This window comes from Mucilaginibacter antarcticus, from assembly GCF_042686155.1.
Taxonomy (GTDB): domain Bacteria; phylum Bacteroidota; class Bacteroidia; order Sphingobacteriales; family Sphingobacteriaceae; genus Mucilaginibacter; species Mucilaginibacter antarcticus.
The window spans coordinates 1-57671 of sequence record NZ_JBHUON010000002.1; the positions used below are offsets into that span (position 1 = coordinate 1).

Consider the following 57671-nt stretch of genomic DNA (forward strand, 5'->3'; position numbering starts at 1 on the left):
CCTGGTCGTTACAGACAAATTTGTTATTAGCGCCTCGGGAATGAAGCCTAAGAGCTGTTTTACATTGATGGTATGATCTTTAAATATGGCCATATCTTATTGATTATCAGACATTAAGATAAGAAATTGCGACGACAAATACAAGATAAATATTTGATATTCAGATATCTATATCAAATAAAACCAAATCCTTCAAAACAAAAAAGTCGGAAGATTAATCTTCCGACCATGACTGGCTTTGCGCCCGGCTTTATTATGCCGTAACAAAGCTGCAACACCGTAAATTTTTTTTTGAATATAACCTTTATCGCGGATCGAAAGAAGTTGCGGTAGTACAGCCATAGTACATTCACACGGCACGTAAGTTAACTATACTGACAAAATATCATTCACACCTGGTTTAGGGCTTATTATATAGCCCGAAACCATAGATTTAATTACAAATGTTACGAATAAATAAAAACTTAAAAATACACGATAACTCACAATTAGAAAGCTTCGTGAACCCATTTACAAACTTAGTCAATGACTATTGTAAACGTCCACATCGAAAATATGCTGAGTTGATAGAATCAACTTATTTAGGAATAGTTTTTTATAGTGTACCAGATTACGTCAATACCTTATTCAAGCACGAGAAGGAGCAGATGCAATTAATCCTTAATAAATTTCACGCTGAATTTAATAAGTTTGATGAAGTTAGAGTTAAACATTTAGCAAAATATAATAAGAGTATTGTCAAATAAATAGAAGCCGGGTTTGCGCCCGGCTTCTATTTTGCTAAAATGAAGACTGCATATCGAATAGAAATTCCATTTTATAACAATTATAGACCTTTAAGAAAAATACTATATATCATAAATAGTGTCGTTAAAGAGCAATTTGGCAGCTTATCGAAGCTGTATTTTATAACAAATGGAAATGTTATTACTAATTAATTTAAAAAGCTTAAATATTGATTTTTATTAACCCTTTTCTCCCCCACTGAACCTTTAACAACATAACTACTCAAAGTTATATCATCTATATAAATTGATCGTTGAGCAGACTGAATGATACATAATTCAGAAAGTTCCTTGAGATTTAATGAACATGAAATTTTATTTCCCGTTGTAAAAACTACAAACGTTTTTGACGGGTAGGTTTTTTCGATTGCAAGTAGGTTTTCTACCTCTTTATCGGTAAATTGAAAATAGGGTGTGGATTGATTAGAACAATATTTTATTAGAATGACATATTTGTCATTTACTTTAATAACATTCTTCTCAAACCCTTCGAGCCTGTCGACTTTATCTTTGCCAATTTTTTTCTCAATATCTGATAAAACTACTGCTTGATAAGCTGCATCACTCATTTGATATATACTTAGCTAAATAAGAAATAAATCTATTATTTGAATATTCAAAGCAGTAGCTAAAACACTTATTGTACTTAAGGTAGGATTTACTTCACCTCGTTCAATTCTACCAACTTGTGATAATGGTATTTCAGCCATATTAGCTAATTGCTCCTGTGATAAGCCATTAGAGATCCTTAAATCTCTTAGCCTTCTCCCGAAAGCCTTAATAACTTTGTCATTTTTGATGTTTATCACGACATCGAAAATGAGGCATATATGTGTTTTTTATTGACGCATATATGCGTTATTTCTTATCTTTCCATAAATCTTATTCAATGAAAAACTCACTTAAATTAATCATCCCGTTATTTTTATTTCTTTTTGGTAGTAAATGCTATTCACAAGCAATTTCCTTAGGGAGTGATGAGAATACAGTTTATAACACACTTTATGATCGAGTTAGAAGTTACAATAATTCACAGAACAGCAACGGTCTGCAGAAATTTAATGTAAAACATATTGATGGCGTAGTAAGTGAAATTATAATTTCAATAAAAGACGGTTATTTATATGATTTGGGGGTTAACTCAGATTTTAGCATTCATTACATTATGGAAGATGGATATCTTCACCACATTTCTACTCATTATGAAAATGTTTCGTTGATGCGATTAAAAAGCAGCTTTGAAAAACAGTACGGTGAAAAAAATATTAGCAACTATTACTTTTCCGATGATTACAAAAACTATAAAATAATAGTATTAGACAACAATGGTTTGGCCACTGTTGAAGAGCGAAAAACATTAACAGGAAACTTCCCACAAACAGTTAGATCATCGTTGGTCAAACTGGGTATCTTAGGTAATAATAACACAGCCAGCTTCAATAGTAATGCGTTAAACAATTCAGCAGAATCAAACTTTAACTCCAAAGCATTTACCTCATACTGTAACGAAGGTATTGTCTATGCCTTAAAAGTAACTGGTCGGAATGTAACTATTCACTGTACCGACTTAAATCATCTTGACCGAAGCTATACCGATAACGGATATATTGAAAAAGGTAAAATTTATATAAAAACATCACCTAAATCTGCGAAGTACGTTTGGGAATTTATTTTAAATGAAAAGCATCAATTATCAATGTTTGATAATAATAAAAAACAATGGGTAATCATTGAACCGTGTGAAACTCCGATAAATACAAGTGCTGTTTATAAATATCCAAATGCTAAGACAGGGGGCAATTCAGATGGAAACCAAGGCGAACCTGTTGGTAACGCTACAGAAGATAAAAATAACCAGGTTATTGGAAATCAAGGAGCATCCATTGTTAATACTACAGAAGACAAAAAAACACAAGTTATTGTTGGTCTACTTCAACGTAGTTTTGCAAATAGGCCTACAATCGGTAATGACGAACATGTAACAGGGCGTGTAGTTGTTAAATTAACTGTAAATAGAAATGGTGATATAATATTTGTACATGCGGGTGAGAAAGGTACTACAATAACAGATCCGATCATCTTGAAAAAATGTGAGGACGCAGTAAAACGATCAAAAATAAATTCATCCAACGAAGCCTCTGACCATCAAGATGGGTTAGTCCTTTTTATCTTCAAAACGATTTAAAAAAAGAAGAAAAAAGAAATTTTGTCTTCGGAAATCCCCTTTTTACGTTCGCAGGGGAGCGTCTTTTTTGACGAATTAATAAATGATACGAGCAGATTTTAGTAAATCTACAAACCTTTTTTTGGCTTATCCAAAAGGCTTTTCAAACGAATATGAAATATTAGTCGAATTTTATGATCGGCTAATAGAACTAATTCCGAGGGATATAAAATTATTTGTAATAACTAATACAAGGAAAACAGAGCGCGAATTAAAAGCCCGGTTTAAACATAAACCCAACGTTGACACCTTAGTTATCAACTACTTCGATGAAATATGGTTGAGAGATTGCATGGGTGTATTTGCAGGTGATAAAATCTACAAATTTAATTACTCTCCAAACTACTGCACGTTAAGTAAAGAAACCAACTACTACAGATACTTAAACAAACTTACCAAGCAGGCCTTAACAGAAGCCTTTACGTCCCAGATCATTGAAGTCCCATTAAATATTGATGGTGGAAATTTTGTTCATAACACTGAAATGGTTTTTATGACCGAAAAGGTGTATGAAGATAACCCCGGCAAAGACGTTGAAAGCATCATAAAGCAATATACTGGATTGGATGCAATAGTAGTTGGCAGAAACTATTATGATGTTATAGGGCATACTGATGGATATATGGCATTTAAAGATAAGGACACCGTATTTATTAGTGAATACCCCCAATTGTCCCATCTAAAAAGGGACGTAGATTACGTAAACATGCTCAAATCAGTAGCTGTAAATAATGGATTGAAAGTGCTGCCTATTTTTGACAACCCTGCCGATGAACCCATACAGTGTGCTTGTAAAAATAAAAAAACAAGAAGTTGCCTGTTTTCTGCACGTGGGGTTTACGTTAACTATATAAGATTTAATGAATGCATTATAATGCCTGAATACTCAGAGCCGAACAATAGCCCTACCGATTACAATTGGATGAATAAACAATGGCTGGAAAGCCAGGGCTTTGATGTACTAACCATTAATTGCGACGCGTTAGCAAAATTTGGTGGGTCGCTTCACTGTATTAGTTTTCAAGCTTAATATTTATGATAGCAATGGAGCAAATTATATTGGAAATCAGCTACAATAAACAAAAAGCAAAAATTGTACGGTTAGTAATCAACAATCGATCTTTTTATAGACTATACCACTATTCGCCAATAACCGACAATTCACAATCCCACCTTTTTATGGAAATTGAGGATGCTTGGAAGTACGTCAAATATAATTTACCCCAATGGCATAGATCACAACTGACTTTTTGCAGTGAACAAATAAGGCCGCTACTAAAAAATGATTTTTTTAAGGAACTTATAAAAGAAAAACCGGTTCACGAGAACTGGTTAGCTGTACTAATTGGTTATGGCATTCACTGGATATGATGATTGCTTGGGAAAAATTTTCAAATTTTCGGACTAAATCTCACTAAAAAATACAGGCCCCAAATTTTGTCCGATTAGACTGCATTTAGACATGTCGGAAGTATAACTCTTGCCAAATAATTTAAAATGACTATCTTTGTAACTAATTGAATACTAATATATTATATAATTAATTAATAAAATATAACTATTTAAAAAATGGCTAATACAACTCCAAAATTGGAAAAAAGAAAAGACAAAAATGGTGAATTGATCGTTCGAAATGCCCCTATATTAATTGATTTTACGTTTGATGGAAAACGTATGTGGTTATCTACAGGAGAACACTGCGACGCCAATAAATGGGATGAAAAAAATGATCGAGTAAAGGCGAGCGTAACTGGCAGCACTGAAATAAATGAAGTTATCAAAGCTAAATGTGAAGAAATAAATAAAATTTACAGAGAGGCTATTATAATGGGTAAGCAACCTACGCCGAGCTACATAAGAGGCGTTCTAAATGCAGATAAGAGTATAAATAAGAAATCATTATTTGCACTTTTCGATGAATATATTGAAGGTAGTAAACTAAGTTCAAGCAGCGCTACCGTTAAAAAGCTAAAAACGGGTAGGAGACACCTGCAGGAATTCATTCATAAATATCGTTTTAGTGTAGATTTTGACACGTTGGATATGCCGTTTTTCCATAAGTATGTAGAATATTTTCAAAGTCATCACAAGCATTTAAATGCAACGATTGCTAAAAATGTTAAATCACTTAAGACTTTTTTAAACTGGGCTACTAAGTTGGGGTATAATAAAAACTTAATGTATAAAAACTTCATCGTTAAAGACCGGGCACCAGAGATTATCACATTGACCGAAAGCGAGTTTTGGACCATTCAAGACTTGGACATAAAAAATGATTCTCTGAGGCAAGTAAGGGATGTCTTTTGTTTTTGTTGTCTCACTTCATTAAGATATTCAGATGTAAAGAATCTTAAGAAAAGTGATATAAATAATGATTTTATAAAGATAATATCTATCAAAACGCAAAGCCAGGTATCTATTCCATTAATACCTGAATCAAAGGCCATATTGGATAGATATTCGAATACAATATTCAATGCAGCATTGCCTGTACTAAGTAATCAAAAAATGAATGAGCATTTAAAAGAGATTGGTAAGCAAGCAGGTTTGACGCGCTTAATCACAAAGGTTAGGTTTAGTGGTAGTCGTCGAATTGAAAACGTATTTCCTTTACATGATTTGATTTCTACCCACATGGGCCGCAAAACATTTATAACGTTAATGTTTAGAAAAGGCGTTGAATCGGAATTAATAAGAGCAATCTCAAATCATAAGTCAATTGAATCATTTGCTCGATATAATAATATTAATGATGAACATAAAGCCAGTGCGATGACAGTAGCATTTAAAAAAGCTGTGTAGTTTTAAGATACACAAATGCTTTACTTTTTATATCTTGTTAAGTTATAACTGCCTTAACTACATGTATAAAGAAAAAGCAAAAAATATTGCCAGATATAAAAGTCTGTCGAAAGCCGTTTCATTACTTACTGAAAAACGTAATACTGCAACTTTAACGGATCGCGGTTATTTAAAACGTGTTTGGAATGAAATTGCCAAGAGTGAAAACTCATCGGATAGAAAACTAAACTCTTACTTAAGCAAAGATACCATCAAGCGATGGGAATTATTTTTTGACTCAATAGTTACGACACGCCAACCAAAACATCTTAAGGTTGCTTACCTATGTGGCCCCGATCCGTTAAACGATTTAAACGTCCTGACAGAATTAGGAGTACTTCAAGAAAATATATGGGCGATTGAGTCGGATAAGAAAATGTATGAAACAGCGGTTGATGTCCTATTAGCCGCTGATTTTCCGTTTTTGAAAATCATCAAATCCGATTTCAAATCTTTTATTGAATATACTCCTATCAAATTTGATATTATTTATCTCGATTTTTGTGATACCATTTACAGTAAACGCGACGGCCCTAAGAATCTTGAAGCCATAACAGCAATAGCAAAATTCCAGTCATTGGCTAGCCCTGGTATATTGATTACCAACTTTGCTCTAGTCTCAAAAGAGCAAGACGAAAAGGGATACAAACTGCTGTCAAAATTAACTGCTGGCTATCTTTACCCTAAATCTTTTTTAGAGTTTAAAGAGACTGGAAGATTCGGCGATGGTGTTGAAGCAGAAGGGATTTATGATGAGGATTTTTTTAATATAGTCGAAGGTGATCTGGCACCATATTATAGCCAATTTATAACTCGTGTCATAATGGATATATTCTGTTTAAATGTCCAAATAGATCGATTTATGAACCATTTAAAACAGCGAAACTTGTTTTTCGATAAATTACTTTACAAAAGTAAACCAAGATACCTTTTACGAAAAAAGATTGAATCACTATTTGCATTTCAACCAAATGGTGGTGGCGGCGATATATTTGTTGATCACGGTTCTTGGGCTTTACCGTGGTCTTTTGCTTATTATTTGGGGTTGATTTTAATAACCGAAGATGATGAAGAAATGGCCGAACACGGCCCTAAATTTGTTAATCAACTTATTTCATATAGTAAGAACGGTAAAGATTTTTTTGAAAAGATAGCCGCCTTTTATTATCTTAAAGATGAAGACTCTCATTTAGAAATCTTTTATTCTGATTCGTTAAAAAAAATCGCAAAAGATTGGCGGGCTTTTGAAAAACATATTTTTTGCGATGTATTCTTATTTCATCAACTTAAAGATTTGTTAATAAGACAAGTCTCTGTACCTTATCACATCAATATCGGAAAAAGCAAACGTTGGCGATATAAAGCAAAAGAAACAGAAATGTATATGGATATGCTTGTATTTGATGAATGCAGATACTTATACGACTGGATGCCAACTATAGATATGTTAAAGAGCAACTTAGCTAATATAGAAAACGAATTGTCATTCCGATATATTTTAGATGCTATTGGTAAACATAAACGATGGTATTTTGATGAGTTTTTTTCTGGTACTGTCGTTATTGATCAGCATACTAAGGGCTTTAAAGTTAAAGCATTACGTAAAAGGAGAGAGATAAAGTCGTGATAGGTCCTTCCAATCGCACCCACGATCAAATTTGTATGGGATCTTGTATGTGAAAACAAAAAATCCGCGAACTTTCGGTGAAGTTTCGCGGATTTCGCAGTTTTAATGTAGCCCGTAGGGGAATCGAACCCCTGTTTGAAGAATGAAAATCTCCTGTCCTAACCCCTAGACGAACGGGCCATTTTTTAATGGGTTTCCCTTATTTTGGGATTGCAAAGATATGCGTTTAAAAACAAAATCAAAAAAACTTTTCAAAAAAACTTTTCATGGTATAAAAACCAGCGGTAAAACAGCGGTAACATACCACTAAAGTAGTGCGCCACAAGGGTAAATAGCAAACAAAAGGTAAGGTTTTCACATTGTTAGGGTAGTAAAATACAAGTAACATTATTAGCCCCATCCAACCCCATGAAACCTAAACAGTATGATGTCATCGTTATCGGTGCCGGACAGGCGGGTTTGCCGCTCGCAAAAAAAATGGCGAAGGCCGGCAAAAAGGTTGCCCTGATTGAACAGCGCTGGATAGGCGGCACCTGCGTTAATGACGGCTGCACACCAACCAAGGTTTGGGTGGCATCGGCCAAGGCGGCGTACACTGCCGCTAACAGCGCGCATGTGGGCATTAGGGTAAAGAGTTACAAGGTAGATATGGCGCTGATTAAAAAGCGCAAAGACGACATTGTGATCAACGCGCGCCAGGGCGGCACCAAAAATGCGCAGGACACGCCCAACCTTGACTTGATATTTGGTCATGCGGCCTTTACCGATGTAAAGACGGTGGCGGTAATGTTGAACGATAGCGGCAGCAAACTTCTAACAGCCGACCTGATTTTCATTAACGTTGGCAATAAAACCGTCATCCCTGACATTGAGGGTTTGAACGATGTGGATTATCTCACCTCGACCACAATACTTGACCTGGACAAGGTGCCGGGTAACCTGCTCGTTATAGGCGGCAATTATATAGGGCTGGAGTTTGGGCAGATGTTTCGCAGGTTTGGCAGCAAGGTTACTATTATAGAGAAAAGCGGACGACTGTTATCGCGCGAGGACGAGGATATATCTACCGAGGTGCGTAAGATCCTGGAGCTGGAAGATATCGATATACAAACCGGGTCAGAGGTGATCAAACTTAAACGCAGCAAAAAAGGAAAGGTCATTGCCACCATAAAAAACGCGGGGAATGAAAAGAAGGCCCGCTTTAGCCACGTACTGGTTGCCGTAGGCCGCGCGCCAAACACGGCTGCATTAGGGTTAGACAAAACCGGCGTTAAGCTGGACAACAAGGGCTTTGTTAAAGTAAATACAAAACTCGAGACCAATGTCAAGGGCATTTACGCTTTGGGCGATGTTAAAGGCGGGCCGGCATTTACCCATATTGCCTACAACGACTACACTATTGTTTACCGAAACCTTATTGAAAAAACCAAGTATACTACCAACGACCGACCCATACCCTATTGCATGTATACCGACCCCCAACTAGGCCGTGTAGGTATCAGTGAAGATGACGCTAAAGCGCAAAAATTGGATTATCTTGTGGCACATTTACCTATGGCCAGGGTGGCGCGCGCGGTAGAGGTAGGCGACAAGCGGGGTTTTATGAAAGCTATTATAGACCGTAAAACCCGCAAGATTTTAGGCGCTGCCATATTAGGCGAGGAAGGTGGCGAGATTATGTCGGTGCTGCAAATGGCCATGGAGGGCGGTATAACCGCCGACAGGATGCGTTATTGCGTATTCGCGCATCCATCATATTCAGAATCGCTAAACAATTTGTTTATGCAAATTGAAGATCAATAAAGAATGATAAGGGTTGAGCATTTAAGTAAATCGTTTGGCAATACAAAGGCGGTAGATAATATATCTTTCGAGGTTGCCGAAGGTGAGAATTTGATCTTACTGGGTACCAGCGGTTGCGGTAAAACCACCACGCTTAAAATGATCAACCGGCTTATTGAACCAAGCAAGGGTAAGATCTTTGTGAATGGCGAAAACGTGCTGGATAAATCGCCCGAAGAACTGCGCCGTGGCATAGGCTATGTTTTGCAAAATAATGGACTGTTTCCGCATTATACCGTCGCTGAAAATATCGGTATCGTTCCGCAGTTACTTAATTGGGACAAGAAGCAAACCCGGCATCGCGTTAGCGAATTACTGGAGAAGCTGCACCTCGACGAAAAACACCTTAATGTTTATCCTCACGAATTAAGCGGTGGCCAACAACAACGCGTAGGCCTGGCAAGGGCCTTGGTTGCTGACCCACCGGTACTGCTCATGGACGAACCTTTTGGCGCCCTGGATAACGTTACCCGGTCAAAAATACAGGCCGAATTTAAAGCTCTTGACGAGCTGAAGCGCAAAACCATCATTATGGTAACCCACGATGTGCAGGAAGCTTTTGAACTGGGCGATCGCATTTGCCTGATGGATAAAGGCAAGATCATTCAAAATGGCACACCAGCCGACTTGCTGTTTAACCCTACTGATGATTTTGTGAGTGATTTTTTGAAGGACCAACGGTTGCAGCTGGAGTTTAAGGCCATCCGCTTAAATGATATCTGGAAGTACCTGCCATCGCAGACGCCAAAACAAGGCTCGGTTGATCTGCCTGGCGATGTCAGCTTTTGGTCGGCTATTGAAAGCTTTAAGTTTGCACGTACTGAGAACCTGCATATCAAACATCATAAAAAAGACGAATACCGCTCGGCCGGATTTGAAGAACTAATGTCGGCGTTTAACAAATACAAACAAGCACACCGGACATGAACGAGCAGCAATTAAGCGTTTGGGAATTTATGGCCCAACAGAGCGATAAGCTGCTCACCCAAACCCTGCAGCATATAGGGCTTACCTTTATTTCTTTAATAATAGCCGTTGTTATTGGCCTGCCTTTGGGGATATTGATAGCAAGGCGTAAAAAGCTATCCCCCGCGGTTTTAGGGCTAGCCGGTATTTTGCAAACCATACCCAGCATTGCTTTGCTGGGTTTTATGATCCCCCTGTTGGGTATAGGCGCTAAACCCGCTATTGTGGCTTTATTGCTATATGCGCTATTGCCCATTATCCGCAATACTTTCACGGGCATTACCGGGGTCGACGCTTCCGTTAAAGAGGCTGCTGTTGCCATGGGGATGACGAGCCGGCAAGTGCTTTTTAAGGTAGAACTACCGCTTGCTATGCCGGTTATTTTGGCCGGTATCCGCACCGCTACCGTCATTAATGTTGGTGTGGCAACATTGGCATCATACATCGCAGCTGGTGGCTTAGGCGAGTTTATTTTTGGCGGCATATCGCTAAACAATACCAACATGATTTTGGCGGGTGCTATTCCGGCGGCCCTGCTCGCTATTTTGTTTGATTTTTCGCTGTCGCGATTACAGCACACCAACCTTAAGAAGCTTAAAACCGCTGCTGCAATACTGCCGTTGCTGGTAATCGCTTTTGCTGGCTTTTATTTTATCCCATCGGCCTACGGCGGCAAATTAACTGCCGGTTTTACGCCCGAGTTTATGGGTCGGCAAGACGGTAATTTGGGCCTGCAAAGTAAATACGGTTTAAAAATCCATACAATCGTTATCAGCGATGCCGTAATGTACAAAGCTGCTTTTGAAAGCGAGCTGGATGTCATCAGCGGCTACTCTACCGACGGGCGTTTAAAGGCTTATGATCTCGTTGTGTTGGATGATGATAAAAAGATCTTTCCCCCATATTATGCCGCACCTATTGTAAGGGATGACGCCTTGCGCCGGTTCCCCGAGCTTGAAAAGACGCTCAATCTACTGGCCGGCAAGATCAGCGACAGCGTGATGACTGATTTGAATTATCGCACCGACTACCTGCACCAAACCCCGGAGCGGGTAGCTAAAGATTTTTTAGTGGCGCATAACTTATATCAAGCTCCCCGGGGTAGTCAATCCGGCGTTGTCCGCATAGGCTCAAAAATATTTGGCGAGCAATACATCCTGGCGGAGATGTATGCCATGGTGATAAAAGGGTATACCGATTACGGCGTATCAACCAAAACCGGCTTAGGCGGTACCAAGATCTGCTTTGACGCGATGACCAACGATCAGATTGATCTTTACCCTGAATATACCGGCACCGGCCTGCTGGCAATTTTGCAGCCTGCCCAGAAAGATATTGACGCACTTGGCGGCGACAGGGATAAAACTTACAGGTATGTTAAGGCCGCCTTCGAAAAGCGTTACAAAATAAAATGGCTGGTACCCATTGGCTTTAATAACGCTTATGCTTTAATGATGCGCAAAAAACAAGCCGGGCAGTTAGCTGTTAAAACCATATCAGACCTCAAACAATATTTAGATCGTTAGCCATTTGATGGAACTACTTGACCGTTATTTTAAAGTCCGAAAACATACCGAAGCTATTTGCAGCCATCTGCAAACAGAAGACTATGTAGTGCAGCCTGTGGCAGATGTTAGCCCACCTAAATGGCATATTGGCCATACTACCTGGTTTTTTGAAACCTTTATTTTAAAGCCCTATTTTATGGGCTACCAGGAGTTTGATGCTAACTACAATTTTGTTTTTAATAGCTATTATGAAGCCGTAGGTAACCGCGTTATCCGTACCGACCGCGGTAACTTGAGCCGGCCCACAGTAATAGACATTTACCGCTACCGCGAATATGTGGATGATGCCATGACCAAATTTCTAGGCCATGCGCCATCTGCCGATGTTGCGGAGTTACTTGTACTTGGGCTTAACCACGAGGAGCAGCACCAGGAGTTATTGTTAACGGACATTAAATATATCCTTGGGCACAATCCGCTCTTCCCGGCGTATGACGCTAGTTATAAATCGCCGAAAGCAAACCATAGCGATGCCGGTTTTATCCGTGTGGATGAAGGGATTTATGAGATAGGTTTTAATGGCGATAGTTTTTGTTTTGATAATGAACTCAATCGGCATAAAGTATACCTTAACAGCTATGAAATAAGCGCCAACTTGGTGACCAATGCCGAGTACCTGGAGTTTATTAATGCCGACGGTTACCACGATTTTAGGCACTGGCACGCTGAAGGCTGGGACTGGGTGAAGAACAGCAAAGTGGAGTGCCCGCTTTACTGGCATTTAATAGATGGCGGGTGGTATGCCTATACTTTCCACGGCTTAGAGGCCTTGAAATTGAACGATCCCGTTTGCCATATCAGCTATTTTGAAGCCTACGCCTACGCCAACTGGAAAGGTATGCGCCTGCCTACAGAATTTGAGTGGGAAGCCGCATCATCTAAATTTGAATGGGGCAAGGCCTGGGAGTGGACAGAAAGCTCATATTTACCATACCCGGGTTTCGCTAAAGCGCTGGGAGCTATTGGCGAATACAATGGCAAGTTTATGGTTAACCAAAAAGTTTTAAGGGGGGCCTCAGAGGCCACGTCGCCGGGACACAGCCGCGCAACCTACCGTAACTTTTTTCAGACGCATTTGCGCTGGCAATTTACTGGCATCAGGCTTGCTAAGTAAAGCCTTTAAGATATAACTATGAACCAAACAGCTACACCTAACGAAATAATGGAAACATCGGCAAATAATGCTATCCAAACGTTTTATGAAGATGTTATTAAGGGCTTAACAACAACGCCAAAACGACTTAACTCGATGTATTTTTATGATGCCGTGGGCGATAAGATCTTCCAGGAGTTGATGGATTGTCCGGAGTATTATCCAACCAATTGCGAGCTTGAAATATTTAAAACCAAAACGGCGGAGCTTGCCCAAACCATTATGGGCAGCGGCGATGCCTTTGACCTGATAGAGCTTGGCGCGGGTGATGCGACTAAATCATCCTTTCTGTTAAAGCACCTGCAAAGTCAGCAAGTTAACTTTACTTATCTGCCCATTGATATATCCGCTAACGTTATCAATTACCTTACAGTCAAGCTACCATTGACTATTCCCGGGTTAAAAATAACCGGGTTAAATGGTCAATATTTTGATATGATGAAGCAGGCAGCGGCGTTGTCGAACCGCCGCAAGGTGGTGTTGTTTATGGGATCGAACATCGGCAATATGCCCGTGAACGAAGCGGTTGAATTTTGTAAAGTGCTACGCAATCACCTGGAACATGGCGACATGGCGGTGATCGGTTTTGATCTTAAAAAATCGCCTAAAACGATATTGGCGGCATATAATGATCAAGGCGGCATTACCAAACGATTTAACCTCAACCTGCTGCACCGTATAAACCGCGAGCTTGACGGCAACTTTGACGTAAGCCAATTTGACCATTACGCCACTTACGACCCAGAGACAGGCGCCTGCAAAAGCTACCTGATAAGCCAAAAAGAGCAAACAGTAACCATTGGTAACCAGACCATCTATTTTGCCAAAGACGAACACATTTACATGGAAATTTCGCAAAAATTTACCATCACACAAACCGACCAAATGGCCGCCAGCAGTGGCTTTAAACCGGTTGATCGTTTCTTTGATATTAAAAAATGGTTTGTGGATGCGATTTGGGTTGCGGAGTAATTGGGCTTGGCGTTCGCCATTCTATTAATCATTAGTAACAAGAATTTGGGTAGCCCCTCCGGGACAAAGATATTTAATAATTGTTTTTCTACAAAGGTTTTGACCCTTTGGGTCAATCGTTGGGTGGATATCAACGCGGCTAGCGCCTGTTAATCCTCTTTGTCAAAAGCCACAAAGTCAAACTTAAAGCTAATTACGCAATCTCAAGATTTCGTCCGCGTGCCCCGGAGGGGCATAACCTTTGTAGATTATTGTGGATAGTATAAAATTGACCCAGAGGGTTTACCCAACAAGGCATAAAGTCTGAATCATGAGGTAGACGCGGCCAGTCAAGAACCTTATCTACTATCTTTACTCCTGTTTGTAGGCTTATGTAAATTCACTGATTAACCATTGGACCCGGAGGTCAAAACCTTTGTAGAAAAACAATTACCAAATACCTTTGCCCCCGGAGGGGCTGCCCATAAACAGGTTACAATATCTTCATTAACTATTCGCTAGTTTCACTATTTTAGAGAACAATATTATGGCAGACACTTACACCCAATTATATATTCATTTTGTATTCGCCGTAAAATACCGTGAAGCTATAATAAGCGATGTATGGGAAGAGCGGCTTCAAAAGTACATCACCGGTATTGTACAAAACAACGGGCATAAATTGATCGCCATAAATAACATGCCCGATCATGTGCATTTGTTTGTCGGCTTGGATGCGAAACAATCAATTTCAGATCTGATGCGGCTTGTAAAGGGCGACAGTTCAGAATTTATTAATAAGGAAGGATTAACTAAACGCAAATTTCAGTGGCAGGATGGCTATGGGGCATTTAGCAACAGCCGGTCGCAAATTGATGGTGTGGTAAAATATATTCTGAACCAGAAAACGCATCACACCAAAAAAGCTTTCAGAGAAGAGTACCTGGAAATGTTGAATGATTACGCTGTCGATTACAACGAAAAGTACATTTTTCAGGATTTAATAGAATAGTACTATCGCGCAGCGTAAACAACCGGCTCCGCTTTAGGCTGTGCTTTTACCTTGCTAAACTTAGGGCAGCCGCAATCTTTCTTGAATATCCCGCATGAAGTTATAGCTAATATAACCATCGCCCCTAAAACAAATAAACTACGCTTTAACATTTTTTACTGCTGTTGTAATTACTAATATACAAAATGTGGCCATGCATGCACCTACGGTGTCGCAAAAAAGATCGGCCCACTCTGCGCCTCGCCAAGTGAAAACATATAATTGTAATAACTCAATCACCGCGCCGTAGACTACCACCACAACCGTAACTAAAAACGCTGTACCGGGTGTTAAAGTATCGCGTCGGGCGTTATGCAGATAGCCGTTGCAATAAAACACTACCAAAACAAAAAAGAGCCCGCAATGGGTAAGTTTATCAAACCCCTCAAAAAACAGGTGAGATTTGCCCACACCACCCAAATCAAGATTACAAATAATGAAAATAAATAAGGCCCACAAAATTGTGAGCCTATGATATTTTAGCTGTGCTTTCATTAAGCTTATGCGCCTACTAAAGCTTTATAATCGTCTGCTGATAACAAGCCTTCAACGTCTGCCGGGTTAGTAACGGTAATTTTAACCATCCAGCCCTGGCCGTAAGGATCGGTATTTACAGTTTCGGGCGCGCTGTCTAATGCCTTGTTAATTTCTGTAACAGTACCGGTTACCGGCATAAACAAATCAGATACAGTTTTTACCGCTTCAATGGTGCCAAACACCTCTTCTTTACTTACCTCTTTACCTACCGAATTAATATCTACATAAACAATGTCGCCTAATTCGCCCTGTGCAAATTCAGTTATACCAATGGTAGCTACGTTACCGTCTAATTTAACCCATTCATGGTCTTTGGTGTATTTAAGTTCAGCAGGAAAGTTCATTATTGTATGATTTTTGTTTAGTCAAAAATAAGAAAACTTTATACAACACACTAATTAACTTATTAAACCGTATATTTAGTAAAACCTAACCGCACAGCGGACCAGATTTTGATATAAACCAATAAACTCATAATGAAACTTACATCGCTAATATTATCCGCGTTATTTGCGGCCTGCCTGCTAACGGCATGCCGTGGCGATAGCAGCAGCATAATGGGCGATGATACAGTAGCCTTGCGAGACACCTCAAACGCCAACATCATTGTTGGCCAGGATGACGCAAAGTTTGTTAAACAAGTTGCAGCCGGCTGTTTGGCCGAGATTGAAATTGGCAACCTGGCCAAAAGACGGGGAAAGGACAAGCGCATTAAAAACCTTGGCGCCATGATGGTTAAAGATCTTACTAAGGGACACGGCAGGCTGGCGGCTTTGGCGCAATCAAAAAAGATTGTATTGGCTGATACCTTAGATACGATTGATCGACTGACTATTGATTCGTTATCTGCAAAATCCGGCAAGGCCTTTGACCAGGCTTACCTCAGCAAAATAAAAACCGACTATCAAAAAGCTCTTGCCCTTTTTCAGGCAACCTCAAAACGCGCTTTTGATCCGCACATCAAACAGTTTGCGGCTAAAAATATACTTACCATTCAAAGGCATCTCGATTTGATTGAAGCTATGAACGTTGCGGTGCGTTAAGGTTTATTTGCATAAGCTTTAATAAAACGATAATTTGGCGGTGTAATACAGCTATCTATTATGTCAGCACCTATTGTAACCGGTTTATTGGCTTACGGAATGTCCGGAAGGGTATTTCATGCGCCATTTTTAAGCACCAATCCGCAGTTTAAAATGAAAGCCGTGGTTGAGCGTAACCAAAAAAAAATGGTCGCTGACTACCCGGAAATTATCAGTTATAACACTGTTGAAGAAATTTTAGCCGATGATGAGATCGAACTGATCATTGTAAACACCCCTAACTTTACACATTTCGACTTTGCCACGCGGGCTTTACGTGCAGGCAAGCATGTGCTGATTGAAAAGCCGGCAGCCGGAAATGTTGCCGAGATTAAAGCGTTATTTGATATAGCGAGGGAGAACGGTAAGCAAGTTTTTTGTTATCAAAACCGTCGCTGGGATAGCGATTTTATGTCATTTAAAGAGATCGTAGAAAGTGGCCGTCTGGGTAAACTTACCGAGGTCACGCTGCGCTGGGACAGATATAAACCTCAGCTCAATATCAAGCCTTTTAAAGAAACCAAAGACACGCCAATAAATGGCATTGTATACGAGCTTGGCCCTCACCTAGTTGACCAGGCGATACACCTATTTGGTAAGCCTTTAAGTTTTGACAAACTGACCACCATACAGCGCGAATTATCCGAAGTGCCCGATTATGTAAATTTTAGACTGACATATCCTGCGGGGTTGGTGGTCCAAATAGTTTCAGGGTTGTTAACACCAGAACCGCTGCCTGCTTTTGTGGCGCATGGCTCATTGGGTAGTTATACTAAACAACGTAGCGATGTACAAGAAGCGCAGTTGATAGCCGGTATGTTACCAAACGACGATGCCTATGGCGTTGAGCCTGCCGGTATGGAAGGCAAATTGGTTACTATAGGTATAGATGGTGAGAAAAGCATTGAATTTGCACCATCGCTTAAAGGCGATTATGTAAATTTATTTTACGCGGTTTATCATGCTATCCGTGAAAATGCGTTATACCCTATAACTGAAGAACACATGGCCTGGCAGATGGAATTGCTGGAGGCTTAATTATGATTGATACTATGAAAAAACTGTTTATATTTTTTTGCCTGATCATTGCTGCGGGTTGCAGTTTCGCACAGGTGAACGACAAAGTCGGCGCAGCTATACCACAATATAGTGTGCTAAGTTCTGACAGTGTTTGGTTAACACCGGCGAATGTAAAAAACCATCGTACGCTGTTAATTTATTTCGGAACAGATTGCCCGCATTGCCAGCATTTGACCATGGAGCTGAAGCAGAAAATTAAACAGCTTGGTGATACCGAGGTTATGATGGTTACCTGGTCAAACAATCATGATATACGTGCTATTAAAAACTTTGTGCGCGATTTTGACCTGAAGAAATTCTCCAACATACACGTAGCTACCGAGGGGTATACCTATATGTTGCAAAAATTTTATAAGATTGAAACTACCCCTTACGTAGCGATATATAACAGCAACGGTAAACTAACTAAAGCTTTCCGAAAACAGCCGGAGACGGATGATGTTGTAGCCGCCGTTAAGGCCGCTGATCGCAAAAAGAAATAACCGGTCCAATCCGTCGTGGCACCCAAGTGAGTTATTGCTGCTGCTGCTGTTGTTGCTGTACCATTTCCATGTAACGCTGGTAGCTATTTTTAGCTGCGGGGTTAACGTTTGCGGCTGGTGCAGCAGTCGGCACATTTTCTAGAATTTCTTCATGGCTTAATGGCTCGTCATCATCAACGGTTACAGATACTTCCAGTTTGTGCCCGGATGACCCTTTATAGATCCCCTTAACGGGCGAGCAATCCATAAAATTTCTGCCCACCGCAAGGCGCACGTGGTTTTCGTTAGCTATTATGTTGTTTGTTGGGTCAAGGCCAAGCCAGCCATAATCGGGGATGTAGGCTTCTGCCCAGGCATGGGTTGCACCTTCGCCGCGCATGCCATTTTTGTCAGTACAAATGTAGCCGCTTACGTAACGGGCCGGTATCTGCATCATCCGTAGCATTTCGGTTAAAATATGTGCAAAATCCTGGCAAACGCCGGCTTTAAGTTTCCATATTTCGTCTAGCTTGGTTTCGTAAGTGGTTACCCCTTTTATGTAGGTAAAGTTTTTGTACACATACTCGCAAAACCTTCTGGCTATCTGGTAAGGCGTATCGTCAACCGTTCTGAGCTCTCTTACTAAAGCAAGTAACTCCTCATAGCCGTCGAAATTTTCGAGCCTTAAAAAATCAATGTAAGGCACCATGTAACGCAGGGGCTTTAAATCCTCCCACTGCTGTGCCGGAAAGATAGCATTAACCGGAAATGGCCTGTGTTTGGTGCTTACCAATATTTTTGAGCTGATAACCAAATTTGAGTGTGGTTGGCTATAAGTAAAGCTACCCACCTCATTACCATAATAGTCAATATACGTATCAACATTGGGGTGACCGGTTATCGTGATTTCTTGCGTCAAAACATCCTGGTACGTATCCTTTATCGGGAACAGGATGATCTGGTTAGCACTGTCGCGCGCTGGGCTGTCATAAATGTACCGGGTAATATGTTGTATTTCAAATTCGGGCATGGGATATTTTTTTTTGTCATTTTGAGAAACCCAGCATGACATTCTTGTACTGATTAATTAATCACTAAGTCAACAACCATTTAGCTATTAGCAAAATAATACGCGTTCAAAGCATCGGCTATACCATAAAGCTCGCCACGTATTTGGGTTAGGAAAGCGTGCAATCCTTCCTGTCGTATGGTTTTTACTGAGCTGTATTTAATACGACTTTGCAGGCGACCGATCTTAAAGGTCATATCTCTAAAGTTTTCTATATTACTGTCGTCTTTCAAACGCTCAAAATAGCGCTGAATGTTATTAACCGAGTAAATAACAGAACGCGGAAAGTCATTATTAAGCACCACCTGCTCCAACACATTTTCGGCCTCGAAACCCTCGCGGTAAGTTTTTAAATACAGCTCATAACCACCTAATGAAAGCAACAAATGTTTCCAATAAGTAGTATCGGTTAACAGATCAGGGTTATCACTTATCGACCCAAACTTGGTGTCCAATATATCTACCGATTGTATGGCTCGCTCCAGGTATTTGCCTATATTCATAAAGCTACGACCTTCGCCCCGCTCCATAGTAATCTCTACGGTACCATAGTACAGCATTACCTGCTTTATCAATACGTCAAGCACACTTATAGGGTCCTCGCGTTGCAAGGCGCGCTCCAGCTTGCTGTCCTTTACGGTGTGATAATATTCATTAAGGCACTGCCAAAGGTCTTTAGTTATGTGCTCTTGTACACTACGGGCATTCTCGCGGGCAAGGGTAATAATATTCAATACCGAGTTAGCGTTACTTTTACCCATCACCATATACTTTAATACCGCACGGCTGTCATTACCCAGGTTAGCGCCCTCGTCATCCTCCAGGCCTGCGAAAATACGTATAGCGGGCTCCCAGGTAAACTCCTGTATAGCATCCTGCGACGACGCGTAGTTGATCTTCAACATTCGCAACATACCGTCGCTACGCTCAATGTACCGGCTCTGCCAATATAAACTTGCTGCTACTCTACTTAACATTATATTTTCGTTTCGAATATCGGACCTTCGATCTCGGATTTATTGATCAATTATCTATCACTTGCACTTCTACTATGCCAGTACCCAGGTATCCTTACTGCCCCCACCTTGTGAGCTGTTTACTACAAGCGACCCTTCTTTTAAGGCCACACGGGTTAATCCGCCCGGTACAATTTCTATCCCGTCGGGCCCGCATAGCGCGTATGGTCTTAAATCTATGCGTCGCGGGGTTAATTGCCCCTGCATATAACATGGCGCTGCTGACAGGCTTATAGTTGGCTGGGCGATGAAGTTGCGCGGTTCTTTAATGATCTCTTTCTTGTAATCATCTATTTCTTCCTCAGTTGCGGCGTGGCCCATTAACATGCCGTAGCCCCCGCTACCATTGGTGCGTTTAACCACCATGTTATTCAGGTTTTTAAATACATGCTCGCGCTCGTCGTCGTTACCCAACTGGTAGGTAGGCACGTTCTTTAATATCGGCTCCTCGTTAAGGTAGTACCTAATCATGTCTGGCACGTAAGTATACACTGCTTTATCATCGGCTACACCATTGCCAATTGCATTTACTATGGCCACATTGCCTTTGCGGTAAGCGCCCATAATGCCCGCTACACCCAACATACTGCTTGGGTTAAATACTAAAGGATCAAGATACTCATCGTCCACCCGGCGATAGATCACATCCACCTGTTGCAGGCCAACAGTAGTTTTCATGTATACTTTTTGATCTTTTACCACTAAGTCGCGCCCTTCTACCAGCTCAACACCCATTAAGCGGGCCAGCGTGGTATGCTCAAAATAGGCCGAGTTATAAATACCCGGGCTAAGCAATACAATTGTTGGGTTAGCAATTTGCCTGGGCGATAAGGCCAGTAAGTTTTTATACAATAAAGCCGGGTACTCTGTAACGCTACGCACGCCGCATTGCGGCAACAAATCGGGGAATAAGCGCTTAGTTATCTCGCGGTTTTCAAGCATGTAACTTACACCGGATGGGGTACGCAGGTTATCCTCTAAAACATAAAAAGTTCCGTCGAAATCGCGAATGAGATCTATACCAGATATATGTACATAAATATCATACGGTACCTGCAGCTGGTGCATCTCGCGCAAAAAATGGGGGCACGAGTATATCACATCAATAGGCACCACCCCATCTTTTATAATAAACTGATTATGGTATATGTCTTTTAGAAATAGGTTAAGCGCGTTAAGCCGTTGCTTGATGCCCCGCTCTATAAAGGCCCATTCGGACGCGGTGATAATACGTGGGATTATATCAAAGGGAAATATCTTTTCAATGCCCTCGCCGCTGTTGTATACTGTAAAGGTGATACCCTGGCTCATAAAAAGCCTTTTGGCTAATTCTTCTTTACGATTCAAATCATCAGCCGACTCTTTAGCAATATATTCAATAACCTTACGATAGTGGTCGCGCACCTGGGCATCTGCGCCATACATCTCGTCCCAAACACCGCTAATGGGGCTATATTTATCAAAATAGGCCGGCTCTTGCATTAAATTATTAGGTTAAATTTTAAACTACCTGTCAATTGGGATTTATTGTGAAATATATGAAGTGTTTCTCAATAAACACGAAACTTTTTTAGAATAATTGCAATTATTTAATATTTATTTTACGAAACTCATTAGAAAATGATAAAGCGTCTTGCATTTTTGACTTTAAAATTAATCTCATCCAAAGATTAAGAGAAAGCTAATCTCGCTAAGATCAGAAAGAAAAGGCCCTTACTAGGCTAACAAAAAAAATAGCGATGGGTTTGAAACGCATCGCTATATAAATATGTAAATGAAATTTATTGAGCCCTGCTTGTCATAAAGCTCATCACCTCGCCTTCGGTGCCAACAAATGGCCCTGGCGACATGGTTTTTAAGCCGGCCATAGCGGCCGCAAATTTACCAGCCTGCTCAATACCGGCGCCTTTGGTTATGCGCTTGTATAAGTAACCGGCCATATAGGTGTCTCCACAACCGGTAGCATCAACCACCATTTCAGGATGATATGCCGGTATCTCGTTAAATGCACCGTCAGCATAAATAATTGATCCCTGGCTGCCGTTAGTAATTACTGCTTCTTTTACGCCTTGGTCGGCAAGATATTTCGCACCATCGGCCACAGTTTTTTGCCCCGACAGGGCGGCCAATTCGGCAACATCGGCTTTTAATATGTTTATGTATTGCAGGGCCTCGGTTTTTTCGGGCCAATCTGTCAAAAACACTTTTTGATCAACTACTTTGCGCAGGTAGCCTTGCACATCAAGCGCCAACAGACCTTTAGCCGATAATTGTTTTATAAAATCGGTGTTGAAATCGCCGGCCAGTAAAGGGCCCAGGTGAAACACCTTAGCTTCTACGTCTAGCAACTGCTCCATGGTAAAGGTGTCGGCTATCTGCAGCACATTTTGAGTGCGCTCGTCCTGATTTTCGGCGTAAATGTTTTCAAAGATTACGGTGTGCATACTGGGTTGCACACGTACTTCAATACCTTTACCGCGCAGGTATTTCACATATTCCATCTCAGTTTCGCCAAGGGCGGTAACTAATAAGTAGTTTACATCTAACTTATTAACCGCGCACGAAAAATACAGCGCCGTACCACCCGGCATATGCATTATATTACGGGTATTAACAATTTTGTCGGATGTGATGTGACCTACGCAACAGATATCGTACATAAGGGCCAAGATACTCAATTTAGGTATTGCGTAAAAACTAATTTAAGCTACACTGCATTACCGCTATTGCCAGTAATTACCTGACATGATAAGCATATTGAGCAGTTTTATAGTGTTGTCGTAATAATCATAATCTTGCAGTTTAAACGCCGTCAGATAATCCCAAATATGATTAAGCCAAACTTGATCCTTACCTTCGGCCATAGCCGACACACCAAATGGCCCTATAAAACTTAAGGCTTCAAAATAGCGCCCTTTCAAATCATTTCCCCCAAGCGAGTAACCGGCAGACAGGTTATAAGTATCATTATTTGTTGTTCGGCGAATCCAACTGTTTATCGGTGTAACAAATTTTTTAGCCCGGGCATCGCCATACATTAGGTAGTCCACAGCTATGCGCCAGGGCACCCGGCAGGCGTTGTAGTTATAATCGCCATCGTTTTTGCTTTCCAGAAAATCAGGGCCGGCGGGCTTGGGCTTATTGTTGATATTAATCATAAAATCTGGCACCAAACCCGCGTCGGGGCTGTGTTGATTTTGCAAAACTGCAAACAGTTTATATTGCGCGGCAATAACCTTTTGCCAGCGCACATCACCGGTAACTTGCTTAAAAGCTTTAAGGTGGGATGGCATAAAGTCGGATGATCGGGTAGCGTAGTAATACTTGCTGCCGGGTTCAATAGCATCGCTTATCCAAATGGTAAATGTTTTTAGGTTAACCTGGTGTTGCATAATGGCGTTTATTCGGGCCTTTGCCTCATGCAGATAATTTATGTCTCCAGCGTTTCCCCATTGTTTAGCGGCCAATAAAAGCGAAAACGCAATATCCACATCCCCGTCCGTAGCGGTGCTGCGGTCAAGGTCCTTGCCGTTGGTCTTTTGTGCCCATGCCATTAGGTATTTGGTTGAGGCGGCGGGATGTGCCCGGCAGTAGCGCAACAAGTTATCAAAGGTTTTTTGTGCCGATGGATCATGCCCGGCCATCAATGCCGTAATTACCATTCCATAGCCCTGGCCTTCGGATACGCACTGCTTACCACCTTTTCCTTCAAACCAAATATAGCTTTCGGCCTTGCCGGGGATCGTCTTGATATATCGCTTTTTCCACTGATTATAAAAAGCGCCAACAGCTTTATCTAAACCAGCTTGCGAAACATGATTAGGCTTTATACACCCCTTAAAATATCGAGTATGCTGCGGGAAGGGCTTAGAAAGGGACTGGCCCTTAGCAGTGGATAGCGCTCCTATTGCAATCAATAAAGTAATAAAAAGCCCCCTGCTCCGCATTTTTTAAAAGTACAAATTATAAAACTGTACCACCTCAAATCTATGTGGGGTATAAATTCCCATTTATAGCAGTTTAGTCAACACCATTAATCCCGTTTATTCAGACTGTTAGCCTAAAAGCTGTTTGGTTTTGTATTTGCAATACCATAGCAAATGAAGCTTATGAAAAGAAAAATATCTTTTGACCCTGCGTGGGTTATATTCTTTTTGGTTACAGCAACCCTGGTTATTTTAAATTTTATGGAAGACGAGCATTCTCGTAACCTGATAGCGGGTATAATATTGTGCGCTAACGTGATATTGTTTTTAGGATCTGTATTGTTACGCACCTTGACAGACCGCATTGGGTAGACCTTATTTTAGAAGGCGTTTCAATTGTGCCATAGTTTGGGAAACGCAATCCCCAACTAAATGCGCAGCCAACTGAAAATTACCTATAAAAGGCACTGGCGCACGGTTTGTAATAGTTTAAATGACGTTAATTGATACAGAGAGATGGAAAAAAAATATTCTTTACTAATCACAGTTATTACAGTATGTTTAATTGTGTTGACAGCCGCGGTTATTGGCACAATGGACACCAATGCTACCCGTAATATTTACGAAGGTTTGTTATTGTTAAGCTGTATTATATTATTCACCGGTTCGCTTATCGCCCGCGGATCATTTACAAAAGCATAGTTTAAGTTTTTTTTTCATAATTGGTTTAGTGTAATACCCCTGGTAAGCCCGAAGATGTAAATCCTCGGGCTTTTTTTGTTATCAGCAACCAAGTGGAACGTATGCACTACAGCACCTGGATCAACCCGCCTTGTGCCTAAAAGACATCGCTGTTACTTCGTAAATATTTGTTGATCGCTTCAGCAGTCTCGGTTTACAAATAGTGAAATAACAATTTGCTCCGTTTGGGGTTAACTGCTAATATGTATTTCGCAATTATAACTCCTATTCTAGCCTTATTGGCCTGGTTGATATTCCGCAAGCGGGATAGTGTAAAATTGTCTGACAGCCTGCTCAAGCTTGATAAGCCGCTGCGCTCATTGTTAGACAGCCGGGTTGATTACTATCATAAACTCAATAGAGCAGAAAAGAAGCGTTTTGAATCGCAGATAGCGGCATTCCTTGCCGGGGTAAATATCGAAGGGGTGGGTACTGACATTACGGATGTAGACCGGGTGCTGATCGCGTCAAGTGCAGTGATACCTGTATTTGGTTTAGGCGATTGGGAATACAGCAATCTTACCAATGTCATTCTGTATCCTGATACCTTTGATTACAATTATCAATTTGAGGGTAATGGCCGCACCGTTCAAGGCATGGTGGGTACCGGGTACATGAACGGGCAAATGATCCTGTCGCGTCCGTCATTGATCAAAGGATTTTCGCCGATGTCGGGCAAAGAAAACACGGCCATACATGAGTTTGTGCACCTGGTTGACAAATCTGACGGCGCCACAGACGGCGTGCCCGAGCACTTGATCCCACATGAATACGCCGCCCCGTGGTTGAACCTTATGCACAAAGAAATGCACCGCATCAACGCCGGACGATCTGACATTAACCCCTACGCCACTACTAACGAAGCTGAATTTCTGGCTGTCGCATCTGAATACTTTTTTGAGAAACCCGATCAGTTTAAAACCAAACATCCTGAGCTGTATGACCAGCTGAGCAGCATTTTCAGGCAAAATCCCGCAAAACAAGTGTAGCTCTCTGTAATATTTGTGCTTGCTATAATGGCAATGCCTTACAATTTGTACCTTGGTAATAGTAAACCATTCCCTGAGATGAAGAAAACCCTATTGCCTGTTTTATTTGTAGCTGCTATCGGCGCCATTTCCTTAGCTTATACCCAAAAGCAGGTCGCCACAAAGCCAAATGTTATCATTATTTATACGGACGATCAGGGTTACGCCGACATGAACATATACGGCTCAACCGATTTAGTTACATCTAACATGGACGGGTTGGCTAAAAGCGGCGTCAGGTTTACGCAGTTCTACTCTACCTCGCCAATCTGTTCACCGTCGCGTGCTGCGCTGTTGACAGGGCGCTATCCGCAGCGTGCGGGTTTGCCGCTGATGGGGCCATCAAAAGAAGGTATAGCAGGGATGGCGGGCGCGCAGTTTACCATGGGCGAGCTGTTTAAAGAAGCCGGTTACAAAACCGCGCACATTGGCAAATGGCATGTGGGCTACTCAAAAGACACTGAACCTAACGCCCAGGGCTTTGACTACTCGTACGGGTTTATGGGTGGTTGCGTTGACAATTACTCGCATTTCTTTTATTGGGAGGGTGCAAACCGCCACGATCTTTGGCGCAACGGCCAGGAGATTTATGAACCTGGCAAATTCTTCCCCGACCGTATGGTTGAAGAAGCCGGCAACTTCATGAATAATAATAAGGATAAACCTTTCTTTATGTACTGGGCCATTAACAACCCGCACTACCCGCTACAGGGCAGCAAAAAGTGGTTAGACTATTATAAAAACCTGCCATCGCCACGTAACCAGTACGCGGCTGCTATATCAACGATGGACGATAACATTGGAGGCTTGTTAAAGAAATTGGACGCGCTGGGGTTGCGCGAGAATACCATCATCGTGTTTCAGTCTGACCAGGGCTTTTCGCGCGAGGAGCGCACCTTTGGCGGCGGCGGCTCCGCGGGCGTTTATCGTGGGTCAAAGTTTAGTTTGTTTGAGGGCGGGGTGCGTGTGCCTGCCATCATCAGCTGGGCAAAGCATATCCCCGTTAACCAGGTTCGGAGCCAGGTTGGGGCTAATATTGATTGGCTGCCTACCCTTGCCGAATATTGTAATATCAAATTACCCAACCGTAAGTTTGACGGGCAAAGTTTAGTGCCTGTCATTAAATCGGGTGCGGCACCAACATCTCATCCTTTGCTTAACTGGCAAAGCGGCGGCGGTGCTAATAACCCGCAATGGTCTGTTTTAGATGGTGATTGGAAACTGCTGCATAGTCCGCTGGAAGGCAAAAAGGAGGAGCTTAATGCCCAAGGCTATTACCTGGTGAATCTTAAGAACGACCCGGGAGAACAACATAACCTCGCAGATGCTCATCCGGATATCGTAAAGCGTCTAGAGGGTGCGCATAAAACCTGGTTTGAAGAGGTGTTTAATCAATAACCGGTATGCGCTATTCGCAAGGCGAAGAAACAAAACATTTGCCTGTAGTAGATGCTTCGTTTTCAGCATGACAATATTTTAAGCTATAATGCATTTAACTGCATAAATGTCAGCGTTTGCGTATGGTCTTCTTCCGCAAAACAACTACTATTACCAATGGAATGCTTTTTGAAATAGCTATATCAAAGTTGAAATCATTTAAAAGATAGAGATATGATATTGTTATTAATTGCCATTACTATAATAAGCTTCATTGTACAATGGCGCTTTAAAAGTAAATTCAACCAGTATGCAGAAATGCCCTTGCTGTCTGGCATGTCTGGTAAAGAGGTAGCCGAGCGGATGCTGCACGACAACAATGTGCTTGATGTTCAGGTAATATCTGTAGAGGGTCAGCTTACTGACCACTATAATCCAGCAACCCGTACTGTAAACTTAAGTACCGACGTTTATCATGGCCGTAGTGTAGCCGCAGCAGCCGTTGCCGCGCACGAGTGTGGCCATGCCGTACAACATGCCGCCCGTTATGGCTGGCTAAACTTGCGCAGTACGCTAGTGCCGGTAACAAACGTTGCTTCAACCATAGTGCAGGTTACGCTGTTTATCGGTGTTATGATGATCGCTTTTTCAGGAAACCCGTTGGTATTGGCTATTGGTGTAGGTGGCTTGGCCATAGTTACGCTGTTTGCGTTTATCACCTTACCGGTAGAGTTTGATGCCAGTAATCGCGCCCTTGCCTGGTTAAATACCAACTCCAACATAATGCAAACGCAGGAAGAACATAAACATGCTAAAGATGCTCTTTGGTGGGCAGCTATGACGTATGTGGTTTCGGCATTGTCCGCCTTAGCTACGTTGCTGTATTATGCGCAATTTTTGTTTAATAGAAGAGACTAGGAGATAAGACAAAAATTATCATGGCTTCGTGAAATAAGAAAGGTCCGATTGAAACTCAATCGGACCTTTCTATTATATCTTCATTATACTTTAATTCATCCTATACGGTGCGATCAAATAAAACTCCGGGATTTGTACTTCAAACATGGCGTTGTCTAAAAGGCGCATCATGTGGTATTCGCCTTTCATGCTGCCCATATCGGTTTTAAGGTTACAGCCCGATACATACTCGTGCGCGCTGCCCGGTTCAATAATTGGTTGTACGCCGACTACACCTTCGCCTTCCACCTCGCGCTTTGCGCCGTTCGAGTCAAATATATACCAATGGCGGCTAATTAGGCGTACAGCGTAGCTGCCCATGTTTTCAATGCTCACTTTGTACGCAAACATAAAATGCTCGTTTCCCGGGTTTGAATATTCGGGCTGATAAATGGTTTCTACAGAAACCTTAACACCTTCAGTAATATATGTAACCATGGCTTTATACCGTTATTAATCAAATATATATCAGCTACTCAAAAACTACGCCATGTTAGTGCCATAATTTTCAGCAATATATATCTTTTACTTAAAAACAAAAAAATTGAATTGTTAAATCTCTACCGTACTTACGGGATTATCAAACCTTGGGTTGTGTTCTATTTCAGATAAAATGTCTTCCAGCTCCTCAAACGTTCCGGCGGTTACCAGTTTCATGCGGTACTCTTTAAAGTTTTCAATCCCTTTAAAGTAGTTGGCGTAATGTCGTCGCATTTCAAACACACCTGTCTTAGGCCCCTTCCACTCTATTGATTTTACCAAATGGGTACGGCAGGCATCAATCCGTTCGGCAAAGGTTGGTTTATCCAGGTGCTGTCCGGTTTTAAAAAAGTGCTTTATCTCGCGGAAGATCCAAGGGTAGCCAATTGCGGCGCGGCCAATCATCATCCCATCAACCCCATATTCCATGCGCCAGGCAGCAGCTTTCTCGGGCGAATCAATATCACCATTACCAAAAATCGGGATCTCAATACGCGGGTCTCGCCTTATGTCACTAATCAGGCTCCAGTCCGCACTGCCCTTATACATTTGCGACCTTGTGCGGCCATGTATAGTTAGGGCCTTAATGCCAACGTCCTGCAAGCGTAGCGCAACTTCGTGTACGTTTTTGGTGTTGTCGTCCCAACCTAAACGGGTTTTCACAGTAACCGGCAAATGCGTACCCTCAACAACCGCTTTGGTCATAGCCACCATTTTATCAATGTCCTGCAGCAAGCTTGCACCTGCGCCGCGGCACGCTACGTTTTTAACCGGGCAACCGTAATTAATGTCTATCAGATCCGGGCCGGCCTGCGACGAGATAGCCGAAGCCTCGCGCATGTGTTCGATATCACTGCCGAAGATCTGGATGCCTATTGGGCGTTCGTATTCAAAAATATCCAGCTTTTTGCGGCTTTTTGCAGCATCACGTATCAATCCTTCCGACGAGATAAACTCGGTATACATCATATCCGCGCCATGCTGTTTGCACACATAACGGAAAGGCGGATCGCTCACGTCTTCCATCGGCGCCAGCAACAGTGGGAACTCCCCTAAATCTATATTTCCTATTTGTACCGACATGGCTTATCTTTAAGCGCTGCAAAAATACGCATTTTAAAATTAATGATAAAAAGTCTGCTTCGCCGTCCCCATCAAGAGTTACTTACATTCATAGCGATCACCCTGGGTATAATTGTCATTGGCTATTTAATTGGCGGCGCAATGGTTACCGGCCTGTATGGGCTTGATACCCTAATGGCCATTGGCATACTTGATTTGAGCAATCCCAAGGTACCAAACGCACTATGGCTACTTCAAATTGTAAGTACTACCTTACCGATATTAGCAGCCTCGCTCATCTTTGCTTTTTTTATAGTTAAAGATCCACAGACCTACCTTCGCCCTACCTTTAAAATCCACTGGGTGTTGCCTATTATTGTTTTTTGTGTGATGATCATATCCTCGCCGCTGATAGAGTGCCTGAGCAACGTCAACCAAAAATTGCAATTACCGCCGTTTTTAGCCGGCCTGCAACGCTGGATGCGCCAAACAGAAGATCAGGCTCAAAAACTAACCACCGTACTTTTACAAATGAATACCGTTGGCCAGCTAATTTTCAGAGTTCTGATAGTGGGTTTGCTGACATCTATTGTAGAAGAGTTTATGTTTAGGGGCTGCGTGCAAACCATTTTGTTAAAATGGTTTAAAAATCCGCACATTGCCATAGCGGTCACGGCTGCTCTGTTCAGCGCTTTCCACATGGAGTTCTTTGGTTTTTTACCGCGGATGATGCTGGGTATGCTGTTTGGCTATTTTGTTTATTACAGCGGCAGCATCTGGACAGCTGTTTGGGGCCACTTTATTAATAACGGCACGGCCGTGGTAGTGAGCTACCTTTATCAAAACAAAAAAATTACGGTCAATCCAGATGATACGCACATTTTTAATTGGGTCATCTATCTGTTTAGCCTCTTAATTATTTTATTTTTGCTGTTTCTGTATCGTACTATCGCCACCGGCAAAAAGCAAAGCCTGCAATTTTAAATGGAGAAAAACTGGGTCAAAATTTTTACTTCTGCCGATTTTTATCAGTCGGAAATTGTTAAGCAGGTACTCTGCGAAAACGAGATTGACGCGGTATTGCTAAACAAACAAGCCTTGTCGCACCGCGATTTTGGCGATATTGAGGTTTATATACATCAACAGAATTTTAGCCGCGCTATTGAGCTGATGATTCTGAATCAAATTACATTATGAAACTACGCGCCATAACCGGCTTCTTTTTTATTATTGTAATGCTTGGCTCTTTATTGCTGGGCAATTACGTTTTTGCAGCCTTTTATTTATTACTAAGCTGCCTTGCTTTATGGGAGTTTTACGGGCTGGTAAAAAAGGCCGGCATTAAACCAGATCTGCCGACAGGCTTGCTAAACGGTATTGCTATTTTTGTACTGTTTGCCTTGTTGAACATCCCTGCGGCCACGGGCTATCGCCGCCTTGTTTTTTTATTGCCGATAACACTAAGCGCGGTTTTTATACAAGAGCTTTTAAAAAAGCACAAAACGCCTTTTACAAACATTGGCTATACCTATTTAGGTTTGATGTTTGCTATCGTCCCTTTTACCTTCTTTCACGCGCTCGCTTATCTTGGCGGCACGTTTAACTTTCATTTCCCGATGGCGTTTTTGCTGATGCTTTGGGCTAATGATACCGGCGCATATTTGGTTGGCAGCAAACTGGGTAAAACAAAGTTGTTTGAACGCCATTCGCCTAAAAAAACCTGGGAGGGTTTAATGGGTGGTATCCTGATCACTGCACTCGCCGCCTACGGTATTAACCTTTACTTTGCCGATCTGTCCCTGATGCAATGGATCTGGATGGGCGTAATCATCAGTTGCTTTGGCACCACCGGCGATTTAATAGAGTCGATGTTTAAACGCAGTATTGATGTTAAAGATTCGGGCAGTATACTGCCAGGCCATGGTGGCTTGCTTGACAGGTTTGACGGCCTGCTTATTGCAGCGCCAATTGTATATGCCTATTTATACTTCGTTACAAATACTTAATTTTACACCATGAAGAAAATGACTTTCCATAAAGAGGGCTATACCTCTCTTGCACTTTGTATCTTATTCATTTTTGTTTTAAATGCCGCTATACATTATTTTGATGCTAATGCAGTCATCCGCTGGTTGGGTTATATAATATCTTTCGCGCTGTTTGTTATTATTGTTCAATTTTTTCGTAACCCGCATTTTGATATTATACAAGACGACAAAATTGTGCTGTGTCCCGCAGATGGCAAAGTGGTTGTAATTGAAGAAACTACCGAAACCGAATTTTTAAAAGATAAACGGATACAGGTATCGGTGTTTATGTCGCCGGTTAACGTGCACATAAACCGTAACCCTATTAGCGGCGTAGTTAAATACTTCAAATATCACCCGGGCAAATACCTGGTAGCCTGGCATCCAAAATCATCAACTGAAAATGAGCGTACAACCGTGGTTACCGAAACCAAGAACGGCACCCAGGTATTATTCAGACAAATTGCAGGCGCCTTAGCCCGCCGTATTGTATGGTATGTTAAAGAAGGCGATAAAGTAGAACAAGGCGATCAGTTTGGGTTCATCAAATTTGGCTCGCGCGTAGATCTGTACCTGCCTCTGGGCACAAAGATCAATGTTGAGATTGGCGAGATTGTTAAAGGCGGCCGCACTGTGTTGGCAGAGCTGCCGGCGTAAGTAATAATTCAACCATATACAGAAGGCCGTTAGCAAGTTGTTAACGGCCTTTTACTTTAGTGGCATATTTGATTTGATGGCCTTGCATCCTCTCCTATTGCAGACCCGGTATAAACGCTATGTGGGGCCGATATGGGGCACTAAGCGCATATCACATCATACACCGTTAAAAGACCGTAGTGGACCTGCCAAGGCAAAAAAAAACCTTCCCGGCTTACCGGAAAGGTTTTTAATATATCGTTTAAGCGATAATTACACTCTTTTTGATTTGATACGAGCTGCTTTACCAGTAAGGGCACGCAGGTAGTAAAGTTTAGAACGACGTACTTTACCTACGCTGTTAACTTCTACTTTGTCAATATTTGGAGAGTTTGCAGGGAAGATACGCTCAACACCTATACCGTTAGAAACTTTACGTACAGTAAAAGTTTCAGACACACCAACGCTGTTACGTTGTATACAAACACCTTGGTAAACCTGGATACGTTCCTTGTTACCTTCTCTGATTTTATAATGTACGCTTACAGTGTCGCCGGCTTTAAAAGTCGGAAACTTGTTAATTGTTACTGTTTGCTCTTCTACAAATTTTACTAAATCCATGATTTTAAGCTCTAAATGCGATTTTTAACCCGTAAAAATCGGATTGCAATTATAGGGATAATTTTTTAAATTAAAAAGTATGTTTTAAAAATTTCCACAATTTGTTTTTTATTAACAATGCTGTGCTTAGGGGGCGCTTTACACCAGGCATATTTTGGCTCTCTAAATTCTATATTTCGTCGTCGCCTAACAAGTCAGGTCGGCGCTGGCGTGTGCGTTCAATGGCTTGCTCAAAGCGCCATTTTTCAATTTGCGGGGTGTTGCCGCTTAATAATATGTCGGGCACTTTATGGCCGTTCCAGTCAGCCGGGCGGGTATAAACCGGGGCATCAAGTAAACCGTCCTGAAATGAATCAGACAGCGCTGAAGTTTCGTCATTCAACACACCGGGTATTAATCTAACCACGGCATCAACCACAATGGCCGCAGGCAGTTCGCCGCCTGACAGGACATAATCGCCTACAGAGATCTCGCGAGTAACGTATATATCGCGGATCCGCTGATCTATCCCTTTGTAGTGGCCACAAAGTATCATGAAATTCGTTTTTCCTGACAGCTGATTAGCCATCGGTTGGTTCAGCGTTTCGCCATCGGGCGTCATAAATATGATATCATCGTATTCACGCTCGGCTTTCAGGGCTTCTATACATTTGGCAAAGGGCTCAACATTCATTACCATGCCGCTGCCGCCCCCGTAAGGATAATCGTCTACACTTTTTTGTTTGCCACTGGCATGATCGCGCAGGTTATGCACATGTATCTCAGCCAGTCCCTTTTTTTGTGCGCGCAACAGAATAGAGTGCGCAAAAGGGCTTTCTAACAAACCCGGCAGTACAGTAATGATATCAAAACGCATGGTACAAAGATAGGCTTTTTGTTAGAGTCAGAATCAAGAGACAAGACAGCGTGTATTTCTTGTCTCTTGTTTTCTAAAAACTAATCCTCGTCCTCCAATATAAAAATTTGCTCCACGGGCTTCTCAAACACCCGGGCAATTTTTAGTGCAAGTACTGTAGAGGGTACGTATTTATTACTTTCGATAGTATTGATCGTTTGGCGCGATACACCTATCAGCTGGGCCAGCTCGGCCTGACTGATGTTTTTTATGGCACGCTCTACGCGAAGTGAGTTTTTCATACGGCGCTCTTTTCTGTTAATAACGAGCTGTTAGACTGATGCATCTTCCACCGAAACCTGACAATAAAAAAAGCCAGCGGTGTCAACATGTTATAAACCATAACCGCAAAAAAATTGCCTCCGTTAAAAACCAACACACAAATCAGCATAAGGACGTAATTAAAATAGATGGCCCATTGGAGGCAATCTAATCTGAGTTGGGCTATTTGCTCGTCTTCTTCTTTTTCCTTCGAGAATGCTACCAACAATAGTCCCGTTATCAGACATATTAAAATAGCATCGTTAAAGATAATGTCGATTGGAATAGTGTTGCCAAGGTTTCGCTGTGTGACTACATACTCGCCTATCGCGTCAGAACACAGACTAAAAGCATAAAGTATTACACCGATAAGGAAGATAACAATGCCGATTTTTCTGAAACCGTGCGGAAATAAAAAACGTGTTTTCATAATTTTGTAAAGTTTGATTTACCAAATGTAAAACAAACTTTACAAATGTCAAGTATGTTTTACAAAATATTTTTCTATTCCATGTAGATATCCAGTAAGCCTTCGGGAAGGTCGACCGTAAGTATTTCTTTAACCACATCTATCCCCACAATAATATCTTCGTTAAGGGGAAACAGTACTTCCTGGCCTTTAAAGTTTACCGTAGCAATGATTTGCTTTGGATATTCCTGCACATCGGTTATCTCACCCAGTTCGCCTTCGTCCTGATCTACCGCGGTAAACCCTACCAGGTCAAACAAAGTAAATTCTTCTTCGCCTTTAACAGGTTTTAACTTATTAGGCAGATAAACGTTTTTCTTTACCAACGGAGCAGCTTTGTCAATAGTATCTACATCTTCCAGGTACAAAAATGCATGGCCATTATGGCTGTGTTTAACCGACTCTACAAAAAAGGGAGCAAGCTTGCCGCCAATTTCGATAAACAGGGCATCAAACTCAATATCCTGCAGGTTGTCAAAATCAACATATAGCTGCATTTCGCCTTTAAGACCTTTAGTTTTAAGGATACTGCCTATGCGGAAACAATCTTCTATTTTCATCTTAAATGCTTTTTAAACAACAATGGCGAAGAACCTGTAGGTGCTTCGCCATTGTATAAATGTTGTTATCGGCTAATTACTCAGCTTTATCTTCAGCAGAAGCTTCGGTAGCTGGTGCTTCTTCAGTAGCTGGTGCTTCAGTAGCAACTTCTTCTGTAGCAACTTCTTCGCCTTCAGCAACTGGTGCTTCTTCTCCTTCTTCAACAGCAGGAGTGTTTTTAGCAGCAACGGCAGCAGCTTTATCAGCATTCTTTTTAGCTTCAGCCTCTAAAGCAAGTTTTTTAGTTGCTTCTTTAGCAGATACCAAGTCTGTTTTTTTGCCGGTAATTTTACCGTCTTTTTGCTCTAACCATGCAGTAAATTTATTATCTGCCTGCTCTTGCGTTAAAGCGCCTTTTTTAACACCACCTTGTAAGTGTTTTTTGTACATCACACCTTTGTATGAAAGGATAGCGCGACAAGTGTCAGTAGGCTGGGCACCGTTATCAACCCAGGTAAAAGTTTTGTCGAAATTAATGTCGATAGTAGCGGGATTAGTGTTTGGGTTATATGAACCTAAACGCTCAATGAAACGACCGTCACGTGGTGCACGCGCGTCGGCTACTACGATGTAATAAAAAGGTTTGCCCTTTTTACCATGTCTTTGCAATCTGATTTTAGTTGCCATTTTTAATTTTAATTATGTGTTCAACATTCCCCCGGAGTTTCTTTCAGCGGGGATGCAAAGGTAGCCAAATAATTTAAAATAAAAAAACAAACTTTAAACTCAGGGTATTAAGCTATAATATAGGAAATTTGAACCATGAATAAATTGAGCATAGCAATAGATATGGACGAGGTTATTGCCGACCCCATTGACAAGTTTATAACCTTATATCAGCAAGATCACGGCTACAATTACACACTAGACCAAATGCACGGCAAAGAATTTGGGGAGTTACTGCCTGCCGAGTTAACCCATACCCTGCGCGAATACATTAACCGCAAAGGTTTCTTTCGCGATTTAAAACCTATACCCGACGCACAGGAAACAATAGCCGAACTGCACAAAAAGTACGATGTATATATAGTATCGGCCGCTACCGAGTTTCCACTGTCATTAGAAGATAAACAAGCCTGGCTGGCCGATCACTTCCCGTTTATATCATGGACCAATATTATGTTCTGCGGACATAAGATCGTTAACACTGACATTATGATTGATGATCGTACCAAAAACTTTGCAAAGTTTAGCGGACGAAAATTACTGTTTACATCGCCACATAATGTTACGTTGACGGAGTACGAGCGTGTAAATACGTGGAAAGAAGTAGCGGAAAAATTATTGTAATTGATGCTGATTTAAATAATCGGCAAGCTCTTTCTTGCTGCGTTTATTGTTCTCTGCAACAATTAAAACTAATGCAATTATCGGCGCGATAAACAGGTTATGATGAAACTGATATTTTAAAACCATGGCGCCGGGATTTCTGTTTTTAAACGTGGCGTTACCGCCAAAAAGGTCCGGGTTACCGTTGATGCCATTTTTGGTATCTAAAACCCACGCTTTAGTTATCCCATTACTAAGTAATTCAGAAACAGCAAATGCACATACAGCAATAATCAAAGTTGTAAAAACAGCTTGCCGGAAATTATCGCTTGCCTTTCCGTCAAAAATCAAATAGCAAGCTAAAATAAACGTGAAATACATGATTACCTGCGATAGCGCGACGCCGAAACAAATTCCACCACTTTTAAGAAATAAAAACTCAAAAGGGCCCTTTGCAATAGTAGGAATTGAAGTTTGCTCTATGGTGTAAGGTACCCGCACTTTTTTTGACTTAATCACTACAGCACCATGTTCATGTCTAAGCTTAACGTCTACGTAACGCTTGTTTCCCCATAGCTTGACAAGAGCAATCGTCGAGATCGCAGAGAAAACAAACAACAGAATACTAACGTAAATAAAGGTTTTCATTGTGGTTAAGGTTATAGCGCTAAGATAGTGTTACTTACTAATAACAACAAGCGTCTATCCCTCCAGCAAAAACACAAATATCTCCTTCGGCCCGTGTGCACCCAACACCAATGTCTTCTCAATATCTGCCGTGCGGCTTGGGCCGGTTACGGTGCTTACCATAGATGGGATATTGGCTCCGTATTTTTGTTTGATAACCGCAAAGCCATCTTTCAAATCGGGTACCAGTTGTGATGTGTAGGCCAATACAATATGCACCGGGGGGTAGATGCTCAACCGTCGGCCGGCAGCGTTCCCGTTTGATAACAAGATACTGCCATTACGGGCAATTAAAGCTTCGCAGAGCGTAAAGCCTACTTCGGCTTGCTCAAAGTCTTTATCGGTTTCAAAAAATGGGTATTCGTAGCGAGATAATATTTCTTGCAGTGCAGGTTCCCAACAGTATATTTTGCGCCAGTTGCGCTGCTCGGCAAGCTCTAAAAGTGTTTCAATAAATTGCACTTCGTCCTCACAAAAAGCAAACTGGCCAGACACCGCCATAAACTCCTCGGCAAACATAAGGTCAAGGTCCTCGGGTGCGGGCGGGTAATGCGGCAGGTTTTCCAGGTTGGGGTAAGGGTTATCCCTTTTCTCCAGCAAGGCCTGTCGAATTTTTTTTAGCAGTTTCTCTTTTGGTGTGGTATTATCCCTCATTTTTTAGCTAAAAAGCAAAAAGCTTAAAGCTAAAGCCCATTGCGTTGGTCTTTGTGCTTTAAGCTTTCTGCAAATAATAAACTTATTCGCCTTTTGCGTCTTTCTCTTCAGGGTTTCTTTCAAAAGTACCTGAGTGGTCAACCACACCTTCGTGAGCTATACCATGGGCAGCAGGCTCCTGGTTTGATTCCTGTACACCATTTACAAATTCATCATAAGTAGTGCGGTGCTCAAACGGGCGCTTACCCAAGATCTCTTCAAGGTCAGATTGGAACAAGATCTCTTTTTCAAGCAGCTTGTCAGCTAGTTTTACCAGGCCATCTTGTTTATCCAATAGCAATTGTTTGGTACGGGCGTAAACCTGGTTTATTTGGTTGCGCACCTCGTTATCAATAAGCTCTGATGTTTTTTCTGAGTATGGTTTGTTAAACTGGTACTCGCCTTGTGTATCATTAAAAGACACGTTTCCAACTTTCTCGTTCATACCATAGATAGTAACCATAGCGTATGATAGTTTGGTGATACGCTCTAAGTCGTTTTGCGCACCGGTTGATATTTTACCAAAAGTAATATCCTCGGCAACACGGCCACCCATTGTCATACACATACCATCTTCTAACTGTTCAATGGTATATAAAAACTGCTCTTTAGGTAGATACTGTGCGTAACCTAGCGCGGCAACACCACGCGGAACGATAGATACCTTAACCAATGGATCGGCATGCTCCAGGAACCAGCCTGCAATAGCGTGGCCGGCTTCATGGTAAGCCACAATCCGTTTCTCTTCGGGAGAAATAATTTTGTTCTTTTTTTCTAAACCACCAATCACCCGGTCAATAGCATCCTGAAAATCCTGCATATCAACCGCTTCTTTGTTTTTACGCGCAGCAATCAAAGCAGCCTCGTTACAAACGTTAGCAATTTCTGCACCCGCAAAACCGGGAGTTTGTGCCGATAGTTTTTTAGCATCAACACCTTCAGCCAGCTTAACTGGTTTTAAGTGTACTTTAAAGATCTGCTCGCGGCCTATCAAATCCGGCTTATCAATAGATACCTGGCGGTCAAAACGTCCCGGGCGCAATAACGCCGAGTCCAATACGTCCGGACGGTTGGTAGCCGCAAGAATGATGATACCAGAGTCTGTACCGAAACCATCCATCTCAACCAATAACTGGTTTAGCGTGTTTTCGCGTTCATCGTTACCACCAACAATATTGTTTTTACCACGGGCACGGCCAATGGCGTCAATTTCATCAATAAATATAATACATGGTGCTTTGTCTTTAGCCTGGCGGAACAAATCGCGTACCCGCGATGCACCAACACCAACAAACATCTCCACAAAGTCAGACCCTGATAGAGAGAAGAAAGGCACCTGCGCCTCGCCGGCAACAGCTTTAGCCAATAAGGTTTTACCAGTACCCGGCGAACCTACCAATAAAGCACCCTTAGGTATTTTACCACCCAGGTTGGTATATTTTTTAGGATTTTTCAGAAAATCAACGATCTCCATTACCTCCTGCTTAGCTTCTTCTAAACCAGCAACATCATTAAAGGTTACCGTTACCTGCGCTTCTTTATCAAACAAGGTAGCTTTTGATTTACCTATGTTAAAGATCTGGCCACCCGGGCCACCACCTGCACCACCACCCATACGACGCATAATAAACATCAGCACCATGGCAAATACCACAATCATGAGTATACTTTGCACCAAACCATTTGAAAACAGGCTTTCACGAGGGTCATACGTTGGTACTATTCTTTGATCTTCCGGCAAATCTTTTTGCGCGTTAGTAAATGATTCTTTTAAGCTTTTGTAGTCCGCATCGTTAAACGTAAACTGTGGCTCATTGCCCGTAGCACCAAAACCGCGTTGCGCTTCTCTCACCTTGGCATATAACGGCTTTTTAGCTAGACTATCTTTCTTAATATGTACCTCGGCAACTATGTAATCGCCATTTTTAAAGGCCTTAACATAGTCAACATCGCCTTGCTTAAGCATTTTAGTTTCAAACTCCCTAAAGTCTATGGGCGCACCACCGTTAGTGCCAGAAAAATATACCACGCCTAAAAACACAGCAATGGCTACCGCATACAGCCACATAAAGTTAAACTTAGGTGGCTTTGGGGTAATTCGCTTAGGTATTCTTCTAATAGGTTTTGGCTTATCCTGTTTATTATCTTCCATTTTAAATTTTAATCTCGCTTAAAAACACTTATAAAGTTATGGTGCGGTATTAAGCGCTCTTATAACTTTTAAATACAGCATCGCCCCAAAGGTCTTCTACGCCATAAAATTCACGTTTATCTGTCCTGAAAACGTGTACAACAACATTAATATAATCCAGCAGTACCCATTCGCCATTTTCCAGACCTTCTTTACGCCAGGGGTCCTGGTTTAGTGCTTTAGAAATCTCGTCTTCGACACTATTTGCTATTGCTTTAACTTGTGTGGTTGAATCGGCGTGACATATCACAAAATAGTCTGTCACCGAACTGTTTAAATTACGTAGGTCTAACCTGACAATATCGTTTCCCTTTTTTTCCTGAATACCGTGTATGGCTAATTCAGAAATATACCCAGATTCACTTGTCGTTTTATTTTTTACCATCAAAAAGAATTAGTTTTGAACGTTTTTCGCCCTATCAATATTATAACATTGCAAAATAACATATTTTCAGGCTTATTTGTTGGACAAAATTTACTGACACTGAAAGAAGTAGATTCAACCAACAATTTCCTAAAAACTTTATTGTCAAATTCTAAGCCAGTACCAGAGGGAACGGTCATTATGGCAGAAAGCCAGTTTGCCGGCCGTGGGCAGCAAAACAACCAATGGCACGCCGAGCCCGGTAAAAACCTAACCTTTAGCGTGTTATTAAAGCCCTCGTTTTTATCAATTTCGGCACAATTTGATCTTACGCGGGCTATCAGCTTGTCTGTTTATGACGCACTGTGTCCCCTATTAGGCGACGGGCTGAAAATTAAGTGGCCAAACGATATTTATTACGGCGATAAAAAACTGGGCGGCATGCTGATAGAAAACATTTTGCAGGGCAGCCAGATAAAAAGCGCCATAGTAGGCATCGGCATTAATGTAAACCAGGACAACTTTCCGCCGGATGCCGGCAAAGCAACTTCAATTAAACAGATATTGCATAAGGATTACCAATTAAGGGATATATTAGCAGAAATTTGCAACAACATTGAGGCACACTACCTTAGTTTAAAAGCAGGTAAATTAAACCTTGTAAGGGAAACGTATCTAAACCGACTATACTGGTACAATCAGCAAAAGCGTTTCAGAGCTAACGGTACCGAATTTGAAGGAACCATTAGCGGCGTCAAAGACAATGGTTTACTGGTAGTAAGCCATAACAATACAGAAAGTACGTTTAACTTAAAAGAGATAGAATTTTTAAACCATTAACATCACCATGAAAAAACTACTGGCATTAACCGCAGCATTATTTTTAAGCATTGGCGCCTTCGCGCAAATTGAACGCCCTGTAACCTGGGCCTACGCGGCAAAAAAAACCAGCGCTACTGAGGCTACCGTGTTTTTGAAAGCAACTATGCAGGCCGGCTGGCACATATACTCGCAACATGTTAAAGATGGCGGACCAATAAAAACGTCGTTTACATTTACAAAATCGCCAAGCTTTACTTTGGTGGGCAAAACTGTAGAGCCAAAGCCAATCACCCATTTCGAAAAAACGTTTGGTATGGATGTAAGCTATTTTGAAAAAGAAGTGGTGTTTACTCAAAAGATCAAGCTAAAATCGGCTAAAGCTACTACCGTGAAAGGCACATTAGAGTTTATGACTTGTAACGATAGCAAATGTTTGCCACCCGATAACGTAAATTTTACTGTCGCGCTAGCGAAATAAATAATTACCGATTTTTCTGAGCAAGCATAGGTACCACATAACATGACAACAACCGTTAAGCGCATTTGGGTTAAGACAGTTTTTTTTATTTGCCTTGCAGCGATAGTTTTTTCGATAGCGGGCATACAACAAGCCAAAGCGCAGGAAGCCGACACCAGTGGCATGAGCTTTACTTCCATCCCAACATCGGCTGATACCATTGCCCAACTAAAAAAAGCGAAGGATAGCGTTAAAAAAGCCGAAGCGGCGGTAGTCAAGGCAAAGAAAGTTAATACCGAAGCCCCTAAAACCCTTTGGGCAATATTTATAGCCGGCTTTTTAGGCGGCCTGGCTGCGGTGCTAATGCCATGTATCTACCCGCTGTTACCGTTAACGGTGAGCTTTTTTACCAAAAAATCTTGCTCAAGAGCTAGGGGGATTCAGCAATCGCTTATTTACGGGGCCTCAATTATTATTATTTATGTAGCCCTGGGGGTAATCATATCCGCCATTTTTGGCTCGGACGCATTGAATGCATTAGCTACTAATGGGGTGTTTAACCTGTTTTTCTTTTTACTGTTAATTGTATTTGGCATTTCGTTTTTAGGTGCTTTTGAGATCACGCTGCCAAGCTCTTTAGGCAATAAATTGGATGCCAACGCCGATAGAGGCGGCATGGCAGGCATATTTTTTATGGCTGCCACATTGGTGGTTGTTTCTTTTTCATGCACAGGCCCGATCATCGGTACATTGCTGGTTGAAGCCGCGTCAAAAGGCGACAGGCTGGGGCCGGCTGTGGGCATGTTAGGCTTCTCATTGGCGCTGGCATTGCCTTTTACCATTTTCGCTTTGTTTCCATCGGCATTAAAATCGCTGCCAAAATCGGGCGGTTGGTTAAATACTGTGAAAGTTTGCCTGGGTTTCCTGGAGATTGCTTTCGCTTTGAAATTCTTATCAAATGTTGATTTGGCTTACCATTGGGACTGGTTTGACCGCGAAATATTTTTATCCATCTGGATAGCCCTTGGTATTTTATTAGGGTTATACCTGATTGGCAAGATCAAGTTTTCGCATGATAGCGATTTAGGGTACGTATCTATCCCGCGCTTTTTTTCTGCGACGGTTGTGTTTGCGTTTGTCGTCTATATGATCCCCGGCTTGTGGGGTGCGCCGTTGAAATCTATTAGCGCGTTTTTACCCCCCATGGCAACGCAGGACTTTGACTTGTCGCCTATCCCGGGCGGCAATAGCAGCAGCAACGCCGCGCCGGTAAAAACATCGAATCTGACCAAGAAATACGAAGCCAACTATACCCGCATTGCAACCCGGGGGTTAGATGCCTGGTATGATTATGAGCAGGCATTGCAGGTATCAAAAGAGTTAGGCAAACCCATCATGATTGATTTTACCGGCTTTAACTGCGTTAACTGCCGCCAAATGGAAGCCGACGTTTGGACTGATCCCCGTGTGTTTACTCTTTTGCAAAACGAATTTGTTTTATTGCAATTGGTTGTTGATGATAAAGCTCCGCTGCCAGCCAATGACGTATATACCTCAACCTACAGCGGTAAAAAAATAACCACACTCGGCGGTAAATGGAGCGACCTGGAAGCTTCGCGCTTTAACGCAAACTCGCAACCTTTATATGTTTTATTAGATAGTGATGGCAATAACCTCACAGATGCCAACGGGCAAGAAATAGCCCCTTCACCGGCAAATTACAATGCCGATAGCTACCTTAAATTTTTAGAAAGCGGAATTAGCGCATACAAACGCCACCAATAAGGCAAATTTTTTCATAAATTTGCGGCGCATTTGGCAGGCGATTGCGCAATCGATACCGGCCATTTCATTAACCCGTATCTGCTTAAATATACAATGACCCAAATAAAAAAGATAGGCCTTTTTACGTCAGGAAGCGACGCACCAGGCATGAATGCCGCTATTAGGGCCGTTATACGTACCGCTGTTTTTAACAATATTGAAATTGCCGGCATTTTACGCGGCTTTGAAGGTATGATAAATGGCGATATTGAACCGCTGACTACCAAATCTGCCTCAAATATTATTTCGCGTGGCGGCACTATATTAAAGGCTAGCCGCAGCGAAGCTTTTAAAACTGTCGAGGGCCGTACCAAGGCCTACGAAGAAATTAAAAAACATGGCATTGACGCTTTAGTTGCCCTTGGTGGCAATGGCACCATAAAAGGTGTTAAAGACTTTGGCGACGAGCACCCGGATATTAAGATCATAGTGGTACCGTGTACCATAGATAATGATTTGCGTGGAACCGATTTTACTATCGGTTATGACACTGCCATTAATACCGTTATTGAAGCGGTAGACAAGATCCGGGAAACTGCAGAAAGCCACGACCGTTTGTTTATTGTAGAGGTAATGGGTGCCGATTCGGGCATGATTGCGTTGCGTACCGGCATAGCCGTAGGTGCAGAGGCTATCATGGTGCCTGAAACCAAATCAGACCTTAACGCACTTTACGAACGCTTAGAGCGCGGCCGCAAAGACAAAACATCCAAGATCATTATGGTTGCCGAAGGCCACGAGCCGGGCAGCGCCTTCCAAATTGGTGAAGCGATAAAAGAGCGTTATCCTAATTATGATACCCGCGTATCTATTTTAGGCCACATACAGCGCGGCGGCAAGCCTACCTGTATGGACCGTGTTACCGCCAGCCTTTTAGGCGTGGCCGCCGTTGAGGCGCTTATAAAAGGCCGTAGCGGCGTAATGGTGGGGTTGATTCATAATGACCTTACTTATACTCCATTTGATCAGGCAACTAAACATCACCTGGATGTAAACGCCGAGTTTAAAAGGATTGTAGAGATGCTTTCGTTGTAGAGCGCTAAGTACATAAAGCACAAGGCCCGGCTTCTGATTGAAGCCGGGCCTTGTGCTTTTATACATATATGTCATTCCTCCTTCGTCGGATGACAGTGTGTTTGTTTATTGCTTGTTATCCGCTTTCAACACCTCTGTAATCGATTGCCCAATATTGCCATTCGGAGCCTGGATGTGTAACAAGGCGGCAATAGTAGGGGCAATGTCCGTCATGTGAGTTGGCTTGCTTGTGGCGCCGTGATTAATGCCCCAACCGAAGAAAACCATGGGGATGTGGGTATCATATGGGTTCCAGGCACTGTGCGTTGTACCTGTAGGGTATTTGCCATTGGTAACGCGGCCGGTTAAACCGTTGGGTTTTAATATGATCTGTATAACACCACTATGCTCGGCATTGTAGCCGTTAACAATCTGCTCGCGCAGGTTTTCAGGAATAGAGGCCGTAGCGGCTTTTTTCATGTCCACCACAAATTGTATTTCTTTTTGCTTTTCCAAATACACAATACAATCAGCTTTAATAGCTTCTTCGTCTAACTTCTTATCCTTAATTACCACGTTATTCAGGTTGATCTGGAAGTTATTCATATTGATGATAAGCCTTGGTGCCTTATACTTATCTTCAAGCATTTTGTTCATCTCTCTTAATGCTGTCCCGCTGTCCCAAAGCGGAGCTGGTATATTATGATCATTTAAAAGACCTGAGTTTTGCACGGCACCATGGTCGGCCGATAAAAACACGGTGTAATTGCCCTTACCAACCTTACCGTCAAGAAAGCTAAAGAAAGCTGCCAGGTCTTTATCTAAACGCAGGTAGGTGTCTTCCGTTTCAACCGCGTGCGTGCCATATTGGTGGCCTACATAATCTGTAGATGAAAGGCTCACCGCTAAAAAGTCGGTTACCACATTGTTGCCCATTTGCTCGGCGTTTACCGCAGCCATAGCTAAATCAAGGGTTAAGCTGTTTCCGTAAGGCGTACTGCGTATCATACCCATGTTACCTTTGTTTAGCTCAGAGGTTTTGATGGGGAACGTGGCCGATGCAGCACCACTGGGCTTACCTTCGTATTTGCTATCATCAGGAGTGCTTTGTACGTAGGTGTTAATTGGATACAGGGTATTCCAATCTTTGTCGAGATATGCTTTTGGCAGGTTTTTACCATTAAAGTCTTTTACCCATTGTGGCAAATCATTCATATAGTAGGTGCTGGTTATCCAGGCGCCGTTTTTATCATCAAACCAATAAGCCGCATTTGCAGTATGGCCGGCAGGTAAAATGCCGCCACGGTCTTTTAAGGCAATGCCGATTACTTTGGAGCGAAAATTTGTAGCCAGTTTTAACTCATCAGTAACGGTAGTAACCAACAAATTGCGTGGCGACATTTTGCCCGCGCTTGATGTACTGCCAACGCTTGTTACCGAGCTATCGCCCGCGCAATACATATTTTTGCCGGTCGCCTGGTCGGTAAAATCATTACCCGCAATACCGTGTATCGCAGGCACAGACCCGGTGTAAATAGTGCTATGGCCAATTGCGGTTACTGATGGCAGGTAGTTAATGGTAGCGTTTTCGCACGTATAACCCTCGTTTAACATCCGCTTAAAGCCACCCGCGCTATAACGGTCGTAATAACGATAAAGGTAGTCCCAACGCATTTGATCAACCACAATTCCAACTACCAGCTTGGGGCACGATAAGGATGTTGACGGAGCTGCTACAGGGGCTTTCTTCTTGATTTGCGCACCGGCACTTATAGCATTGCAGGCACACAATAAAAGCAACAGGTTTTTAATTTTCATTTAATGAACTGTTAAGGCGATGCCATCGCTGCTGGGCTTTTATGTGCCCAAGTTGATGAATCGCTGTAAAATACTAAGTAAACAAATATGAATATACAATCACAATTGTACGTTAATATTTTGTTAAATAACACCCTTGTTACGTAGCAAAAGTTAACAGTGCATGCTGGCTGGCCGTGTGCAGATCTCGCCAGGCGCGGTTAATTTCGGTGTCGGGCGCGGCAGCTATTAAACCACATAAAGGGTAAAGCCTGTCGACTATTTGGCGTGCGCTTGTAGCAAGTTTCCTACTGGTTGCGCTAACCTCTCTTAATTGGGCATCAGGCACGCTATTGTTTTTGGCGATACTTTGCCAGGATGCATCAACTGCTGCAAAAAACGGTTGGCGCAGTTGGTCCATTTCTTTGTTGGCAAGGGCAAGTTCATCCATTAAGATGGCTTTCTGCTCCGCTGTTAGCCGCGGATGGTTCATTCTGTCTTTAAAAACATCGGCACAGCAGTCGATAAAATGCAGGGCTATGCCCGATAGGTTTACCGCCAGGGTAGCTTCGGCCAACTGTAAAAATGGATAATGGTACAATGGGGCATCTATAACCACCGCCGATGGGTCTATCTTAAACTGACGGTTAGGGGGCACGTGCAAATCTTTAACCTCAAAAGCATCGCTGCCGGTGGCTACCATCCCAATGTATTTCCAGGCCGGCAAAATGGCAACATCAAGCTTGTCTAACACAAAGGGCAACACCAAAGGCTCACCGTCAACGCCTAAAACAGTTTCGCCATTTTGTATAATGCGACAATTTGCCGTGATATGCGTAGCGTGATGGGCGCCGCTGGCATATTTCCAGCTGCCGTTAACAATGTAGCCGTTCTCAGTAATTTCGGCAGTACCACCAACCGCCCCACTGCCTGCAAGGCAAACGTAGGGGTTGCTAAATATCTGCTTACCCACATCGGCCCCTATAAAGCCGCCAAACCAGCCCGCGCCGCTGCATAATGTAACTACCCAGCCCATGCTGCCGTCTGTCCAGCTAATAGCTTCTTGCAGGCGCACCAGCTCAGACAGGCTTATCTGTCTACCGGTATAAGCATTGGGCACTAATAGTTTAAACCATTGCTGCTGATAGATAATGGCTAATTGCGCCGGATGCAGCAGGCCCAATTCCTCTGCTTCGGCAGCGGTGTTTCTTATTATACGTACATCCTCGGCATTAATAAATGTAGATGGATGTGGTGGGTTGTTTTTCATGGTGATTAATTGTTTATAAATCTGTCATTTCGAACGAAGAGAGAAATCTATACACAAGCCAATTGTAAACCTTGTTATGTATAGATTTCTCTCTTCGTTCGAAATGACAAAACGGGTTAGGACACCTGGGCCGTTTTCAATTTCGCCCGCCAATCAAAATATCCAAAAATGGCTACTATGAATAAAAATAAGGTGAGCGCGGCAAACATGATCAGGTGCTTGTGAAACAGCAAGGGTATGGCAAACAGGTTTGAAACGTTGAGCAGTATCCAATTCTCCAGCTTGCGTTTGGCCAGCAGCCACATGCCTGCCCACGCGGTCGACGTTACCCAGGCATCCCAAACCGGTACGGTCGAAGTGGTAAATCGCGTAAGCAAAAAATAAAACAACACCCAGCCCACAAAAACAATCAGCGCAACGGTTACCCACTCTTGCTTTGTGGCTCTGCTGATATTTACCCGGGCTTCGTTACGTTTTTTAACCCAATGATACCAGCCGTAAAAACTCATCACAATGTAGTACACACTCAAGGCCGACTCGGCATACAGGCCTGCCATAATTAGCATATAAATACCAATAGTTGTGCCTATAATGCCCGTTGGGTACAGCCATATATTATTTACTTTGGCAAGTAGCACTTCGGTTACGCCGAAGAGCACGGCAGCCCATTCCCAAAAACTGGTTTGGCTAACCTGCTCTGTAAACAATTGCAGCCATTGTTGGATAGTTTGCATGGGGCTTAGTTAGTTTAAGAACCACTCCTTTTGTCATTTCGACGATAGTAGAAATCTATACAGGTAAAGTCTGCGACTTGTCAATGTATAGATTTCCCCCTTTGGTCGAAATGACAGTAGGGGATATTTAAAATTTTATATTCACCGATGCCAGAAAATTTGCCGGCGCCTGGGTGAAAAAGTAATTGTAGTTATACACCTGCCCGCCTGCTAAGGATGGATAGGTAGCGCCGTCTGACAGGTATTTGGCGCTAAAGATGTTGTTCACTAATAAGCCAAGGCCAATGTTTTTAACGCCTGCCAGGCTAAAGTTGTAGTTAACCCTTACATCGTTAACAAAATAACGCGGCAACGAGCGGCTTTGGGTTGAGGTATTATCCAGGTACTGCATACCCACATATTTGCTGATAAAAGCTATCTCGGTATTTTTTATGGGCTGATAACTGATAGTGCTGGCGCCTGTAAACGTTGGCGAGTAGGCCAGGTCTGTCTTAGCATAAGGCGTAGCAACTAAAGCACCGGTGTCATAATTATACAGATACTGTGTAAAGTTTTTAACCTTGTTAGTGCTCAGGGTAGCGTTCGCGGCCCAGCGCAGCTGTGGCGTTATTCTTACAGACCCATTAACTTCTACCCCTGCGCGGTAACTATCGTCGATATTGGTGCGGATAGCGCCGCCAACGTCATTCAATGACCCGGTTAATACCAGCTGGTTTTTATACAGCATATAAAACCCATTAATGCCTGCGCTAAAATTTTGCGCGCTATAGCGATAACCGGCTTCAAAGTCTTTCATATTCTCCGACTTCGGCCTGCTAGCCGGCGATGAGTTTGTAAAATCGTTTCGGTTTGGCTCGCGGTTGCCAATAGCTAATGATGCGTAAATATTGCTATTATCGGTAACATCGTAAGTGGCACCAACTTTAGGGTTAACAAAATTCATGATACTTTGCTGCTGCACGTTTTTCAAGTCGCGGTCAAAACCCAGAAAGCTGTAGTTAATACGGCGGTATTGCAAATCTCCATAAAGCAATACATCACCCACGTTCCATTCGGCACGGCCAAACACGTTAAAGTCGGTTTTCCTGGCATCGTTGCGCGAGTATTCATAACCCGGGGTAATGTTCACGCTCTGCTGTGTCCACTGTAGATTATCGTAGTGCGCGCCTTTATATTCGTTATAAGCGCCACCTAAAATAGCGGTGAACTTATTGTTTGGGTTGTATTTAAGGTTGTAAGTAACGCCGTAAAAATCGTTATTTAACCAAAGCTGGCGCACCAAATCAGTATTGGTAATTGCCATACCGCCAATAACCACGGGGGTTAAACCATATTTAATTACTGCCTGATCATTTTTATACTCTTCGTAGTAACCATAACCTTTGGTGTAATGCACGGCGCCGCTAAAAGAAAAAGCATCGCTCAGCTGATGGTCATATAGTAACTGATAGTGGTTTTGCGTGTAGTTGTCAGTCTGATTGTTATAAAATTTGTTGGTTGACGCAATGTAACCCACCTCGTTATACCGGCGGTTACCGGCGTTAACGCTATCTTCGGGCACGCCGTTCCAGGCCTGGTAAGTTTTTTCGTGACCAGAGAAAACGTTCAACCGCAATACATTCTTTTTGCCATAATAAGCAGCGCTTACAAAAAACGAGCGCAGATCTGCCTTGGCACGGTCTATATAACCGTTTGTATTGATCTTTGATAAACGGCCATCAACAGAAAAATGTCCGCCCAGTAAACCGGTGCCCAAGCTCAGGGTATTTTTCAACGTGCCATATGACCCGGCAGACGAATTGATCTCGGCATACGCAGTATCCATGCGGGTATTAGTCTCTACGTTAACACTTGCGCCAAAAGCGCCCGCGCCATTAGTTGACGTACCTACACCACGTTGCACCTGGATACTTTTTACTGAAGATGCAAGATCCGGCAGGTTAACAAAGTATGAGCCTTGCGACTCAGCATCGTTGATCGGGATGCCGTTTACGGTTACGTTAACCCGGGTAGCGTCTGATCCGCGTACGCGGATACTGGTATAGCCAATGCCCGTACCTCCGTTTGAGCTTACCACGGTTGATTGCGTTTGCTCCAGCAGATACTCAAAACCGCGGCCGGTATTGTTTTTGGCTATCTCCTGTTTGTTAATGTTGGTAAAAGCCGTTGGCGATTTGGCCGACGCGCGGGTAGCACTTACAGTAATTTCGTCCGTCAGGGTGCTGCTGCGGGTCAGGCTAACATCGGCACTGCTGTTGGCGGTAAGCGATACGTTGCTTTGCGCGGTTTTGTACCCAATGTAACTAACTGCTACGGTGTAATTGCCGCTTTTTAGATTTTTAAAGGCATAGTTGCCACCGGCGTTGCTGGTAACACTTATGGCTAAACTGTTAATGGTGATGGTAGCGCCGGGCAAAGCTTCGCCGGTTTGCTGGTCTGTAATTTTCCCGGTTAGCGAGAATTGGGCCGATGCCAACAATGGCAACAGCAGGGCACATAATGCCGCGAATAGATTTTTCAATTAATGATGAATAAAAAACGTTAAACCATCTGTACACCAGGGTACAATGCACAGTACACTTAACTTATTACCTCTCCCTACGCCGGCATTACCCGGATCAGGTGCAGTTGTGGGTTGGCAATGGGCAAACAGCGAGTAACCTCTCTATTCGCAATTGACTTCTCACAACATGGGTTTGATCTCAGCCTGTCTTTCAGTTTGGTAAAATATGCTGCAGCGATATTTATCGTTCCAAAACAAGGCACCCCTTGAGAATTATGAGGCAAAGGTATATTTAATTTCGGATATCGGAAGTTTGATTTTGGATTTGTGAAATGCAGGGGTGATGGGCAAACGCAAATAAGCCATATCTTTACAGCATGCAAGGCCCGATCTTTAATCTTCAATACGCAATCTTCCAATGAGAATCATGGCTTTCGATTACGGCACCAAGCGCATAGGAATTGCGGTTACGGACCCATTGCAGATCATCGCAACCGGTTTAGATACGGTTCATCCCCTTAAGGTTTTTGAGTTTTTAACAAACTACCTTAAAACAGAACAGGTAGAACGCTTTATTGTGGGCGAGCCGAAACAGATGGATAATACCCCATCGCAGTCAGCTATGCATGTTAAGGGTTTTGCAAACCTATTGAAGAAAACGTTCCCTGCAATTCCTGTCGAAATGTTCGACGAGCGGTTTACGTCAAAAATGGCGTCGGCCACCATAGCCCAAAGCGGCATGGGCAAAAAGGCCCGGCAAAACAAAGAGCTGGTTGATAATATATCGGCGGTGATATTGTTGCAAAGCTGGATGGAGAAACGCTTTTAGTTACTTTGCAGATACTATCTTTAATTGTACTACCTGCCTCACACATCGGCCCAGCTTTTTTTCATTTTGCACAATGATTCTAAATGGCCCATCACCTTTGGGCAAAGGTTTCCCGTCTACAGTGTTTGTTAATATGACTGCGCATTCGGTAAAGGCTTTGTCCAGTTCTGCCAGCGCAAAAACGGCTTGGTAATTATCGGCGGCATCAACTAACAAGCATTTAGTTAGATTTTTACCTTTTAACTCATCGCCCATGGTTGCGCCGGCTTTTGTCAGTATATCCATCAAAGCTACTCCGGTGTAAGTATGGTCTTTTCCCTCTTTGTCTTTACGGGATACTTTGATTTGCGGATATTTGGCAAATTCGGCAGCGTCAATTGTTAGGGGGGTCGCAACCTCGCCCCCTACTTTGACTGTTTGTGCGACCGCTAAAAAAGGAGTCACTAAAAACACTATAAAAAAGGCGGATTTTAACTGGATTTTCATTGGATTTCACACGAAAAACGATTGGTTTTCACTCGTAAAAATAGGCTTAAAAACCCATTTATTTTAAAATGCTTACTTTTGCGCCATGGAAATTTTGCCAGGCGACCTGCAAACATACCTTGATAACCATTGCGACACGGAGCCGGAGGCCCTGCAATTTATCAACCGCGAAACGCATTTAAAGGTGTTAAAACCCAACATGCTTTCGGGCCATTACCAGGGCCGCGTGTTAAGCATGATCAGTAAAATGATGCAGCCTAAACGCATTTTGGAGATAGGCACATTTACTGGTTACGCAACCATTTGCCTGGCCGAAGGCCTTACTGAAGACGGCATAATACACACCATTGAAGTTAATGGCGAAATGGAAGAAATGTTAAATCAACATTTTTCGCTAACAACTGTGGAGAAAAAAATTAAACTCCATTTTGGGGCTGCAGAGCACATTTTACCCACTTTAAGTACAGAAGTGTTTGATATTGTGTTTATTGATGCGGATAAGAAAAATAATTTACTTTACTTTGAGTTAATACTTGATAAAGTTAGATCCGGAGGGATAATAATAATTGATAATGTTTTGTGGAAAGGAAAGGTTTACGGACCAGAAAAGGACGCCGATACCGAGAGTTTTCGCAAACTAAATGACAGCATAACTGTTGACACAAGGGTCGAAAAATTGATTTTACCCGTGCGCGACGGCATTCTGATCATCAGAAAAAAATAATTATGAAGAAAACCTTACTGATTACCACGCTACTAATTTCATCATTTGCAGCGTTTGCTCAAAAGAACACTTCACAATCTTACATTGAGCAGTTCAAAGATAATGCCATTGCTATTATGCATGAAACCGGCATACCCGCCAGCATCGTTTTAGGCATTGCTATGCATGAGTCTGCTAACGGAAACAGCAATATCGCCAAAAATTTGAATAACCAATTTGGCTTTAAAGGCGGCAGCACCACTGTATATTATAAAGACAAAAAGAAGATTACGTCGGCCTATAAAAAGTACGATTCCATCCTTGATTCTTTCGAAGATTTTGCCCGTATCATCAGCCACCGTCAAGAAATCGGCAAAATATCAGACAAACTTACCAGGTATGACTACGAAAAATGGGTTAAAGGTATTCAGCGCAGTGGTTACGCCAGCAGCAAAAAGTGGGCATCGCAGGTGTTAAACATCATCCGCAGAAATGAACTTGATGCTCTGGATCAAACCCCCTCCCCCTCTTGGACACCAAGAACGGCTGAGATAACACCATCAATTCAGTCTGTTTCGCCTATTATAAAATAATACCCTTATTTTGGCAGAATGATTATTGCCAGGTTTAACCCTCGTGCTTTAGCACCAAGTATTTGTAGTTTTATTTTTGTTTTAACGCTACTAAACTCCTGTGGAGTAAGCAGAATTGCTGCTACCCCTAAAAGTGTTGTGGGCGTGCAGCCCCCACCAACCCGTGCCGTTATACCCACCATATCAAGCGTAGAAGCTAAAAGAAACAATGATGTTATTCAACAGGTACGCAAACAAGCTATTGCCAGCTTTGTCCCTTTTACAGTTGCAACTTATATAGAGCGCTTCAAGGCCATCGCAATAAAAGAGATGAACCTGTACGGTATACCTGCCAGTATTACCTTAGCGCAAGGATTGTTTGAGTCGGCTTACGGTAACGGAGACCTGGCTAAGATTGCGAACAATCATTTTGGCATAAAATGCACTACCGATTGGAAAGGCAAAAGCTATTTTAAAGATGATGACCAGGTAAATGATTGCTTTAGGGTTTATGATAATCCCGAAGATTCATATCGGGATCATTCTGAATTTTTAAAACGCAAACGTTACGCGCCCTTATTCGAATTAGATAAAAATGATTATGCAGGTTGGGCCAAAGGTTTAAAAGCGGCAGGTTATGCAACTAACCCTAAATACCCGGACTTGTTGATTGGTGTTATTGAGCGTTACCAGCTTGATCAATATGACAGGGCCGAAGGCGAACTGCAGAAAATCAAACGCGAGGACCGTGTGCTGACCCAGATCAATAAAAACATTGCCCGCGAAACAAAAGATTCACTGGTGCAATCAACACCGTTAAACAGACTATACACCATAAAAACCGGCGACACACTATACAACGTTTCTAAACGTTTTGGCTTAACCGTTGACGAGCTTAAAGCATTAAACAACATGGCCGACAATAATATCAAGCTAGGCCAAAAGTTGGTTGTGGCTAAATAGGCTTGTTAATTATTGTTAAATATACCGGCTAACGTTAGCAAACCTTTAGCTTAGCTTGTTGATGAAACCCATTTTTGTTATATTTCTATGCCTGTTTTGTATCAGGAGTTTTGCCCAGGAGACATCTGTGGCGGGCATTATTTTCGATGCGGAAAGTAAAGATAGGCTATCAAGGGTAAACATATTGAACACCCGCACGGGCTACAACACTTACAACAACATTAACGGAGTTTTTAACATTGATGCGCAACCTGGTGACAAGCTGATCTTCTCGCAGGCAGAACATTTTCCTGATACCGTTCTAATTAAAAACTTCGTCCCAATTGCCGTTTATTTAAAACGCATAGCGATACAACTGAAACAGGTTACTATTTACGATACTGTATCAGACCCTTTATCCCGCCTGGCAAATAAAAGGCGGGATTACAGTAAAATTTATGGCTCTATTGCCTATAATGATCTATTAAGTGTAAACCCAAGCACCGCCGGTATTGGTGTTGGCCTAAGCATAGATGCGTTGTATAACGCCTGGAGTAAAGCCGGCCGTAACGCGGCACACCTGCGCGAAACGATTGATAATGATTACAAGCAGGATGTAATTGACTATAGATTTAATCGCGCGCTTGTTGGACGAATTACCGCACTTAAAGGCTCCCAACTGGCAGATTTTATGAGAAAGTATCGTCCGGGCTACTATTTTTTAACCAACGCCAGCGAGTACGAGTTTATTACATCAATAAAAGCTAATCTGAAAAGGTTTTTACGCAACCCCGGCGCCCATGCTATTGCGCCCTTGAATACACCCCAAAAACAATAAAATTGTAACACTGTTTAAACCTTATTGCCTTTATTTTATCTGAAGTAAAAAGAAAATATGTTTCTTTGTCCATCTATGCGTAAAAACATACCGGTATATATATTTTTATTGATAGTTATGTCCGCCCTGGCGGCACGTGCGCAAAACGCCGACTCGGTTAAAAAAGTCAATATAAAAATTGATACAGCGCTGTTAAACAGATACCGTATAGATCCTCCAAAAAATTCATTACCCGTACCAACAAGGCCACCGCAAATTAGGGCAGAGTCTATACCTATAGCAATGGTGGACTATCATATCAACTATTGGCGCAAATGGATAAACGTTGGGCTAAATTTTAGCCAATCGGGCTTTACAGACAATTACCAATCAGGCGGTACCAATGCCATTGCCATGCGTGGCGATTTCAATTATCGTACAGAATACAGAAAAGCGCCGTTTAGTTATACTATGGAGACCGCGTTTACTTACGGGGTTACAAAAAACAAGGGCCAAGGTTCGCGTAAAACGCAGGACAGGTTATTTTTTGATAATAAGTTTGCCACCCAGTTATCAAAAAGCTGGTATTTCTTCGGCTCGGTAACTTTCGAATCGCAGTTTGACAAAGGCTATATTTATACTAACAACAACGGACCAACCAAGTTAATATCCAGGTTTTTAGCCCCGGGTTATTTAACTGAATCTGTGGGTTTTGAGTTTAAGCCTGTGGGCTGGTTCTCGTCTCGTATTGGTACGGGTACAGCGCGCCAAACTTTTGTTATCGATACCAACCTGATCCAAAACCAGCCTAATAATTATGGCGTAAAAAGAGGTAAAAAGATAAAAAACGATCTGGCTTTCCAGGTGGTATCACAAATTGTCAACAAAAACTTGGACAAGGCCGGTACGATGACCCTTAATGCGCGCTACGCATTATTTATACCGTACGAAAAACATATCCGTTTTATTACCCACCGTTTCGATCTCACTTTAAATGCCCGCGTAAACCGCCTGATAAATGTTAACATCACCGGCAACTTTATATACGATAAATCTGCAAATAACAGAATACAGGCTTCTGAGGGCTTAGCCATGGGCGTAGCCTATCGTTTCCCTTATTAGAGGGAGAAACTTCGGTTTTAATCTCTTGTCCGTTAGGGCATAATTGCTGCAAAATAATACCTTTGTAACCTCAAAAAGAATACAACAATGTTTGAAAATCTTTCAGATAAACTCGACAGGGCGTTTAAGGTCCTTAAAGGTCAAGGTAGCATTACAGAAATAAACGTGGCTGAAACCATGAAGGAGATACGCAAAGCCCTTCTGGATGCCGATGTTAACTATAAAACAGCCAAATCTTTTACAGATGATGTAAAACAGAAAGCTATAGGCGCCAACGTGTTAACGGCGGTATCGCCGGGTCAATTGCTTACCAAACTCATGAACGATGAGCTGGCAGCACTGATGGGCGGCACTACTGCTGAACTTACGTTAAACACCAATCCAACCATTATTTTAATTGCAGGTTTGAACGGTGCGGGTAAGACAACTTTTACCGGCAAGCTGGCTAACTATTTAAAAACGCAGAAAAACAAAAAGCCTTTATTGGTAGCAGATGATATCTATCGTCCGGCGGCTATTGACCAGTTGATGGTTTTGGGCGAGCAGGTAGGCGTGCCTGTGTATGTTAACCGCGAATCAAAAGACCCAATTGCGATAGCTAAAGAAGGCATTGCATATGCAAAGCAAAACGGCAACAACGTGGTGATAATTGACACCGCCGGCCGTTTAGCTATCGACGAAGCCATGATGGTGGAGATTGAGCAGGTTAAAGCTGCTGTTGAGCCGCATGAGATTTTATTTGTGGTTGACTCCATGACCGGTCAGGATGCGGTAAATACGGCCAAAGTGTTTAATGACCGTCTCGACTTTACCGGCGTAGTTTTAACCAAATTAGATGGTGATACGCGTGGTGGTGCGGCTTTATCTATTAAATCGGTAGTAAACAAGCCTATTAAGTTCATCGGTACCGGCGAGAAAATGGAAGCAATTGATGTTTTCCACCCTGATCGTATGGCATCGCGTATTTTGGGGATGGGCGATGTGGTATCCCTTGTTGAGCGCGCACAAATGCAGTTTGACGAGAAAGAGGCTGCCGAACTCCAGAAGAAGATCCGCAAAAACAAATTCGACTTTAACGATTTTTACAGCCAGATACAGCAGATCAAAAAAATGGGTAACATGAAAGATCTGATGGGCATGATACCGGGCGTTGGCAAGCTGATGAAAGATGTTGAAGTACAGGATGATGCCTTTAAAAACATAGAAGCTATTATTCAATCAATGACGCCTGCAGAAAAGGAA

60 protein-coding genes and 1 tRNA gene (1 of these 61 running past the window's edge) are annotated in these 57671 nt (G+C 42.3%); 34 read left to right on the top strand and 27 right to left on the bottom strand.

Features of this window, described 5'->3' with window-relative positions:
* Positions 1 to 934: 934 nt before the first annotated feature.
* Complete coding sequence (locus ACFSYC_RS01835; protein WP_377122920.1) at positions 935 to 1354, bottom strand: hypothetical protein; 420 nt, start codon at positions 1352 to 1354, stop codon at positions 935 to 937.
* A 15-nt stretch (positions 1355 to 1369) separates the two neighbouring features.
* Positions 1370 to 1594 (bottom strand): helix-turn-helix domain-containing protein, encoded by a 225-nt coding sequence (locus ACFSYC_RS01840; RefSeq protein WP_377122922.1) that lies wholly within the window; start codon positions 1592 to 1594, stop codon positions 1370 to 1372.
* 80 nt (positions 1595 to 1674) lie between these two features.
* Between ACFSYC_RS01840 and ACFSYC_RS01845 the strand changes: the two genes are divergently transcribed.
* The 4 genes from ACFSYC_RS01845 to ACFSYC_RS01860 all read left to right on the top strand — a co-directional run bounded on the left by ACFSYC_RS01845 (position 1675) and on the right by ACFSYC_RS01860 (position 7477).
* Positions 1675 to 2970, top strand: coding sequence for a hypothetical protein (locus ACFSYC_RS01845; RefSeq protein WP_377122924.1), 1296 nt, complete (start codon positions 1675 to 1677; stop codon positions 2968 to 2970).
* Between the two features lie 82 nt (positions 2971 to 3052).
* Positions 3053 to 4039, top strand: a complete 987-nt coding sequence (locus ACFSYC_RS01850; protein WP_377122926.1) for an agmatine deiminase family protein — start codon at positions 3053 to 3055, stop codon at positions 4037 to 4039.
* A 539-nt stretch (positions 4040 to 4578) separates the two neighbouring features.
* Positions 4579 to 5811, top strand: a complete 1233-nt coding sequence (locus ACFSYC_RS01855; protein WP_377122928.1) for a site-specific integrase — start codon at positions 4579 to 4581, stop codon at positions 5809 to 5811.
* Between the two features lie 61 nt (positions 5812 to 5872).
* Positions 5873 to 7477, top strand: a complete 1605-nt coding sequence (locus tag ACFSYC_RS01860; protein WP_377122930.1) for a hypothetical protein — start codon at positions 5873 to 5875, stop codon at positions 7475 to 7477.
* Between the two features lie 108 nt (positions 7478 to 7585).
* On the opposite strand, the gene ACFSYC_RS01865 is transcribed toward ACFSYC_RS01860, so the two are convergent.
* Positions 7586 to 7657 (bottom strand) — tRNA-Glu (locus tag ACFSYC_RS01865).
* Positions 7658 to 7885: 228 nt separating this feature from the next.
* Between ACFSYC_RS01865 and ACFSYC_RS01870 the strand changes: the two genes are divergently transcribed.
* The 6 genes from ACFSYC_RS01870 (at position 7886) to tnpA (ending at position 14969) form a co-directional block, all read left to right on the top strand.
* Complete coding sequence (locus ACFSYC_RS01870) at positions 7886 to 9280, top strand: mercuric reductase (RefSeq protein WP_377122932.1); 1395 nt, start codon at positions 7886 to 7888, stop codon at positions 9278 to 9280.
* A gap of 3 nt (positions 9281 to 9283) precedes the next feature.
* Positions 9284 to 10246, top strand: a complete 963-nt coding sequence (locus ACFSYC_RS01875; RefSeq protein ID WP_377122934.1) for an ABC transporter ATP-binding protein — start codon at positions 9284 to 9286, stop codon at positions 10244 to 10246.
* On the top strand, positions 10243 to 11811 hold the full coding sequence (locus ACFSYC_RS01880; protein ID WP_377122936.1) for an ABC transporter permease/substrate-binding protein: 1569 nt from the start codon (positions 10243 to 10245) through the stop codon (positions 11809 to 11811). The genes ACFSYC_RS01875 and ACFSYC_RS01880 overlap by 4 nt, the downstream gene beginning before the upstream one ends.
* Positions 11812 to 11818: 7 nt before the next feature.
* Entirely contained in the window at positions 11819 to 12967 is a 1149-nt protein-coding gene (gene egtB, locus ACFSYC_RS01885) for an ergothioneine biosynthesis protein EgtB (protein ID WP_377122938.1), read from the top strand.
* 18 nt (positions 12968 to 12985) lie between these two features.
* A complete protein-coding gene (egtD, locus tag ACFSYC_RS01890; protein WP_377122940.1) occupies positions 12986 to 13978 on the top strand; it encodes an L-histidine N(alpha)-methyltransferase in 993 nt (330 codons plus the stop codon).
* Positions 13979 to 14504: 526 nt separating this feature from the next.
* On the top strand, positions 14505 to 14969 hold the full coding sequence (tnpA, locus tag ACFSYC_RS01895; RefSeq protein ID WP_377122942.1) for an IS200/IS605 family transposase: 465 nt from the start codon (positions 14505 to 14507) through the stop codon (positions 14967 to 14969).
* Positions 14970 to 15107: 138 nt separating this feature from the next.
* Here the strand turns inward: tnpA and ACFSYC_RS01900 are convergent, their stop codons facing one another.
* Together ACFSYC_RS01900 and gcvH are read right to left on the bottom strand one after the other, a co-directional pair.
* Positions 15108 to 15503, bottom strand: a complete 396-nt coding sequence (locus ACFSYC_RS01900) for a VanZ family protein (RefSeq protein WP_377122944.1) — start codon at positions 15501 to 15503, stop codon at positions 15108 to 15110.
* 5 nt (positions 15504 to 15508) lie between these two features.
* Positions 15509 to 15889: a glycine cleavage system protein GcvH gene (gcvH, locus tag ACFSYC_RS01905; RefSeq protein ID WP_377122946.1), complete on the bottom strand. Its 381-nt coding sequence runs from the start codon at positions 15887 to 15889 to the stop codon at positions 15509 to 15511.
* Between the two features lie 132 nt (positions 15890 to 16021).
* Between gcvH and ACFSYC_RS01910 the strand changes: the two genes are divergently transcribed.
* Genes ACFSYC_RS01910 through ACFSYC_RS01920 form a run of 3 tightly spaced genes read left to right on the top strand, consistent with a single transcriptional unit; the run spans position 16022 to position 18189 of the window.
* The gene (locus ACFSYC_RS01910) at positions 16022 to 16588 is read left to right on the top strand and encodes a DUF4142 domain-containing protein (protein ID WP_377122947.1); all 567 of its coding nucleotides are present in this window, start codon (positions 16022 to 16024) and stop codon (positions 16586 to 16588) included.
* 60 nt (positions 16589 to 16648) lie between these two features.
* Positions 16649 to 17665 (top strand): Gfo/Idh/MocA family oxidoreductase, encoded by a 1017-nt coding sequence (locus ACFSYC_RS01915; protein ID WP_377122949.1) that lies wholly within the window; start codon positions 16649 to 16651, stop codon positions 17663 to 17665.
* 14 nt (positions 17666 to 17679) lie between these two features.
* Positions 17680 to 18189, top strand: coding sequence for a TlpA family protein disulfide reductase (locus ACFSYC_RS01920; RefSeq protein WP_377122951.1), 510 nt, complete (start codon positions 17680 to 17682; stop codon positions 18187 to 18189).
* Positions 18190 to 18220: 31 nt separating this feature from the next.
* Here the strand turns inward: ACFSYC_RS01920 and ACFSYC_RS01925 are convergent, their stop codons facing one another.
* From ACFSYC_RS01925 to ACFSYC_RS01945, 5 genes are all read right to left on the bottom strand, one after another.
* Positions 18221 to 19198: a transglutaminase family protein gene (locus ACFSYC_RS01925; protein ID WP_377122953.1), complete on the bottom strand. Its 978-nt coding sequence runs from the start codon at positions 19196 to 19198 to the stop codon at positions 18221 to 18223.
* 80 nt (positions 19199 to 19278) lie between these two features.
* Positions 19279 to 20214, bottom strand: a complete 936-nt coding sequence (locus ACFSYC_RS01930; RefSeq protein WP_377122957.1) for an alpha-E domain-containing protein — start codon at positions 20212 to 20214, stop codon at positions 19279 to 19281.
* Between the two features lie 72 nt (positions 20215 to 20286).
* Positions 20287 to 21735 (bottom strand): circularly permuted type 2 ATP-grasp protein, encoded by a 1449-nt coding sequence (locus ACFSYC_RS01935; protein WP_377122959.1) that lies wholly within the window; start codon positions 21733 to 21735, stop codon positions 20287 to 20289.
* A 299-nt stretch (positions 21736 to 22034) separates the two neighbouring features.
* Positions 22035 to 22913, bottom strand: coding sequence for a PfkB family carbohydrate kinase (locus tag ACFSYC_RS01940; RefSeq protein WP_377122961.1), 879 nt, complete (start codon positions 22911 to 22913; stop codon positions 22035 to 22037).
* A 63-nt stretch (positions 22914 to 22976) separates the two neighbouring features.
* Complete coding sequence (locus tag ACFSYC_RS01945) at positions 22977 to 24200, bottom strand: glycosyl hydrolase family 8 (protein WP_377122963.1); 1224 nt, start codon at positions 24198 to 24200, stop codon at positions 22977 to 22979.
* A gap of 162 nt (positions 24201 to 24362) precedes the next feature.
* On the opposite strand from ACFSYC_RS01945, the gene ACFSYC_RS01950 reads away from it, so the two are divergent.
* The 5 genes from ACFSYC_RS01950 to ACFSYC_RS01970 all read left to right on the top strand — a co-directional run bounded on the left by ACFSYC_RS01950 (position 24363) and on the right by ACFSYC_RS01970 (position 28243).
* Complete coding sequence (locus tag ACFSYC_RS01950; RefSeq protein WP_377122965.1) at positions 24363 to 24551, top strand: hypothetical protein; 189 nt, start codon at positions 24363 to 24365, stop codon at positions 24549 to 24551.
* A gap of 144 nt (positions 24552 to 24695) precedes the next feature.
* Positions 24696 to 24881, top strand: coding sequence for a hypothetical protein (locus ACFSYC_RS01955; protein ID WP_377122967.1), 186 nt, complete (start codon positions 24696 to 24698; stop codon positions 24879 to 24881).
* Between the two features lie 278 nt (positions 24882 to 25159).
* Positions 25160 to 25909 carry a M90 family metallopeptidase gene (locus ACFSYC_RS01960; RefSeq protein WP_377122969.1) on the top strand — a complete coding sequence of 250 codons (750 nt, stop codon included), beginning with the start codon at positions 25160 to 25162 and terminating at the stop codon, positions 25907 to 25909.
* Between the two features lie 78 nt (positions 25910 to 25987).
* The gene (locus ACFSYC_RS01965; RefSeq protein WP_377122971.1) at positions 25988 to 27346 is read left to right on the top strand and encodes a sulfatase-like hydrolase/transferase; all 1359 of its coding nucleotides are present in this window, start codon (positions 25988 to 25990) and stop codon (positions 27344 to 27346) included.
* Positions 27347 to 27559: 213 nt separating this feature from the next.
* On the top strand, positions 27560 to 28243 hold the full coding sequence (locus tag ACFSYC_RS01970) for a zinc metallopeptidase (protein WP_377122973.1): 684 nt from the start codon (positions 27560 to 27562) through the stop codon (positions 28241 to 28243).
* Positions 28244 to 28333: 90 nt separating this feature from the next.
* Here ACFSYC_RS01970 and apaG read toward each other — a convergent pair whose 3' ends face one another.
* Together apaG and dusB are read right to left on the bottom strand one after the other, a co-directional pair.
* Positions 28334 to 28720 carry a Co2+/Mg2+ efflux protein ApaG gene (gene apaG / locus ACFSYC_RS01975; protein ID WP_377122975.1) on the bottom strand — a complete coding sequence of 129 codons (387 nt, stop codon included), beginning with the start codon at positions 28718 to 28720 and terminating at the stop codon, positions 28334 to 28336.
* Positions 28721 to 28834: 114 nt separating this feature from the next.
* The gene (dusB, locus tag ACFSYC_RS01980) at positions 28835 to 29845 is read right to left on the bottom strand and encodes a tRNA dihydrouridine synthase DusB (RefSeq protein ID WP_377122976.1); all 1011 of its coding nucleotides are present in this window, start codon (positions 29843 to 29845) and stop codon (positions 28835 to 28837) included.
* A gap of 42 nt (positions 29846 to 29887) precedes the next feature.
* On the opposite strand from dusB, the gene ACFSYC_RS01985 reads away from it, so the two are divergent.
* The 4 genes from ACFSYC_RS01985 to ACFSYC_RS02000 are packed head-to-tail and all read left to right on the top strand — an operon-like array spanning position 29888 to position 32508.
* Positions 29888 to 30808: a CPBP family intramembrane glutamic endopeptidase gene (locus ACFSYC_RS01985; RefSeq protein ID WP_377122978.1), complete on the top strand. Its 921-nt coding sequence runs from the start codon at positions 29888 to 29890 to the stop codon at positions 30806 to 30808.
* A complete protein-coding gene (locus ACFSYC_RS01990) occupies positions 30809 to 31021 on the top strand; it encodes a hypothetical protein (RefSeq protein WP_377122980.1) in 213 nt (70 codons plus the stop codon). It begins immediately after the preceding gene.
* The gene (locus ACFSYC_RS01995; RefSeq protein ID WP_377122982.1) at positions 31018 to 31830 is read left to right on the top strand and encodes a phosphatidate cytidylyltransferase; all 813 of its coding nucleotides are present in this window, start codon (positions 31018 to 31020) and stop codon (positions 31828 to 31830) included. The genes ACFSYC_RS01990 and ACFSYC_RS01995 overlap by 4 nt, the downstream gene beginning before the upstream one ends.
* An 18-nt stretch (positions 31831 to 31848) precedes the next feature.
* Positions 31849 to 32508: a phosphatidylserine decarboxylase family protein gene (locus ACFSYC_RS02000; RefSeq protein ID WP_377123624.1), complete on the top strand. Its 660-nt coding sequence runs from the start codon at positions 31849 to 31851 to the stop codon at positions 32506 to 32508.
* A gap of 252 nt (positions 32509 to 32760) precedes the next feature.
* Here the strand turns inward: ACFSYC_RS02000 and rplS are convergent, their stop codons facing one another.
* The 6 genes from rplS to ACFSYC_RS02030 all read right to left on the bottom strand — a co-directional run bounded on the left by rplS (position 32761) and on the right by ACFSYC_RS02030 (position 35960).
* A complete protein-coding gene (rplS, locus tag ACFSYC_RS02005; protein ID WP_377122984.1) occupies positions 32761 to 33108 on the bottom strand; it encodes a 50S ribosomal protein L19 in 348 nt (115 codons plus the stop codon).
* Between the two features lie 169 nt (positions 33109 to 33277).
* Positions 33278 to 33964: a tRNA (guanosine(37)-N1)-methyltransferase TrmD gene (trmD, locus tag ACFSYC_RS02010; RefSeq protein WP_377122986.1), complete on the bottom strand. Its 687-nt coding sequence runs from the start codon at positions 33962 to 33964 to the stop codon at positions 33278 to 33280.
* Between the two features lie 80 nt (positions 33965 to 34044).
* The gene (locus tag ACFSYC_RS02015) at positions 34045 to 34245 is read right to left on the bottom strand and encodes a helix-turn-helix transcriptional regulator (RefSeq protein WP_377122988.1); all 201 of its coding nucleotides are present in this window, start codon (positions 34243 to 34245) and stop codon (positions 34045 to 34047) included.
* On the bottom strand, positions 34242 to 34694 hold the full coding sequence (locus tag ACFSYC_RS02020; RefSeq protein ID WP_377122990.1) for a hypothetical protein: 453 nt from the start codon (positions 34692 to 34694) through the stop codon (positions 34242 to 34244). Before ACFSYC_RS02020 ends, ACFSYC_RS02015 begins: the two co-directional genes overlap by 4 nt.
* Positions 34695 to 34768: 74 nt before the next feature.
* Positions 34769 to 35293: a ribosome maturation factor RimM gene (rimM, locus tag ACFSYC_RS02025; RefSeq protein WP_377122992.1), complete on the bottom strand. Its 525-nt coding sequence runs from the start codon at positions 35291 to 35293 to the stop codon at positions 34769 to 34771.
* Between the two features lie 76 nt (positions 35294 to 35369).
* Entirely contained in the window at positions 35370 to 35960 is a 591-nt protein-coding gene (locus ACFSYC_RS02030) for a 30S ribosomal protein S16 (RefSeq protein ID WP_377122994.1), read from the bottom strand.
* Between the two features lie 135 nt (positions 35961 to 36095).
* Between ACFSYC_RS02030 and ACFSYC_RS02035 the strand changes: the two genes are divergently transcribed.
* Positions 36096 to 36623: a 5' nucleotidase, NT5C type gene (locus tag ACFSYC_RS02035; protein WP_377122996.1), complete on the top strand. Its 528-nt coding sequence runs from the start codon at positions 36096 to 36098 to the stop codon at positions 36621 to 36623.
* Here ACFSYC_RS02035 and ACFSYC_RS02040 read toward each other — a convergent pair.
* From ACFSYC_RS02040 to rsfS, 4 genes are all read right to left on the bottom strand, one after another.
* On the bottom strand, positions 36615 to 37250 hold the full coding sequence (locus ACFSYC_RS02040) for a hypothetical protein (protein WP_377122998.1): 636 nt from the start codon (positions 37248 to 37250) through the stop codon (positions 36615 to 36617). The two genes, ACFSYC_RS02035 and ACFSYC_RS02040, sit on opposite strands and share 9 nt — an antisense overlap.
* A 54-nt stretch (positions 37251 to 37304) precedes the next feature.
* Positions 37305 to 37943 carry a LutC/YkgG family protein gene (locus ACFSYC_RS02045; RefSeq protein ID WP_377123000.1) on the bottom strand — a complete coding sequence of 213 codons (639 nt, stop codon included), beginning with the start codon at positions 37941 to 37943 and terminating at the stop codon, positions 37305 to 37307.
* Positions 37944 to 38025: 82 nt separating this feature from the next.
* Entirely contained in the window at positions 38026 to 40134 is a 2109-nt protein-coding gene (ftsH, locus tag ACFSYC_RS02050) for an ATP-dependent zinc metalloprotease FtsH (RefSeq protein WP_377123002.1), read from the bottom strand.
* Positions 40135 to 40183: 49 nt separating this feature from the next.
* Positions 40184 to 40558 carry a ribosome silencing factor gene (rsfS, locus tag ACFSYC_RS02055; protein WP_377123626.1) on the bottom strand — a complete coding sequence of 125 codons (375 nt, stop codon included), beginning with the start codon at positions 40556 to 40558 and terminating at the stop codon, positions 40184 to 40186.
* Positions 40559 to 40606: 48 nt separating this feature from the next.
* On the opposite strand from rsfS, the gene ACFSYC_RS02060 reads away from it, so the two are divergent.
* From ACFSYC_RS02060 to pfkA, 4 genes are all read left to right on the top strand, one after another.
* Positions 40607 to 41377, top strand: coding sequence for a biotin--[acetyl-CoA-carboxylase] ligase (locus tag ACFSYC_RS02060; protein WP_377123628.1), 771 nt, complete (start codon positions 40607 to 40609; stop codon positions 41375 to 41377).
* Positions 41378 to 41384: 7 nt separating this feature from the next.
* Positions 41385 to 41837 carry a protein-disulfide reductase DsbD N-terminal domain-containing protein gene (locus ACFSYC_RS02065; protein WP_377123004.1) on the top strand — a complete coding sequence of 151 codons (453 nt, stop codon included), beginning with the start codon at positions 41385 to 41387 and terminating at the stop codon, positions 41835 to 41837.
* A gap of 42 nt (positions 41838 to 41879) precedes the next feature.
* On the top strand, positions 41880 to 43601 hold the full coding sequence (locus tag ACFSYC_RS02070) for a protein-disulfide reductase DsbD family protein (protein WP_377123006.1): 1722 nt from the start codon (positions 41880 to 41882) through the stop codon (positions 43599 to 43601).
* Between the two features lie 93 nt (positions 43602 to 43694).
* Positions 43695 to 44675, top strand: a complete 981-nt coding sequence (pfkA, locus tag ACFSYC_RS02075; RefSeq protein WP_377123008.1) for a 6-phosphofructokinase — start codon at positions 43695 to 43697, stop codon at positions 44673 to 44675.
* A gap of 105 nt (positions 44676 to 44780) precedes the next feature.
* Here the strand turns inward: pfkA and pafA are convergent, their stop codons facing one another.
* From pafA to ACFSYC_RS02095, 4 genes are all read right to left on the bottom strand, one after another.
* On the bottom strand, positions 44781 to 46472 hold the full coding sequence (gene pafA, locus ACFSYC_RS02080; protein WP_377123010.1) for an alkaline phosphatase PafA: 1692 nt from the start codon (positions 46470 to 46472) through the stop codon (positions 44781 to 44783).
* 139 nt (positions 46473 to 46611) lie between these two features.
* Positions 46612 to 47721, bottom strand: coding sequence for an acyl-CoA dehydrogenase (locus ACFSYC_RS02085; protein WP_377123012.1), 1110 nt, complete (start codon positions 47719 to 47721; stop codon positions 46612 to 46614).
* A 116-nt stretch (positions 47722 to 47837) separates the two neighbouring features.
* Positions 47838 to 48455 carry a nicotinamide riboside transporter PnuC gene (gene pnuC, locus ACFSYC_RS02090; RefSeq protein WP_377123014.1) on the bottom strand — a complete coding sequence of 206 codons (618 nt, stop codon included), beginning with the start codon at positions 48453 to 48455 and terminating at the stop codon, positions 47838 to 47840.
* Between the two features lie 127 nt (positions 48456 to 48582).
* On the bottom strand, positions 48583 to 50976 hold the full coding sequence (locus ACFSYC_RS02095) for a TonB-dependent receptor (protein ID WP_377123016.1): 2394 nt from the start codon (positions 50974 to 50976) through the stop codon (positions 48583 to 48585).
* 400 nt (positions 50977 to 51376) lie between these two features.
* Here ACFSYC_RS02095 and ruvX point away from each other — a divergent pair, with 400 nt between their 5' ends.
* Positions 51377 to 51787 carry a Holliday junction resolvase RuvX gene (gene ruvX / locus ACFSYC_RS02100; RefSeq protein ID WP_377123018.1) on the top strand — a complete coding sequence of 137 codons (411 nt, stop codon included), beginning with the start codon at positions 51377 to 51379 and terminating at the stop codon, positions 51785 to 51787.
* Here ruvX and ACFSYC_RS02105 read toward each other — a convergent pair whose 3' ends face one another.
* Positions 51788 to 52273, bottom strand: a complete 486-nt coding sequence (locus tag ACFSYC_RS02105; RefSeq protein WP_377123020.1) for a molybdopterin-dependent oxidoreductase — start codon at positions 52271 to 52273, stop codon at positions 51788 to 51790.
* An 85-nt stretch (positions 52274 to 52358) separates the two neighbouring features.
* Here ACFSYC_RS02105 and ACFSYC_RS02110 point away from each other — a divergent pair, with 85 nt between their 5' ends.
* From ACFSYC_RS02110 to ffh, 6 genes are all read left to right on the top strand, one after another.
* A complete protein-coding gene (locus ACFSYC_RS02110; protein WP_377123022.1) occupies positions 52359 to 52997 on the top strand; it encodes an O-methyltransferase in 639 nt (212 codons plus the stop codon).
* A gap of 2 nt (positions 52998 to 52999) precedes the next feature.
* Complete coding sequence (locus ACFSYC_RS02115; protein ID WP_377123024.1) at positions 53000 to 53569, top strand: glucosaminidase domain-containing protein; 570 nt, start codon at positions 53000 to 53002, stop codon at positions 53567 to 53569.
* Between the two features lie 18 nt (positions 53570 to 53587).
* Positions 53588 to 54511 (top strand): glucosaminidase domain-containing protein, encoded by a 924-nt coding sequence (locus ACFSYC_RS02120; RefSeq protein ID WP_377123026.1) that lies wholly within the window; start codon positions 53588 to 53590, stop codon positions 54509 to 54511.
* Positions 54512 to 54572: 61 nt separating this feature from the next.
* Positions 54573 to 55328, top strand: a complete 756-nt coding sequence (locus ACFSYC_RS02125) for a hypothetical protein (protein WP_377123028.1) — start codon at positions 54573 to 54575, stop codon at positions 55326 to 55328.
* 75 nt (positions 55329 to 55403) lie between these two features.
* Positions 55404 to 56429 (top strand): DUF3078 domain-containing protein, encoded by a 1026-nt coding sequence (locus ACFSYC_RS02130; protein ID WP_377123030.1) that lies wholly within the window; start codon positions 55404 to 55406, stop codon positions 56427 to 56429.
* 87 nt (positions 56430 to 56516) lie between these two features.
* A protein-coding gene (gene ffh, locus ACFSYC_RS02135) for a signal recognition particle protein (RefSeq protein WP_377123032.1) crosses the window boundary here: on the top strand, positions 56517 to 57671 show its 5' portion. Its footprint extends 174 nt past the window's final position; the window shows 1155 of its 1329 coding nt (coding positions 1-1155); it begins with the start codon at positions 56517 to 56519; the stop codon falls past the right edge of the window.

Coding starts and splice junctions, on each gene's coding strand:
- ACFSYC_RS01835 (WP_377122920.1), bottom strand. CDS start 1,354: ATGAGTGATGCAGCTTATCAAGCAGTAGTTTTATCAGATATTGAGAAA.
- ACFSYC_RS01845 (WP_377122924.1), top strand. CDS start 1,675: ATGAAAAACTCACTTAAATTAATCATCCCGTTATTTTTATTTCTTTTT.
- ACFSYC_RS01850 (WP_377122926.1), top strand. CDS start 3,053: ATGATACGAGCAGATTTTAGTAAATCTACAAACCTTTTTTTGGCTTAT.
- ACFSYC_RS01855 (WP_377122928.1), top strand. CDS start 4,579: ATGGCTAATACAACTCCAAAATTGGAAAAAAGAAAAGACAAAAATGGT.
- ACFSYC_RS01860 (WP_377122930.1), top strand. CDS start 5,873: ATGTATAAAGAAAAAGCAAAAAATATTGCCAGATATAAAAGTCTGTCG.
- ACFSYC_RS01870 (WP_377122932.1), top strand. CDS start 7,886: ATGAAACCTAAACAGTATGATGTCATCGTTATCGGTGCCGGACAGGCG.
- ACFSYC_RS01875 (WP_377122934.1), top strand. CDS start 9,284: ATGATAAGGGTTGAGCATTTAAGTAAATCGTTTGGCAATACAAAGGCG.
- ACFSYC_RS01880 (WP_377122936.1), top strand. CDS start 10,243: ATGAACGAGCAGCAATTAAGCGTTTGGGAATTTATGGCCCAACAGAGC.
- egtB (WP_377122938.1), top strand. CDS start 11,819: ATGGAACTACTTGACCGTTATTTTAAAGTCCGAAAACATACCGAAGCT.
- egtD (WP_377122940.1), top strand. CDS start 12,986: ATGAACCAAACAGCTACACCTAACGAAATAATGGAAACATCGGCAAAT.
- tnpA (WP_377122942.1), top strand. CDS start 14,505: ATGGCAGACACTTACACCCAATTATATATTCATTTTGTATTCGCCGTA.
- ACFSYC_RS01900 (WP_377122944.1), bottom strand. CDS start 15,503: ATGAAAGCACAGCTAAAATATCATAGGCTCACAATTTTGTGGGCCTTA.
- gcvH (WP_377122946.1), bottom strand. CDS start 15,889: ATGAACTTTCCTGCTGAACTTAAATACACCAAAGACCATGAATGGGTT.
- ACFSYC_RS01910 (WP_377122947.1), top strand. CDS start 16,022: ATGAAACTTACATCGCTAATATTATCCGCGTTATTTGCGGCCTGCCTG.
- ACFSYC_RS01915 (WP_377122949.1), top strand. CDS start 16,649: ATGTCAGCACCTATTGTAACCGGTTTATTGGCTTACGGAATGTCCGGA.
- ACFSYC_RS01920 (WP_377122951.1), top strand. CDS start 17,680: ATGAAAAAACTGTTTATATTTTTTTGCCTGATCATTGCTGCGGGTTGC.
- ACFSYC_RS01925 (WP_377122953.1), bottom strand. CDS start 19,198: ATGCCCGAATTTGAAATACAACATATTACCCGGTACATTTATGACAGC.
- ACFSYC_RS01930 (WP_377122957.1), bottom strand. CDS start 20,214: ATGTTAAGTAGAGTAGCAGCAAGTTTATATTGGCAGAGCCGGTACATT.
- ACFSYC_RS01935 (WP_377122959.1), bottom strand. CDS start 21,735: ATGCAAGAGCCGGCCTATTTTGATAAATATAGCCCCATTAGCGGTGTT.
- ACFSYC_RS01940 (WP_377122961.1), bottom strand. CDS start 22,913: ATGTACGATATCTGTTGCGTAGGTCACATCACATCCGACAAAATTGTT.
- ACFSYC_RS01945 (WP_377122963.1), bottom strand. CDS start 24,200: ATGCGGAGCAGGGGGCTTTTTATTACTTTATTGATTGCAATAGGAGCG.
- ACFSYC_RS01950 (WP_377122965.1), top strand. CDS start 24,363: ATGAAAAGAAAAATATCTTTTGACCCTGCGTGGGTTATATTCTTTTTG.
- ACFSYC_RS01955 (WP_377122967.1), top strand. CDS start 24,696: ATGGAAAAAAAATATTCTTTACTAATCACAGTTATTACAGTATGTTTA.
- ACFSYC_RS01965 (WP_377122971.1), top strand. CDS start 25,988: ATGAAGAAAACCCTATTGCCTGTTTTATTTGTAGCTGCTATCGGCGCC.
- ACFSYC_RS01970 (WP_377122973.1), top strand. CDS start 27,560: ATGATATTGTTATTAATTGCCATTACTATAATAAGCTTCATTGTACAA.
- apaG (WP_377122975.1), bottom strand. CDS start 28,720: ATGGTTACATATATTACTGAAGGTGTTAAGGTTTCTGTAGAAACCATT.
- dusB (WP_377122976.1), bottom strand. CDS start 29,845: ATGTCGGTACAAATAGGAAATATAGATTTAGGGGAGTTCCCACTGTTG.
- ACFSYC_RS01985 (WP_377122978.1), top strand. CDS start 29,888: ATGATAAAAAGTCTGCTTCGCCGTCCCCATCAAGAGTTACTTACATTC.
- ACFSYC_RS01990 (WP_377122980.1), top strand. CDS start 30,809: ATGGAGAAAAACTGGGTCAAAATTTTTACTTCTGCCGATTTTTATCAG.
- ACFSYC_RS01995 (WP_377122982.1), top strand. CDS start 31,018: ATGAAACTACGCGCCATAACCGGCTTCTTTTTTATTATTGTAATGCTT.
- ACFSYC_RS02000 (WP_377123624.1), top strand. CDS start 31,849: ATGACTTTCCATAAAGAGGGCTATACCTCTCTTGCACTTTGTATCTTA.
- rplS (WP_377122984.1), bottom strand. CDS start 33,108: ATGGATTTAGTAAAATTTGTAGAAGAGCAAACAGTAACAATTAACAAG.
- trmD (WP_377122986.1), bottom strand. CDS start 33,964: ATGCGTTTTGATATCATTACTGTACTGCCGGGTTTGTTAGAAAGCCCT.
- ACFSYC_RS02015 (WP_377122988.1), bottom strand. CDS start 34,245: ATGAAAAACTCACTTCGCGTAGAGCGTGCCATAAAAAACATCAGTCAG.
- ACFSYC_RS02020 (WP_377122990.1), bottom strand. CDS start 34,694: ATGAAAACACGTTTTTTATTTCCGCACGGTTTCAGAAAAATCGGCATT.
- rimM (WP_377122992.1), bottom strand. CDS start 35,293: ATGAAAATAGAAGATTGTTTCCGCATAGGCAGTATCCTTAAAACTAAA.
- ACFSYC_RS02030 (WP_377122994.1), bottom strand. CDS start 35,960: ATGGCAACTAAAATCAGATTGCAAAGACATGGTAAAAAGGGCAAACCT.
- ACFSYC_RS02035 (WP_377122996.1), top strand. CDS start 36,096: ATGAATAAATTGAGCATAGCAATAGATATGGACGAGGTTATTGCCGAC.
- ACFSYC_RS02040 (WP_377122998.1), bottom strand. CDS start 37,250: ATGAAAACCTTTATTTACGTTAGTATTCTGTTGTTTGTTTTCTCTGCG.
- ACFSYC_RS02045 (WP_377123000.1), bottom strand. CDS start 37,943: ATGAGGGATAATACCACACCAAAAGAGAAACTGCTAAAAAAAATTCGA.
- ftsH (WP_377123002.1), bottom strand. CDS start 40,134: ATGGAAGATAATAAACAGGATAAGCCAAAACCTATTAGAAGAATACCT.
- rsfS (WP_377123626.1), bottom strand. CDS start 40,558: ATGGTAAAAAATAAAACGACAAGTGAATCTGGGTATATTTCTGAATTA.
- ACFSYC_RS02065 (WP_377123004.1), top strand. CDS start 41,385: ATGAAAAAACTACTGGCATTAACCGCAGCATTATTTTTAAGCATTGGC.
- ACFSYC_RS02070 (WP_377123006.1), top strand. CDS start 41,880: ATGACAACAACCGTTAAGCGCATTTGGGTTAAGACAGTTTTTTTTATT.
- pfkA (WP_377123008.1), top strand. CDS start 43,695: ATGACCCAAATAAAAAAGATAGGCCTTTTTACGTCAGGAAGCGACGCA.
- pafA (WP_377123010.1), bottom strand. CDS start 46,472: ATGAAAATTAAAAACCTGTTGCTTTTATTGTGTGCCTGCAATGCTATA.
- ACFSYC_RS02085 (WP_377123012.1), bottom strand. CDS start 47,721: ATGAAAAACAACCCACCACATCCATCTACATTTATTAATGCCGAGGAT.
- pnuC (WP_377123014.1), bottom strand. CDS start 48,455: ATGCAAACTATCCAACAATGGCTGCAATTGTTTACAGAGCAGGTTAGC.
- ruvX (WP_377123018.1), top strand. CDS start 51,377: ATGAGAATCATGGCTTTCGATTACGGCACCAAGCGCATAGGAATTGCG.
- ACFSYC_RS02105 (WP_377123020.1), bottom strand. CDS start 52,273: ATGAAAATCCAGTTAAAATCCGCCTTTTTTATAGTGTTTTTAGTGACT.
- ACFSYC_RS02110 (WP_377123022.1), top strand. CDS start 52,359: ATGGAAATTTTGCCAGGCGACCTGCAAACATACCTTGATAACCATTGC.
- ACFSYC_RS02115 (WP_377123024.1), top strand. CDS start 53,000: ATGAAGAAAACCTTACTGATTACCACGCTACTAATTTCATCATTTGCA.
- ACFSYC_RS02120 (WP_377123026.1), top strand. CDS start 53,588: ATGATTATTGCCAGGTTTAACCCTCGTGCTTTAGCACCAAGTATTTGT.
- ACFSYC_RS02125 (WP_377123028.1), top strand. CDS start 54,573: ATGAAACCCATTTTTGTTATATTTCTATGCCTGTTTTGTATCAGGAGT.
- ACFSYC_RS02130 (WP_377123030.1), top strand. CDS start 55,404: ATGCGTAAAAACATACCGGTATATATATTTTTATTGATAGTTATGTCC.